Source organism: Methylobacterium hispanicum (genome assembly GCF_022179285.1).
GTDB lineage: Bacteria > Pseudomonadota > Alphaproteobacteria > Rhizobiales > Beijerinckiaceae > Methylobacterium > Methylobacterium hispanicum.
In genome coordinates, this window is the sequence record NZ_BPQO01000009.1 from 1 (window position 1) to 56,238 (window position 56,238).

Consider the following 56,238-nt stretch of genomic DNA (forward strand, 5'->3'; position numbering starts at 1 on the left):
GACGGAGAGGCGGTGGTCGCCGAAGGAGGCGAGCAGGCTGTCGAGGGGGCGGGTGCGCAGGGCCTCGATGACGGCGGGGGTGATGTCGATGATCTCGTAGCGGGCGAACAGACCGTCGGCGGTGGCCACCTCGGCGCCGGCCACCACCGCGCGCGAGGTCGGACCCGCCGCGGGCAGGATCGAGCAGCCCGACACCGCGAGCGCGGCGCACAGGGCAAGGGGAGTAGCGCGCATCCAGGATCGCCTGACGGTTTCGCCGATTCCGCTGCCTAGCTCAATCCGGTGTTCCCGTCCGTAGCGGGTCGGCCACACCGGTACGAAGACCCCGCGGGAGCGGCCTCCATCCCCGCTGCACACATCCGCGACCGCGCCGCAGCCCCCACGCCGACAGCGACCATCGCATCCGGCCGGCTTCCCTCCGTCCGCCGCCGACCTATTCATTCCCAGCGGGAGGACGATCCGTGACCCTGGCAGACCCTGAAGCCGCCTGCGTGCGTCCGTGCATCCTCGTGGTCATGGGCGTGTCGGGCTCGGGCAAGAGCACCGTCGCCGAGGCGGTCGCGCGGCGCCTCGGCTGGACGTTCGTGGACGGCGACGCCTTCCACACGCGCGAGCACATCGCCAAGATGCATGCCGGCCACCCGCTCACCGACGCCGACCGCGCACCCTGGCTCGCCCGCATCGCGGCCTGGATCGGCGAGCGGCTGGCGGCGGGGGAGCCGGGCGTCGTAGTCTGCTCGGCCCTGCGCCGCCGCTACCGCGAGGGGCTGGCCCTGGGGCGTCCCGAGGTGCGCTTCGTCTACCTCGACGGCGACCGCGCGCTGATCGAGCGGCGGCTGGCGGAGCGTGCCGGCCACTTCATGCCGCCGGCCCTGCTCGACAGCCAGTTCGCCACCCTCGAACCGCCGGATCCGGACGAGCGGCCAGTCGTCGTCGGCATCGAGGATCCGCCGGAGCGCATCGCCGAGCAGGTGGTCGCCGCGCTCGGGCGCGAGGCGGGAAGGGGCGAGCCATGAGCCCGCGTCGAAGCGCGGGCACGCGGCCGGACATCGCCCTGGTGATCTCGGACGTGGACGGAACCCTGGTGACGGACGACAAGCGATTGACGCCCGCCACCGTCGCGGCGGTGCGGCGCCTCGGGGCGGCGGGCATCGGCTTCACCCTGGCCTCGTCGCGCCCGCCCGTCGGGCTGCGCGGCCTCGTCCGCGACCTCGGCCTCGCCCTGCCGCTCGGCGCCTTCAACGGCGCCTGCGTGGTCGGCCCGGACCTCGCCGTGATCGAGGAGCACGCGATTCCCGAGGACGCCGCTCGGGAGGCCGCGCACCGGTTGACGGGGGCGGGGATCGACGTCTGGGTCTTCGCCGCGGGCGCGTGGTGGCTGCGCGACGCAGAGGGGCCCTACACGGATCTCGAGCGCCGCACCCTGCAGGCGGAGCCGCGGGTGCGGGACGACCTCGCGCCCCTGCTCGGGCGGGCCCAGAAGATCGTCGGGGTGAGCCGCGACCACGCCCACCTCGCCGCCTGCGAGGCCGCCGTCGCGGAGGCGCTGGGGAAGCGGGCGAGCGTGCACCGCTCGCAGCCCTACTACCTCGACGTGACGCCGCCCGGGCAGGACAAGGGCGCCTTCGTCGCCTGGATGGGCCGGCATCTCGGCCTCGCGCCGGAGCGGATCGCGACCTTCGGCGACGCCGCCAACGACCGGGCGATGTTCGCGCGGAGCGGGCTCTCGGTCGCCATGGGCAACGCGGAGGATGCGGTGAAGGCGGCGGCCTCGGCCACGACCGATTCGAACGAATCGGACGGTTTCGCCGGCGCGGTGGATCGCCTGATCCTGGCTGCGGCGCCGCGGCCGTAACCGGCGCGCAACAGAATCCGGGCATGATCGGGCGCGGCACGCGGCACGTGCTGTGTCGCACGAGGCACAGGCCCGTCCGTCCGGACCGGCCGCCCACAGGCTGACGCGGCCGGGCCGCTTTCCGGCCTCATTTCGACCCGACCACAGCTTGGCCAGAACAATTACCGGGTCTCGAATGCATCGCCTCCTCCTCGCGACCGCCCTTGCGGCGGCGCCGGCCACGGCCTTCGCTCAGGGCGCGCGCGACAACATCGACGCGCTGATCGAGCAGCAGGCCCGGGCGAACGGCGTTCCCGCGAGCTTCGTGCACGCGGTGGTCAAGCGGGAGAGCAACTACAACCCGAACGCCCGGGGCGGCAGCGCGCTCGGGCTGATGCAGATCAAGCACGCCACCGCCAAGGGCCTGGGCTACCAGGGCGACGCGGCCGGCCTCTACGATCCCGAGACCAACCTGCGCTACGGCGTCGCCTACTTGGCGGGCGCCTACAAGACCGCCAAGGGCAACCTCGCGCAGGCCTACACCTACTACAACCGCGGCTACTACTACGCAGCCAAGCGCCAGGGCCTCGCCACGGAGGTCGCCAGCGTGATGGCCCCGGTGGCCGCCTCGGCCAGCGCCGTGGCGAGCCTGTTCACCGGCCCGCCGCCCGCCGCCGACCCCAGCCTCGCCGCGGCCGGCACGGCGCTGGCCTACGCGCCGACCCTGGCGGCCGCTTCCGTCCAGATCGCAAGCGTCGAGGTGCCGCTGCCGCCGCGCCGGCCCGCCGCCCTCGGGGGCGCGTCCGCGGACACCGTGCAGCTGGCCGCCCTCGACATCGCCGCCGCGCAGGCGGCGGCGCCTCCCCCCGCCGCGGCTCCGGTCACCGCCGGCCAGCCCCAGGGGACCGGCGCGGAACAGGCTCATGCCGAGAGCGTCGAGGTGCCGCTGCCGCCGCGTCGGCCCAGCCTTCAGGTGCTCGCCGCCGTGGCGGCTCCGGCACCCCGGCCAGCGGCCCTCGCCCGCAAGGCCGGCGCCCAGCCCATCCTGGAGGCCTCCGCCCTGCCGGCCCCGCAGGCCCCCGCCCAGTGAGGCGGCTCCGGTGGCCCACCCGGGACCGCGTCCAGGACCGCTTCCGGGGCCGACTATCCGCACCCAACAGGTCCCGCCCGGCTTGACCCCCGCGGCCCGGCACAACAGATAGGTGGCGGGCTTCGCTGCACCGCAGCGCGAGCGGCCCTGAACCACCGCAGGACGCGGCGGGGGGAGCGCCCGATCCGGGCGGGAGGCATCGGCTCTCACGGACACGCTGGGCCGCGAGGTTTTGGCGGATCCGTGCCCGGAGGGCATCGCCTGTGCAGCGGGACGGACCGGACGCGGACGGCAGGACAGGCGTGCCGCCGCACCGGGCGCAGGACGGCCCCTCGGGGCCGCTCCCTGCCTATGAAGGAAGGCGGACGGACGCCATGAACGGCGTGGTGGAACAGGAATCTCTCTTTCTGGCCGATCTCGGTCGCCGGGTTCGCCACGCGCGGACGGTGCGCGGCCTGTCGCGCAAGACGCTGTCGCAGACCTCGGGCCTGTCCGAGCGCTACATCGCGCAGCTCGAGGGCGGCCAGGGCAACGTCTCGATCATCCTGCTGCGCCGGGTGGCCAACGCCATGGGCGTGCGCCTCGACGACCTGATCACCGGCACCGACGCGATCCCCGACTGGCCGGTCGTGCGCGACCTCGTGACCCGCGCGACGCCCGCTCAGATCGCGGCCGCCAAGGCCGTCCTCTCGGGCAACGCGCAGGGCGGGGGCGCCATGCGCCAGCGGGTCGCCCTGGTCGGCCTGCGCGGGGCCGGCAAGTCGACCCTCGGGCGTCTCACCGCGGAGCGCATCGGCTGGACCTTCATCGAGCTGAACGCCGAGATCGAGCGCGAGAACGCACTCTCGGTGCGCGAGATCTTCGCGATCTACGGGCAGGAGGGCTACCGACGCCTGGAGCAGGCGGCGCTGCGCCGCCTCACCGAGCATCCCGGCCCGATGATCCTGGCCACCAGCGGCGGCATCGTGGCCGAGCCGCTGACCTACGACCTGCTGCTGCAGAACTTCTACAGCATCTGGCTGCGGGCCAAGCCCGAGGAGCACATGCAGCGGGTGCGCGACCAGGGCCATCTCGCCATGACGGGCGACCACGCCACCGCGATGCAGGAGCTGCGCGCGGTGCTGATGAGCCGCGAGCCGCTCTACGCCCGCTGCCAGGCGACGGTCGATACCTCCGACATCCCGCTCGACACGATGGTCGAGCGGCTTACCGCCGCGATCGAGACCCGCTTCGGCCTCGGCGCGCGCGTCGCGAGCGTCTGAGCCCCGGATCCGCGGCCCCGGCGCGTGTCTGCCCGGCCGCTTCGTCACGGCGCGCTGCCCCGCGGGTCTTGATCGGGACAGAGGCCGCCCCCACGCTCCGCCGTACGGAACCCGAGCCTTCCGCATGGACTCGGGCCTGCGCAACCCTGATGCCGCAGGATCGGGACTTCGTGGACGGCTGTTATCGGGTAGAATCCTTCCCCGGCACGCGCTGAGGCGCGGCACGCCGGGAGGGACGCGCCGCCCGCTCCGGGCGCCCCGGCGCGTCCCAGGAGACCGAGTTCGAGGAGAGAAGCATGAGCGCAAGCCCCGCCGTCAGTCAGGTCGCCCACGGCCACGACGAGACGCTCGCGGTCTGCGATCCGGTCTGGTCCCGCCTGCGCTCCGAAGCCGAGGCCGTGCTCCGCGAAGAGCCGCAGCTCGCCTCCCTGATGGTCGCCAACATCCTCAACCACGAGACGCTGGAGGGGGCCGTCGCCCACCGGGTCGCCCACCGGCTCGGGCACCCGGCGCTACCGGCCGAACTCATCGCGCACGGCTTCTTCGAGGCCCTGCGCGACGATCCAAGGATCGGCGAGGCCTTCCGGGCCGACATCGTGGCGGTGATGGATCGCGATCCCGCGACCTTCCGGGCGATCGAGCCGGTGCTCTACTTCAAGGGTTTCCACGCCATCCAGGCGCATCGCCTCGCGCACCATTACTGGACCGCCGGGCGGCGTGACCTCGCCCTCTACATGCAGAGCCGCTCGTCCGAGGTGTTCCAGTGCGACATCCACCCGGCGGCACGGATCGGGCGGGGCATCTTCCTCGACCACGCCACCGGCGTCGTCGTGGGCTCGACCGCGGTGATCGAGGACGACGTCTCGATCCTGCACGCGGTGACGCTCGGCGGCACCGGCAAGCAGGGCGCCGACCGACATCCCAAGATCCGCCGCGGCGTGATGATCGGCGCGGGCGCCAAGATCCTCGGCAACATCGAGGTGGGGGCCTGCGCGCGCGTGGCCGCGGGCTCCGTGGTGCTGCGCCCGGTGCCGCCGAACACCACGGTGGTGGGCGTTCCCGCCCGCGTGGTCGGCACGGCGGGCTGCGCCGAGCCGGCGCGGGCCATGGACCAGCTCGTGAGCATGGACCAGTTCATCCACATGGCCGAGGGCATCTGAGGGCGCCCCTGCGCGGGTGCGGGCGCGCTTGCCGCCCGCGCCGCGGCATGGCAAGCCCGCGCCCCATAGCCAGAGGAGACGAGACAGCGTGACCAAGCCCGAGATCGCGAAGCTGCAGGACTACCTGCGCCGCAAGTTCGCGAACAACAACATCCGCATCGTCGCCATGAAGGCCGCCGACTCGGCGGAGGTGTATATCGGCGAGGAGTCGATCGGCGTGATCGCCGACGACAAGGAGGACGGCGACGACTCGTTCGTGTTCCGGATGCCGATCCTCGACATCGACCTTGAGGACTAGGCGTGCCTGTTGACGGGTTAACCCTAGCCCGGACAAACGCTTAACGTTCCGTAAACGACCGGGTTAGAGTGCGCGCGATCCCGTAAAGGAGTCCGCGCGCATGGTCGTCTCGCCCGCCGCCCTCGAATCGATCCGCACGCTCTGCGTCGGCCTCGCCCTCTCCGGCCTGCTCGCCAGCGCCTACGAGCTGCTCACCGCCCGCCGGGCGAGCTTCAGCCTGCTGGAGCGGGGCGGCGTGTCCGCCGCGGCGGCGCTGCCGATGCTGGCCTTCAGCGCGCCGTTCATCATCCTGCGCAACACCGTCCGGGGGCGGCGGATCGAGGGCAGGCCGATCCCCTTCGTGATGCTGGCCACCATGATCGCCTGCAGCTGGAGCCTGCTCTCGGGAAGCCTCGCGCTGCGGTTGGCCGGTCTGATCGCGGGCGTCTGAGCCCCGGGATCGCGAAGGTCTCCACCTTCGGGATCCACGACCTCAGCGGTTAGCCGTCACCGTCGGCGAAGCGCCGCCGTTGAGCGAGACCCAGCGCTCGCCGTCCTGCCCCTCGCGCTTGATGTAGGCGTAGCCGGTGCGGCGCCAGGACAGGACTGCGTTGGTCTTGTTGTCGAGGATGAAGTCGCCGCGGTCGGTGCGCACCATCAGCACCGCGTGGCCCTCGCCGATCTCGTCGATCACCACCGTCATGCGCAGCGCGCGCTTCGGCAGGCCGCGCTCCACCAGCATCCGGCGCTTCAGGAGCTGGTAGTCCTCGCAATCGCCAAAGCCGTCGTCCGGGTAGTCCCAGCGATCAACCACGCCCCAGTGGGCCTGGTCGGTGATCGGCTTGATGCGCCCGTTGACGCGGCGGTTCACGCTGGTCAGCGTCCGCCACAGGGCGGTATTGAGGGGTATCACCGCCGGCTCGCGCGTGTCGACGGCGCATTCCTCGGGCATCCGCGCGCACATCGCCGTCCAGGCCGCGACGGGGCGCACCTCGCCGCCGGTCTCGACCCCGAGGCCGTCCTCCGGCAGGGTGGGCCTGCTGCCGGCCTGGGTGGAGGCGCCCCCGAGCATCAGGATCGTGCCGACGAGGCCGAAGCTGCAGGCCCGCCCCAGACGCCGGACGACGCTCCGGCGCGGTGCCGATAGAGCCAGCGCCGTCTCGGCCACATCCTGGACAACCGCGTGCGCCATGCCCGCCGCCCCCACCGCCCTCGTCGTTGCAATGAAGGTTGCATGACACCGGACGGCGCTCAACCCGAAAATGAAGGGCGAGTTAACGCACCTGGCCGGACGGGGTTCCAAAAGTTTTTCGTGTTGCGCGTGCGCCGATCGGCGGCGTTGCAGCCATGCATCGTCGGCATGTGAGAGCCGCGCGTGTGCGGGAGCGCTTGATTCCGCGCCCATTTGCCGGCTTGAGACGATGCTCCGCGTCCGGGTGATTCGTCCGGACGAACCGACGATCTCGCAAGAACCCGGCCAACGTGCCTCAGGAACAGGACCCAGCGATGCAGCCCGCCATCCAGCACGTGATCCGCGCGCTCGCCGAGGACGGGCGGGAGGGAGCGCAGGGGATCGCCGAGTACGCCGTGGAAACCTTCGCGGCGGCCTGCCCGACCGAGGGCGACCGGGCGCTCGCGCTCGATATCCTGCTGCGCGACCTCGCGAGCCTACGGGGCGTGGCGCCGCATCTGGCCGCCTTCGTCGGCCGGATCGAGGCCTACGTCATCCGCCTGAAGGCCGTGAAGCGGCCGCTCGTCGTGGCGGAGGCGGCCTGATCCTCAGCGGTTGGCGGTCATCGCCGGGGAGGTGAGGCCGCCGAGCGAGACCCAGGCGGTGGCGTCCTGGCTCTCGCGCTTGACGAAGACGTAGCCGGTGCGGTGCCAGGGCAGGATCTGGCTGGTCTTGTTGTCGAGCACGAGGTCGCCGCGGTCGGTGATCAGGGTGAGCACGGCGTGGCCCTCGCCCTTCTCGTCGATCACCACCGTCATGCGCATGGCGCGCTTGGGCAGGCCGGCGGCGGCCAGCAGGTGGCGCTTGAGCAGCTGGAAGTCCTCGCAGTCGCCGATGCCGTCCTCGGCCAGGTCCCAGCGGTCGGGCGTGCCGAGATGGTCCTGGTCGGTCATCGCCTGCACGCTCTTGTTCACGCGCTTGTTGACCGCGACGATCGTCGACCACAGCGCCGGCGTCAGGCTGATCCGCGCCGGCTCCGCGCGGTCCACCGCGCACTCCGCCGCGTAGGCCTGGCAGAACGTCACCCACGCCGCGATCGGCTTGGCCGCGCCGAGCGGGGTGGCGCCGGCCTCGATCGCCGGCAGGGGGAGGGCGGCCTCGGCGGCCCGCGCCGCGCCGCCGAGCAGACCGGCGCAGAGGCCGACCGCGACACCCAGCACCTTCAGAACCGACCCGCCGCGCATCGCAACCACCCCTGTTCGTGTGGCCAAGATGGCGCCCCGCCCCCTGTTCCGCGCTGAAGCCGATGCGCGCAATTTTATCGATTCGCCGCCCCCGGAGCCCCGCCTCGCCGCAGGCCCAACCGCGCCTCACGCGGATGCCGCAACTTGGGAGCATCCCGTTCAGGGATGGGAAACCGTACCCGGGGACGATCGATGGGGACGGCCGCCGATCCAGGCAGTCTCGCCGCCTGCTGGGGCCCGCGTCGACGCACGAGGGTCTCCTCCCCCTCTGCGGGGGAGGGAGAGCGCGGGGGCTATCGCTCGTGACGTCCGCCTACGTCGGGCGCGCAGGGGAAAGGGTCGGGGAGGGAACCGCGGATGCGATGGAGATGGCGAGAGAAGCCGCCCCCGCGCCTGCTCTCACAGCGTCATGCCGTCGTGGAAGCGGTCGGGATCGATCGGCAGCAGGAACTGCACGCCGAGGCCGCCCTCGAAGTAGCGCACCACCCGGCCCGGCGTCCTGCCGACCGTGACGACGGCGCCGATCGCCGGCTGGGCCGCGCAGGCGATGGCCGCGCCGGACATCGAGAAGTCGATGATACGGGCGTGGACCTCGCGGCCCGTCTCCAGGCGGAGCACGACGCCCGGCACCTTCGGCACGATGCGCTCGTGGGTGCGCCCCTCGGGCAGGCCGAGCATCTCGCGGTTGGCGAGCCAGGTGAGCTGCGAGGCGATCTTGTCGCGCTTGCGGGCCGTGCCGGCGAGCTCGATCGCGAAGCCGCCGGTCGTGTGGCGGGCGATCGTGCCCTCGATGCGGCCGACCTGCTCCAGGTAGAGCACCACCCGCTCGCCCACGGTTCCGACCACCGCGCAGGTCAGACGGACGCCGCCCGGCGACATGTCGACGGTCTGGCACGGATATTCCCGCCGGTCGCTCAGCATGTAGCGGCCGAGCAGAGCCACCTGCACGCGCTGGAACCGGCGCTGGTCGGAGGCGCGCACGGCGTGCCGCGGTGTCGGCGCACGGCCCATCTCGGGCACGACGCCGCCGGGGCCCGCAGGCATGACGAGACTCGCTTGCATCCGGATCCGACTTGACGACTGAGATCGGATCGGGACGGTACGCGGCGCCCGTTACGAAAGCCTTTTCCGGTTGCACGAAAACCTGAGGTCGTATCGCGGGGACACGACCTCAGGCACGTCCGCCGCGATGGACGAGCAGATGCCCGCGGCGCACGGGCGCGGCGTCGTTTGCGGGCGCCGGGGGAACGGCGTCGGGCAGCGGGCGCGCCCCGCTCCCGAGGATGCGCAGCGAGACCGTCTCGAGCCGGATCAGCGGCCGCAGGCCGATCCAGTGCGGCACGGTGAGCGGGCTGAGCGTGCCGAGCATGCGCGCGTGGGTGCGGCCGCGATGGCGCAGCGGCAGAAGCAGGAGTTCGAGATCGAGGCCCTCGCCGGCCGCCGTGTGCCCGCGCAGGCCCATCACCGCGCCGACGCCCTCGCCGGCCACGATCTCGAGGATCCGCCACGACTCGGCATGCGCCGGCCCGGCGAGGGCGGCATCGGGCTCCCAGAGGCCGCCGAAGGGCAGGCCGCGCAGCTCGCGGCCGAACAGCGCGCAGACCCGCGTGCCCGCGAGCCGCAGATGCGCCTCGCGCATCGGCAGGCCGATCTCCAGGATCAGGCTGTCGGCCAGCAGGTGCCGGATCTCGCCGGGCTCGATCTCGGAGCGCTCGGGCGCGCAGCGTTCCCCGCGGAGCCGGTTCCAGTAGGTGTGCAGCGCGCGACTGGTCGGATGCTTCATGTGTCCCGGATCCGTCCCTGATTCCACGGGGCTGTCCCGGTTCGGCACACCCGCGGGCGCGGTTCCGAACGATCGTGAAAGCTTAAGGAATCGCTGCGCACAGCCTATGCCTTCAGGCGTGCCGCGGCGCGCGTAACCTGGCCTTAGGGTTAATTGTCCCCGGCAATCGCGCGTCGCGCCCTCTCGCCGCCTGCGGCCGGGGACTTGCCCCGCGCCCGCGCCGGCCGACATGGAGGGACGATGGACGCCTCCCCCGACTTCCCGCGCCAGAGCCGCGTGCCCGTGTTCAACCTGCCGGGCGTGGTCACAGCCTCGATCGCCCTGCTGGTGGCGATCCACGCGGCGCGCGCCCTCGTGCTGCCCGACGAGTGGGATATCCGGCTCTTCGACGCACTCGCCCTGCTGCCGGTGCGCTGGACGCTCTGGATCGACCCGGACCGGGCCCAGGCGGTGATCGACGCCGCCGCGAAGGTCGAGGTACCGGGCTACGCGGAGGCCGTCGAGACCTACATCCGCGTCTTCGCGAGCGACCCGGAGCCGAAGCTCTGGACCTTCGCCACCTACGCGCTGCTGCACGGCTCCTGGCTCCACGTGATCTTCAACAGCGTCTGGCTCGCGGCCTTCGGTGCGCCGGTCGCGCGCCGCTGCGGGGCCTGGCGCTACGGGCTGATCGGGCTCGCGGGCACGGTGGCGGGCGCCGCGCTCCACGTGGCGATCGACCCCTTGAGCACCGCGCCGCTGGTGGGCGCCTCGGCGGGCGTCTCGGCGCTGATGGCGGCCGCCGCCCGCTTCGCGTTCCAGCCGCCCGCCGTCGGCTACGGCAGCCAGCCCTGGCAATTGCCGCCGCGCCGCCCGCCCGAGACGCTGCCCGAACTCCTGCGCAACCGCACGGCCGTGACCTTCCTGGTGATCTGGCTCGTCACCAACCTGCTGTTCGGGATCATCGCCCTGCCGTTCGGGAGCGAGGGTACCTCGATCGCCTGGGACGCGCATCTCGGCGGCTTCGCGGCCGGCTTCTTCCTGTTCCCGTTCCTCGATCCCCTGAGCCGCTCCCCGCGCTGAGGCCCCGCCGCGCCCATGCGGAGATCGCAGGGCCTCCTTGCGCCCGGCGCTTGCCATCCGGAAACATTGGCCACACACTTGCCGCGATCGGCATGAGAGCCGGGATCAACCCGGCCGGGCCGCAACCAGTGCGCCGCGGGGCTGCGGCGCGCATCTCCAGGCAGGGAGGGGACATGACCGTCGCACGCATACTCATCGAGAAGGGCAGTTCCGTCGTCACGATCAGCCCGGCCCACACGCTGGACGCCGCGATCCATCTGCTCGCCGAGAAGAGCATCGGCGCGCTCGTGGTGACGGAGGCGGACGGCGCGGTCGCCGGCATCCTCTCGGAGCGCGACATCATGCGGGTGCTGTCCAAGCTCGGCGCCGCCGCGCTCGACGAGCCGGTCTCCGCCCACATGACCCGCAAGGTGACCACCTGCGGCCGCACCACCACCGTCGAGGAGGTGATGCAGACCATGACCGCGGGCCGCTTCCGCCACGTTCCGGTCTGCGAGGACGGGCGCCTCGTCGGCATGATCTCGATCGGCGACGTGGTGAAGCGGCGCATCGCCACCGTCGAGGCCGAGCATCAGGCCCTGCGCGACTACATCACCACGGCATAGGTCCGGGGATCCCGAAGGGTCGAGACCCTTCGGCGGGGTTCGGGGCAGAGCCCCGAGCCTCCGCCCCGAGCTTGGCTTCGCCGACCAGGGCCAAGATCAGGAACCCTGCCTGGACCCGCCGAAGATCGTAGACCTTCGGGATCCGGGACTTCAGGCCCTGGCGCTCGCGCCGGCCATCAGGGCGCGCAGGCGGGGCAGGGCGGCGCGGGCCGCCGCCTCGCCGAGGGCGATGCCCTCCGCCGCCCGGTGGAACTCGAACAGGCCCATCCCAGAGAGCTCCGGGCCGATGCTGAGATCGGGCGGGTCGCGCTCCAGGCGGGCGCGCGAGATCCGGTCCTGCGTGATGTTGAAGGCGTCGAACATCACCCGGGCGATGCCGGGCGCGGCCGGGACAGGATCGCGCGGTCGGCGGCGGCGCCCGCGCACGACTCCGAACAGGCTCCAGCGGCGGCGCGCCTCGACGGCGCCCGCGACCGCGCGCTCGACCGGGTCCGTGGCCTCGGGCTCGATCACGTGGCCCCGCGCGCCGGACTCGCAGCCGAGATTGACGCAGACCACGAGGTCGGCCCCCATCGCCCGGGCGAGCGCCACCGGCACCGGGTTCACCAGCGTGCCGTCCATCAGCAGGCGCCCGTCGAGCGGAACCGGCGGGAAGATGCCCGGCAGCGCGTAGGAGGCCTGCACCGCCTCGATCAGGGGGCCGCGGCTCAGCCAGACCTCGTGGCCGGCACCGAGCTCGGTCGCGACCGCGGCGAAGCGCACGGGCAGGTCCTCGATGCGGCGCGTCTCGAGGTCCGCCACCAGACGCCGGCGCAGCCGGTCGCCGCCGATCAGGCTGGCGCCCGACAGGCGCAGGTCGAGCAGGCCGACGACCCGGCGCTTGGTCAGCGAGCGGGCGAAATCCTCCAGCGCGTCGAGCTTGCCGGCGGCGTAGCAGGCGCCGACCACGGCGCCGATCGAGCAGCCCGCCACCACGCCCGGATGGATGCCGGCCGCCTCCAGCGCCCGGATCACGCCGATATGCGCCCAGCCCCGGGCCGAGCCGCCGCCGAGCGCGAGGCCGAGGCGTGGGCCGGTCTCGGCCGGACGGCGCGGCTCGACGGCGTCCGGCCCGAAATCCGGGTCCGGCGCCGCACGCAGGCCCGGCCGCAGGCTCAAGGCTCGGCCGGTCGCAGCACCGCGCGGCCCGCGGCCCGGTCGAGCGAGACGCTGCGGTAGAAGCAGGCACGCCGTCCGGTGTGGCAGCAGCCGCCGTCGCCGCCGACCTCCACGGTGATCAGCACGGCGTCCTGGTCGCAATCGGTGCGCATCTCGACGACGCGCTGGATCTGGCCGGAGGTGGCGCCCTTGTGCCAGAGCTCGCCCCGCGAGCGCGACCAGTACCAGGCCTCGCCGGTCTCCAGCGTGCGGGCGAGCGATTCGGCGTTCATGTGCGCGAGCATGAGTACGCGCCCATCCTGCGCATCGACCGCGATGCAGCTGATCAGCCCGCTGGCGTCGAAGCGGGGCGTGAAGGCGGAGCCCTCCTCGACCTCGTGGCGGCTGCCGGGGGCGTCGAAGGGCGGAGGTGCGGTCATCGGTCCGGTCGCCGCGTCAGCCCTTGCCGCCCCGAACCAGCGTCAGGAAGCGCACCTGCTCGTTCGGGTCGTTCTTGAAGGCGCCGCGGAACTGGCTGGTGATGGTCGAGACGCCGGCCTTCTGCACGCCGCGCATCGCCATGCAGAGATGCTCGGCCTCCACCAGCACGGCGACGCCGCGGGGCTTGAGGATGCTCTCGATCACGTCGGCGATCTGGGCCGTCATGGTCTCCTGCGTCTGCAGGCGGCGGGCGAAGGTGTCGACCACGCGGGCGAGCTTCGAGAGGCCGACCACGCCCTTGGTCGGGTAGTAGGCGATGTGGGCGAGCCCCATGAAGGGCACCATGTGGTGCTCGCAGTGCGAGTAGAACGGGATGTCGCGCACCAGCACGATGTCCGAGTAGCCCTCGACCTCCTCGAAGACCCGCTCCAGCAGTTCCTCGGCGTCGGTGTCGTAGCCGCCGAAGAGCTGACCGTAGGCCTTGACCACGCGGGCCGGCGTGTCGCGCAGGCCCTCGCGGTTCGGGTCGTCGCCGGCCCAGCGCAGCAGGGTGCGCACGGCGGCCTCGGCCTCCTCGCGGCTCGGGCGGCCGAGCGCGAGGCCCTCGGGCACCCGGGTGGCGGAGGCCGGCTCCGGCGCGATCTCGGGCGCGATTTCGGGGGCCTGCGCCTCGGCGCGGGGCGCGTTGTCGTTGCGCATCATCGGCAGGACCCGGCCCTCCTCGGCCTCGACCGAACGGTAGGACAGGGATTTGAGAGCGGCATCCATGGCATCTCCCGCCCGCGCCACACGGGACTTCATGGTCGTGCTGTCGGGCTTGGCGTACATCGCGACAGGGCGTCCCGGGCGTCGTCTCCGGCCGGGATCGGGGTCCGGACGGTGCCCGCTGCGATCGAGCGCCCCTGGCCGTGGGCGCGACCCTGGTCGATGGCCGCCTCCTCGCGAAGCGGCGTGGTCTCGCCTATATCGTCGTTTCGGCGCCGTCGCGCAACGGACATCGGATGCACGGCGGGCGGGTCTGATCCCGATCCCGAGAGGATCCTGCGAGAGAGCGACGCTTCGATGCTCGACGACATCTACAACCGGCGCATCCTCGAACTCGCCGCCGACATCCCCCGGCTCGGCCGCCTCGACCGCCCGGACGCCAGCGCCACGGCGCATTCCAAGCTCTGCGGCTCGACCGTGACGGTCGATCTCGCGCTCGGTGCCGAGGACCGCGTCGCCGATTTCGCCCACGAGGTTCGAGCCTGCGCGCTCGGCCAGGCCTCGTCCTCGCTGATGGCGCGCCACGTGGTCGGCGCCTCGGCGGACGAGTTGCGGGCCCTGCGGGAGGCGGTGCGGGCCATGCTGAAGCAGGGCGCGGCGGCGCCGGCCGGCCCCTGGGCGGACTTCGCGGTTCTGGAGCCGGTGCGCGACTTCAAGGCCCGCCACGCCTCGACGCTGCTGACCTTCGACGCGGTGGTCGATGCCCTCGACCAGATCGCGGCCAAGCGCCAGGCCGCCTGAGGTCCGCGTGACCCTGACCCGTCGGGCGGCGCACGTCGCAATCCGGGGCTACCAGCTCACCCTGTCGGGCCTCGTCGGGCGCCAGTGCCGGCACTGGCCGAGCTGCTCCACCTACACGGACGAGGCGATCAGGCGGCACGGGCTCTGGCCGGGCGGCTGGATGGGCTTCGCCCGGATCTGCCGCTGCGGGCCCTTCGGCACCCACGGCATCGACCTCGTGCCGGAGGCGCTGCCGGACGAGGCGCGCTGGTACCGCCCCTGGGCCTACGCCCGCTGGCGCGGCACGCTGGCGCCACCGCCGCTCTGCGAGGCGGTGGAGGAGGGGAGCGGCTGACGCCGCGTCTCTCCCTCCGGAGCGGTGGGGGAGGGGCACGACGGCGCCGTGCGGCGATGCCGACCTTGCCAGCCCGCGGGAAAGCGCGCCACACTCCCCCCTTCGGATCAGGGAACGCCCGAGCGCATGACATCAGGCTCAGCCGCCACCGCCCTCGACGAGGGCATCGTCGCCACCGCCGAGAGCTGCCTCGCCACGGTCAGCGAGGCCCGGGAGGCGATCCACGGGGTGATCTTCGGCCAGGAGCAGGTGGTCGACCTCGCTCTCGTGACCATCCTGGCCGGCGGCCACGGCCTGCTCGTCGGCCTGCCCGGCCTCGCCAAGACCAAGCTGGTGGAGACGCTGGGCACGGTGCTGGGGCTCGACGCACGGCGCGTCCAGTTCACCCCCGACCTGATGCCCTCTGACATCCTCGGCACCGAGATCCTCGACGAGGATGCCGAGCGCCGCCGCTCCTTCCGCTTCGTGAAGGGCCCGGTCTTCACGCAGCTCTTGATGGCCGACGAGATCAACCGGGCGAGCCCGCGGACCCAGTCGGCCCTGCTCCAGGCGATGCAGGAACACTTCGTCTCGGTCGCGGGCGAGCGCCACGACCTGCCGCGCCCCTTCCACGTGCTGGCGACGCAGAACCCGATCGAGCAGGAGGGCACCTACCCGCTGCCCGAGGCGCAGCTCGACCGCTTCCTCCTCGAGATCGACGTCGGTTATCCCGACCGCGCCGCCGAGCGCCGCATCCTGATCGAGACCACCGGCGTCGAGGAGACGCGCGCCAAGCCGGCGATGAGCACCGACCAGCTGCTCACCGCCCAGCGCCTCGTGCGGCGCCTGCCGGTCGGCGAGGCGGTGGTCGAGGCGATCCTCGACCTCGTGCGCGCGGCCCGGCCCGACAGCGGCGACGCGCTGGTCAAGGGCAAGCTGATGTGGGGCCCCGGCCCCCGCGCCAGCCAGGCGCTGACCCTGGCGGTCCGCGCCCGCGCGCTCATCGAGGGCCGCGTCGCCCCCTCGGTCGCGGACGTGAAGGCGCTGGCCGAGCCCGTGCTGAAGCACCGCATGGCGCTGGGCTACGCGGCGCGGGCCGACGGCGAGACCGTCGAGGGGCTGATCGCCAAGCTAGCGGAACGGCTCTGAGCTTGGTCGCGACCCGCGCCCTCAGCGCCGAAGCGCGCGCCCCCGGACGGCGCGAGAGCGAGAGCGCCGCGTCGTTGGCCTCGCGGATGCCCCGGCTGATCCTGGAATCGCGGCGCGTGTCGAGCCTGCTCGCCCACGGCCTGCACGGGCGCCGCCGCGCCGGGCCCGGCGAGAGCTTCTGGCAGTTCCGCCCCTTCGTGACCGGGGAGGCGGCCGCGCGCATCGACTGGCGCCGCTCGGCCCGCGACGACCGGCTCTACGTGCGCGAGCGCGAGTGGGAGGCCGCCCACAACATCTGGCTCTGGATCGACCGCTCGGCCTCGATGGGATTTTCTTCGGACCTGGCGACGGCGCCGAAGATCGAGCGGGCCCTGGTGCTGGGGCTGGCGCTGGCCGACGCCTTCGTGGAGGGCGGCGAGCGGGTGGGCCTGCTCGGCCTCACCCGGGCCACCGCGGCGCGCAACATCGTGGAGCGGCTGGCCCAGAGCCTCGTCGCCGACGAGGCCGGGCTGACCCAGGACCTGCCGCCCCGCGCCGAGCCCGGCCGCTTCGACGAGGCGATCCTGGTCAGCGACTTCCTGACACCGCCCGAGCGCGTCGGCGAGAGCGTGCGGGAGATCGCCGGCCGCGGCAGCCGCGGCCACCTCGTGGCGATCGTCGATCCGATCGAGGAGACCTTCCCGTTCGCCGGCCAGGCGGTGCTGCACGACCTCGAATCCGGCCTCGCCCTCGATATCGGCGAGGCAGCGACCTGGGGTGCGGCCTATCGCGAGCGGATCGCCGCCCACCGCGCCGCGCTCGCCGAGATCGCCCGCGCGCAGGGCTGGACCTTCACGCTCCACCGCACCGACCGGCCGGCGAGCGAGGCGGCGCTCCGCCTGATGACGCTGGTCGCGGCCCGCGGGGCCTGAGGAGGCGTCGTGCTCGGACTGACCTTCGCCGCGCCGCTGGCGCTGGCCGCGCTCGTCGGCTTACCGGCCCTGTGGTTCCTGCTCCGGGTGACGCCGCCGCGCCCGCGCCGCATCGCCTTCCCGCCGCTGAAGCTGGTGGCCGATCTGGTGGCCAAGCGGCAGACGCCCGCCCGCACGCCGCCTTGGCTGCTGATCCTCCGCCTCGCCGCCGCCGCCGCCCTGATCCTGGCGGTCTCCGGGCCGGTCTGGAACCCGCAGGGGGTCGGGGTCGGGGCCGGGGGCGGGCGCAGCGCGCTCCTCGTGCTCCTCGACAACGGCGCGAGCGCCGCCCACGACTGGCGCGCCCGCCTCGCGGTGGCGCAGGACACGATCGAGGGCGCGGCCCGCGACGGACGGCCGGTGGCCGTGCTCGGCAGCGCCGAGGCGCCCGCCGCGGTCGAGGCCCGCACCCCGGCCGCCGCCCTGGAACGCCTGCGCGCGCTGGCGCCCCGCCCGCACCTCGCCGACCGGGCGGCGCTGCTGCCGGCGCTCGGTGCCTTCCTGGAGAAGAATCCCGGCGCCGGCCTCGTCTGGATCAGCGACGGCGTCGCCGGCATCGGGGCCGATGCCTTCACGGGCGAACTCTCTCGGCTTGGCCAAGCGAACGGCGCCGCCGTCACCCTGCTGCGGGCCGACGCGCCGCCGGCGCTCGCGCTCACCGCCGCCGAGCAGGCGGGCAAGCTCACCGCCCGGGTGCTGCGCGCCGCCCCGAACGGCCGTGAGGCCGGCACCGTGCGGGCGCTCGATCAGCGCGGCCTGCCGCTCGCCGAGCACGATTTTTCGTTTCAGACCAGCGCGCTCGCCGCCGAGGTGCCGCTGGAGATCCCGGTGGAGCTGCGCAACAATATCAGCCGCCTGGAGGTCTCGGGCGAGCGCTCGGCCGGCGCGGTGGTGCTGATGGACGAGCGCGGCAAGCGCCGCCGGGTCGGCCTCGTCTTCGGCGGCACCAGCGACCAGGCCCAGCCACTGCTGGCGCCGACCTACTACCTGTCCCGCGCCCTGCAGCCCTTCGCCGACGTGCAGGAGGCGCGCGGCGCCAAGGGCACGGCCGAATCGATCAACCAGCTCCTCGACAACCAGGTCACGGTGCTGGTGCTGGCCGATGTCGGCGCCATGGACGAGCGCACCACCGCGCGGGTGGAGAAGTTCGTCTCCGAGGGCGGCCTGCTGCTGCGCTTTGCCGGGCCGCGTCTGGCGGCCGGAAACGATCCGCTGGTGCCGGTGCGCCTGCGCCGGGGCGGGCGCAACCTCGGTGGCACGCTCTCCTGGGACAACCCGAAGACGCTCGCCCCCTTCGCCCCCGAGAGCCCCTTCGCGGGCCTGAGCGCACCCGCCGATATCGGGGTACGCCGCCAGATCCTGGCGGAGCCCGACGGGGATCTTCCCGCCCGCACCTGGGCTTCGCTGCAGGACGGCACGCCGATCGTCACCGCCGAGACGCGGGGGCAGGGCCGAGTGGTGCTGTTCCACGTCACCGCCGACACGACGTGGTCGAACCTGCCGCTCTCGGGGCTGTTCATCGACATGCTGCGCCGTGTGGTCGCGCTCGCCGGCTCCTCGGCCCCGCCGACCGATGGCGGCCCGCGCCCGCCCGCCGCGATCCTGGCCCCGCGCCTCGCGCTGGACGGGTTCGGGGCGCTGGGCTCCCCGCCGGCCTCCGCCAAGGCGGTCGCGGCCGATTACGGCGACCGCGCCACGCCCGAGCACCCGCCGGGCTTCTACGGGCCGGCGGATGGCGGCGTCGCGGTCAACGCGCTGCGCCCCGGCGACGCGCTGGTGCCGCTCGATCTGGCCAAGCTCAGCGGTGCCCGCACGGGCACGCTCGCCGGGGCCGAGACCCTTGATTTGCGTGCCGGCCTCTTCACCTTCGCGCTGATGCTCCTCGCGCTCGACACCCTGGCGGGCCTGTGGCTCGGCGGCTTCCTGGCCCGCGGCGGGATCGGGCGCCTGCGCCCGCGCCCGGCCGCGCTCATCGTTGCGGGCCTGCTCATCGCGCCGCTGCTGGCGCCCGTCCCGGCCCGCGCCGAGGAGCCCGCCGCCAACCGGCCGAACGGCATCGAATCGGCCCTGGTGACCCGGCTCGCCTACGTGGTGACGGGCGACGCCGCCGTGGACGAGGCGAGCCGCGCCGGCCTCTCCGGGCTGACCCAGATGCTGGCGAGCCGCACCGCGCTTGAGCCCGGCGAGCCCGCCGGCATCGACCCGGCCAAGGACGAGCTGGCCTTCTACCCGCTGATCTACTGGCCGATCGCCCCGAACCGGCCGCAGCCGGGCGAGCAGGCGATCCGGCGCATCGACGCCTTCATGCGCAACGGCGGCACGGTGCTGTTCGACACCCGCGACGGCCTGACCTCCCGCCCCGGCGCCGCGCCGACGCCGGAGGGCACCTACCTGCGCAAGATGCTGGCGACGCTCGAGGTGCCGGAGCTGGAGCCGGTGCCGGCCGACCACGTGCTCACCAAGGCCTTCTACCTCTTGGACACCTTCCCGGGCCGCTACGCCAGCGGCCAGACCTGGGTCGAGGCGCTGCCCCCCGCGGGCGAGGGCGCCGAGCGCCGCCCGGCCCGCGCTGGCGACGGGGTGAGCCCGATCATCATCACGGGCAACGACCTCGCCGCCGCCTGGGCGGTGGGACGGCGGGGCGAGCCGCTCTACCCGGTGGTCGGCGGCGACCAGCGCCAGCGCGAGATGGCGTTTCGCGGGGGCGTGAACATCGTGATGTACACGCTCACGGGCAACTACAAGGCGGATCAGGTCCACGTGCCGGCCCTGCTCGAGCGGCTGGGGCAGTGAGAATCTTCGACGCTCCGCAGGGCCGTTCACGGCGCTCGGGCGGTTACGGGATAGAGCGCGGGTCCCCTCTCCCGTGCGGGAGAGGGACAGGGTGAGGGATGAGAACTATCAGAACTGGGCGGCAAGGGTGCCGCGGCACCGTCGCGACAGCTCCGGCACGTTCTCATCCCTCACCCCAACCCTCTCCCGCACGGGAGAGGGGGCCTGTCGCGCGATCCGCGCCCTGTCCTGACATCCCGGAGGCCGGATCGGCATGCTGAGCCTCAGCTTCACCCCCCTCCTGCCCTGGCCGGTGCTTGCGGGCCTCGGCATCGTCGTCGCGCTGCTGGGCCTGCTCGCCATCGCGAGCCGCGGTCGCGTCGGGCTGCTGCGCGTCCTCGTGCTCGCCCTGGTGCTGGCAGCGCTGGCCAACCCCGCCCTCGTCCGCGAGGACCGCGAGCCCGTGAAGGACGTGGCCGCGGTGATCGTCGACCGCTCCGGCTCGCAGAGCCTCGGCGACCGGCCGCAGATGACCGATCAGGTTCGGGCCGAGCTGCAGCGCCGCTTCGGTGCGCTCACCAACATCGAGCCCCGCTTCATCGACGTGCCGGACGCCCGAGACGGCGACGACGGCACCAAGCTGTTCGCCGCGCTCGGCCAGGCGCTGGCCGACGTGCCGCCGGAACGGCTGGCGGGCGTCGTGATGCTCACCGACGGCGTGGTGCACGACATCCCGGCCTCGATGGCCGCGCTCGGCCTGAAGGCGCCGCTCCACGTGCTCGTCACCGGCCACGCCGACGAGCGCGACCGGCAGATCAAGCTCTTGGAAGCCCCCCGCTTCGGCATCGTCGGCCGGGACCTCACCGTCCGCGCCGAGGTGATGGAGCGCGGCGGCACCGGCTCGGCCGTGGTCACCGTGCGCCGCGACGGCGAGGAGATCGACCGCCGCACGGTCGCGACCGACAAGCCCTTCGCGCTGACCACCCGGATCGAGCACGGCGGCCCGAACGTGGTCGAGATCGAGGTCGAGCCGCTGCCCGGCGAATTGACCACCGTCAACAACCGCGCGGTGCTGCCCATCGAGGGCATCCGCGAGAAGCTGCGGGTGCTGCTCGTCTCCGGCGAGCCGCACCAGGGCGAGCGCACTTGGCGCAACCTCTTGAAATCCGACGCCAACGTCGATCTTGTCCACTTCACCATCCTGCGCCCGCCGGAGAAGCAGGACGGCACGCCGATCTCCGAACTCTCTCTGATCGCCTTCCCGACGCGCGAGCTGTTCGTCCAGAAGATCAAGGACTTCGACCTGATCATCTTCGACCGCTACGCCAACCAGAGCGTGCTGCCGCAGGCCTATTTCGACAACATCGTGCGCTACGTGCGCGAGGGCGGGGCGCTCCTCATCGCGGCGGGTCCGGAATTCGCAGGTGCTGCGAGCCTCGCCCGCACCCGGCTCGCCGGCATCCTGCCGGGCGACCCCAACGGGCGCGTGGTCGAGCGGCCCTACAAGGCGACGCCGACGCAGGTCGGCCAGCGCCACCCCGTCACCCGCCTGCTGCCGGGCGCGCAAGCGGACGGCCCGCCGGCCTGGGGCGACTGGCTGCGCATCGTCGCCGCGCAGACCCGGGCCGGGGTGCAGCCGATCCTCTCGGGCGCCGACAACCTGCCGCTGCTGGCCCTCAACCGCGAGGAGAAGGGACGGGTGGCGCTCCTCCTCTCCGACCACGCCTGGCTCTGGGCCCGCGGCTACCAGGAGGGTGGACCCTATCTCGACCTGCTGCGGCGCCTCGCCCACTGGCTGATGAAGGAGCCGGCGCTGGAGGAGGAAGCCCTCAGGGCACAGATGACGGGCCACGGCCGCGAGGTCCGCGTCGAGCGCCAGACCATGGCGGACACGGCCGAGCCCGTCACCGTCACGGGGCCGACCGGGCGCGAGCGGACGCTCGCGCTCGCGCCCGCCGAGGCCGGCCTGTTCAGCGCCACCTTCGAGGCGCAGGAACTGGGCCTGCACACGCTGCGCTCAGGAAATCTCGTGGCCTTCGTCAGCGTCGGCCCGGCCAACCCGCGCGAGCTGACGGACGTGTTCAGCGACACCGAGCGCCTGCGCCCCGTCGCCGAGGGCGCGGCCGGATCGGTCCGCCGGGTGGCCGAGGCGGGCGTGGTCAGCGTGCCGCGCCTGCAGAGCGTGCGCGGCGGCAGGCTCGCCGGCGCCGACTGGATCGGCTTCCGCCCAAGCGACAGCGCGATCATCCGCGGCGTCGAGGTCTACCCGCTGGCGCTGGGCCTCTGGGCGCTCGTCGGCCTCGCCGCCGCCGTGCTGGCGATGTGGCTGGTGGAGGGGCGGCGCGGGCGGGCCGCCTGAGCCGCCGCTCCCGCGCCCTCACTTCGTCATCGCGCCGTACACCATCTGCCGCAGGACCGCGTAGTAGTGCCCGCGCAGGCTCGGCGCCTGGAACATCGCCACCACCACGAGGCGCTCGGCCGGGTCAATCATGTAGCGCGGGCCGGTGATGCCGCCCCAGTAGACGTCGCCGGCCGCGCCCGGCGTGGCGTGGGGGCCCGCGCCGAGGCGGACCGGGTTCGCGAGGCTCCAGCCGTAGCCCGGATCGACGTTGTTGCGCGGCCCCTTGATCCCGCCGAGGTGGTCGCTGTGCAGCATCAGGCGCACGGTCTGGGGGGCCAGAAGCCGCACGCCGTCGATCGCGCCGCCGTTGGCGAGCATCTGGAGGAGCCGCCCGACATCGCCCGCCGTCGAGGCGAGGCCGGCGCCGCCCGAGAAGCGCTTCGGAGCCTTGCGCAGGTCGAGCCAGCCGTAGACCCAGGCCAGCGGGTCCTTCGCCAGGGTCTGCTGCGAGGGCTCGGCGAGGCGGGCCGCGCGGGCCTCGTCCACCTGCCAGACGGTGTCCTCGAGCCCGAGCGGCTTCAGGACCTGCTCGGTGAGGATCCGGTCGAGCGGCTTGCCCTCGATCCGCTCCAAGAGGTGGCCGAGGACGTCGGTGGCGATCGAGTACTCGAAGGTCGAGCCGGGCTGGTAGAGCAGGGGCTGCTGCGCGAGCTTGCCCAGCATCTCGTCGCCGGTGAGCCCGTAGAGCCCTTCGAGATCCTGCTCGCGCTGGTCGCGCCGCACGGGGTTGGCCGGGCCGATCCACCAGTAGGTGAACCCGGCGGTGTGGCGCATCAGGTCGTGGATCGTGGGCGCGCGCTGGGGCGCCACGGGCGGCGGAACATCGCCCTCCGTGGCGCTCTCGTGCCCCGCGTAGACCTTCAGCGCGCCGAGTTCGGGCAGGTGGGTCGCGACCGGGTCCGAGAGCTTGAAGCGGCCCTGCTCGTAGAGGCGCATGGCGGCCGTGGTCACGAACAGCTTCGTGGTCGAGGCGATGCGGTGCAGGCTGTCCGTGCGCATCGGGGTGCCGGGCGTCTGCTCGCCGAAGGCTCGGGCGAGCACGGGGCGGCCGTCGCGCATCACGAGCAGCACCATGCCGGGGATCTTGCCCGCCGCGACGTCCCGCTGCACGAAGGCGGCGATCGCCTCGAGCCGCGCGGCGTCGAACCCCGCCTGCGCGGCCTCGACGCCTTGCGGCGGCTGGAACGCGGCGGCCGGCCCGGCCCATCCGGCCGCGAGGCCGAGCCCGACGAGGCCGGCCGCGAGGCCGCGCGCCACTGTCTCACGCATGGTTTCCTCCCTCACGGGCATCGTCTTCGCGCGATGCCTCACGGGGGCCGGCCGCCGGAACGGGTTCCGGGGCGGGCGCCCCGGGGACGAGGTAGCCTGGGCCTTGCCGCGCTGCCAAGCGGGTGGCGAAACCGGTGCGGGAACAGTGCGGGAACCTGTCACGCAGATTCCCTGCGATCGCGCCGGGCGCCGCGCTACGCCATCACCCGCCCGAAGAACCCCGCGATCGCCGCCGCCGCCGCGTCCGGCCGCTCGCGGTGGGGGAAGTGGCCGCAGCCCGGCATCGGGGCGAGGTCGAGGTCGGCGAAGAACTCCGGGAGCCGGTCGGTCCAGGCGTAAGGGAAGAGCGGGTCTCCGTCCGGCCAGCGGATGCAGGTCGGCACGGTGATCGGCGGCAGCGCCGGGCTCTCACCCCGCAGCATGGCGAGGCGCCCGGCCTGCTGGCTGAGATACCAGTTGAAGCCGCCCTGCATGGCGCCCGGCTGCAGGAAGGTGTCGACGAAATCCTCCAGCACGTCGTCGAAGGCCCCCGGGTTCGGGCCGGACCAGTGCCGCAGGAAGTGGCCGATATATAGCCGGCAGGCCTCGCGCGAGGAGGACACCATCTCGGCCGCGAAGGGCTTGAGGTGGAAGGACTGGTACCAGATCTCGATGAGGTTGTCGGGCCGGCCCAGGCGCGGGCCGATGCCCGGATAGGGGCAGTCGAAGAAGAACAGGCCGGCGCAGCGCTCCGGCGCCCGGCGCGCCAGCGCCTGCCCCACATAGGCCCCGACATCGTGCCCGACGATGCCGGCCCGCGCGATGCCAAGGGCACCGAGCAACGCGGCGACGTCGTCCGCGTGGACCTCCGGGCCCACCGTGTCGCTCGGGCCCGTGCCCGGCACGGCGCTCCGGCCGAAGCCCCGCAGGTCCGGCGCGATGCAGTCGAACCGGTCGGCGAGCCGGGCCATCACCGGCTCCCAGGTCAGCCAGAACTCGGGCCAGCCGTGCAGCAGGACGAGGGGCGGGCCAGAGCCCCGCCGCGCGACGTGCAGGTCCGCGCCGTTCACCGCGACCGTCTCGTGACGCACCATGCCGATCCTCCGGCGAACTCCCGGGCGGACAAGGCGCGGGCGCGGATCGCGTTCCCGTCAGGCCCCCGCCACCGTGCCGGAGACGCGCGCCGAGAAGCCGTCGGCCAGTTCGAGCCAGAGGAAGCGGGCCGGATCGACCGGCCCCGGCAGGACGAGCCGGCCGGGCGGCACGGGGGCGAAGCCGAAGCGGGCGTAGAAGGACGCGTCGCCCACCAGGATCACGAGGCCCTCGCCGGCCGCCCGCGCGGCGTCGAGGGCCGCCCGCATCAGGCTGGAGCCGACGCCGCGGCCCTCGAAGCTCGGATCGACCGCGAGCGGCCCGAGCGCCAGGAAGGCCGGCCCCTCTGCCCGCACGGCGTTCATCCGCACCGAGCCCGCCAGGAAGCCGCCGACCGAGGCGGTGACGCTGAGATCCGCCCGGTGCGCGATCCCCTCGCGCAGCCGGTAGGCGGTGCGGGCGTAGCGGCCCGGCCCGAAGGCGCGGGCGTGCAGGCGCCCGATCGCCCCGTCGTCGTCGGGGTGCTCGGGCCGGATGACGAGGGAGAGGGCGGACACGGGGGCGACGGACTCCGGGACAGGCCGGCGCGGTAGCAGCGCCGGGGCCGCGGGGCAAATCGAGGCGGGCAGGCGGACACGCTGCGCGGTCTCCCGCCCCCATCTGCGGGCACGGCGATCGCATATGCCGAGCGAGCCCCGAGGCGGATAGAGCGCGGGTCCCCTCTCCCGTGCGGGAGAGGTCTGCTTTCGCAGAAAGCCGGGTGAGGGACCCGGAAGCCTTACGGAGAGGACGCTGCGGTTCCGCGGCAGCCTCCAGCCCTCTCCGTAGAGTTCTCATCCCTCACCCCAACCCTCTCCCGCACGGGAGAGGGAGCGCGTGGCGGTTCTCGCCCGATCCGAGAGCTGACGCGCGCGGAGATCTCAGGTCGCGCGCGCGGAGAAATCGATGCGCGGGTCGATCCAGACGTAGATCAGGTCCGACAGCAGGTTCACCGCGAGCCCGAGCAGCGAGAAGATGTAGAGGGTCGCGAACACCACCGGGTAGTCGCGCCCCGTGATCGACCGGAAGGAGAGTTCGCCCAGGCCGTCCAGGCTGAAGATCGTCTCGATGAGGAGCGAGCCGGTGAAGAAGGCCGAGATGAAGGCGCCGGGAAAGCCCGCGATCACGATCAGCATCGCGTTGCGGAAGACGTGGCCGTAGAGGACGCGGCGCTCGGACAGACCCTTCATCCGGGCGGTGAGCACGTACTGCTTGCGGATCTCGTCGAGGAAGGAGTTCTTGGTCAGAAGCGTCGCGGTCGCGAAGGCGCCGATGACGAGCGCGGTCAGCGGCAGAGCCATGTGCCAGGCGTAGTCCGTGACCTTGTGCCAGGGCGAGAAGGTCTCCCAGCCCTCGCTGACGAGGCCGCGCAGCGGAAACAGCTGAAAGAACGAGCCGCCCGCGAACAGGATGATCAGCATCAGCCCGAACATGAAGCCCGGCACCGCGTAGCCGATGATGACCACGAAGGAGGTCCAGCGGTCGAACCGGGTGCCGTCGCGCACCGCCTTGGCGATGCCGAGCGGGATCGAGATCGCGTAGGACAGGAGCGTCATCCAGAGGCCCAGCGACACCGAGACCGGCAGTCGCTCGCGGATCAGCTCGATCACGCTGACATCGCGGAAATAGCTGCGCCCGAAGTCGAACCGGGCATAGTCCCAGATCATCTTCAGGAAGCGCTCGTAGGCCGGTTTGTCGAAGCCGTACTGCTTCTCGAGCTTGGCGATGAAGTCGGGGCTCAGGCCCTGCGCGCCGCGGTACTTCGAGGTGTTCTCCGTACCGCCTGAGCGAGCCGCCCCGCCGAAATCGCCGGCGCCTCCGGTAACGCGCGACATGGTGGCGTCGCCCTGGCCCTGGAGTTGGGCGATCACCCGCTCGACGGGACCGCCGGGGGCGAACTGCACGATCACGAAGGTGATGAGCAGGATGCCGAGCACGGTCGGCACCATCAGGGCGACGCGGCGCAGGATGTAGCCGAGCATCGGGGTCCCCTAAGGATTGCTGCCGCCGCGGGCCTCGGCCCACCAGGTCGCGGGGACGCCGAGATCGTAGTCCGGACCCGCCTCGGGCCGGCCGAACCCCTCCCAGACCGCGACGCGGTGGACGCCCGAATACCACATCGGCACCCAGTAGCGCCCCGCCCGGAGCACCCGGTCGAGGGCGCGGGCGGCGTGGCGCAGCGCCTCGCGCGAGGTTGCGCCCGCGACCGCCTCCAGCAGGGCGTCGACCGCCGGATCATTGACGCCCGCGAGGTTGTTCGAACCCTTCACGCCCGCCGCGCGCCCGCCGTACATCTGGCGCAGCTCCGGCCCCGGCGTCGGCCCGGAGGAGAAGCGGCGCGAGGTCACGTCGAAGTCGAAGTCGTTGACCCGGGCCTGGTACTGCGAGGGATCGACGTTGCGGATCGCGGCGCGGATCCCGACGAGGCCGAGATTGCGGATGAAGGCCTGGGTGTGGGGCTCCAGGCTCGGGTCGAAATCAAGGAACTCGATCGCGAAGGGTTGTCCGTCCGGCAGGAGCAGGCTGCCGCCGGAGCGCGTGCAGCCGGCCTCGCGCAGGAGCGCGTCGGCGCGGCGCAGCAGCACCCGGTCCTGGCCCGAGCCGTCCGCCACGGGCGGGCTCCAGGGCTCGCCGAAGACCTCCGCGGGCAGCCGGTCGCGCAGGGGCTCGAGCAGCGCCATCTCCTCGGAGGAGGGCGGTCCCTCCGTCTTCAGGTCGGAATTCTCGAAGAACGAGACGGTGCGCGTGTAGGCGCCGAACATCAGGTTCCTGTTCATCCAGGGAAAGTCGAGGCAGAGGTTGACCGCCTCGCGGATCTTCCGGTCCCTGAACTGGGGCCGGCGCGTGTTGAGCCACCACCCCTGCGTGCCCGAGGGGCGCCGGTCCGGCACGGTGAGGCGGCGCACCCGGCCCTCGGCAACGGCCGGGAAGTCGTAGGCGGTCGCCCAGAGCCGGGCCACGAACTCCTCGCGGAACGTGTAGGCCCGCGCCTTGAAGGCCTCCATGGCGACGTTGCGATCGCGGAAGTACTCGTACCGGATCTCGTCGAAGTTGTGCTGGCCGACGTTCACCGGCAGATCGGCCGCCCAGTAGTCGGCCACCCGCTCCAGGCCGATCGCCCGGCCGGCATCGACGCGCGCGACCCGGTAGGGCCCGGAGCCCAGGATCGGCTCCATCGTCGCGGCCTCGAAGTCGCGGGTCCCCCACCACGCCCGCGAGAAGATCGGCAGCTGCGCCACGGTGAGCGGCAGGTCGCGGGCGCGGCCGGGACTGAACCGCACCACCAGAACCCCGTCCTCCGCGGCCGTGGCCTCCGCCATGTCGCGGATTTCCTGCGCGATCGCCGGGTGGCCGTGGTCGCGGAGCGTGGTGAGCGAGAAGGCGGCGTCGTGCGCGGTGAGCGTGGTGCCGTCGTGGAAGCGCGCCTGCGGGCGAAGCCGGAAGGTGTAGGTCAGCCCGTCGGCGCTCGCCGCGACCGAGCGGGCGACGAGGCCGTAGAGCGCGTCCGGCTCGTCGAGCGCGCGCACCATCAGGCTGTCGAAGGTCAGGTTGATCCCCGCCGCCCCGTCGCCGCGCAGCACGTAGGGATTGAGCGTGTTGAAGGTGTTGAAGCTCTGGTTGCCGAAGGTCTGGGAGAGCAGCGCGGCGAAGCGCCCGCCCCGCGGCGCCTCCGGGTTCACGTAGGCGAACCGGGCGAAGTCGGCCGGGTACTTGAGCTCGCCGAAGCTCGACATCCCGTGCCTCTCGCCGTGCCGCTCCGCCGTCGCGCCGGGGGCGGCCGCGGGCACGGCCGGGACGCCCGGCGCGTCCCCGGCGCGGGCGCCCCGCGCCAGCAGCGCCAGCGCCCCGGCCCCCAGGACGAGGCGGCGGCTCGGCCGCATCAGCGCGGCGCCCCGGTCTTGGCGGCCAGGGCCTCGTCGTACCACCAGGTCTGCGGGAAGCCCGAGCCGCCGTAGGCCGGCAGCGTCGCGGGGCGGGCGAAGCGGTTCCAGCGCAGAGTCCGGCTGACCCCGGAGGCCCATTGCGGCACCACGTAGTTGTGGGCGAGCAGCACCCGGTCGAGGGCGCGCGTCGCCGCGACGAGACCGGGCCGGTCCTTCGCGAAGATCACCCGCTCGATGAGCGCGTCGATGCCCGGGTCCTTGATGCCCGCGACGTTGCTCGAGCCCTGCCGGTCGGCGGCGGCCGAGCCCCAATGGTCGCGCTGCTCGTTGCCGGGCGAGAGCGATTCGCCCCAGGAATGGATGATCGCGTCGAAGTCGAAGGCGCGCACCCGGTTCTGGTACTGGCCCTGGTCGATGATCCGGGGGGTCGCCGTGATGCCGATGGACTTGAGCGAGGCGGCGTAGGGGAGCACCACCCGCTCGAACACGCCTTGCGCGAACAGGATCTCGAAGGCCAGCGGCTCGCCCGTCCGCTTGTCGACCATGCGGCCCTCGCGCAATTCGTAGCCCGCCTCGCGCAGCAGGCGCACCGCCTCGCGCAGGTTCGTGCGCACCGCCTCCGGCGTGTCGCTGACGGGGTTCCGGTAGGGTTCGGTGAAGACGCGCGCCGGGACCTTGTCCTTCACGCCGTCCAGCACCAGCCGCTCCTCGCCCTCGGGCAGGCCGGAGGCGGCGAGTTCCGAGCCATAGAAGTAGGAATCGATGCGCCGGTAGAGCCCGTAGAACAGCGCCCGGTTCATCTCCTCGAAGTTCATCGCGAGGTTGAGGGCGCGGCGCACGCGCTCGTCCTTGAACCGGTCCTTGCGCAGGTTGAATACGAAGGCCTGCATGATGCCGGTGCCGCGGTCGGGAAACTCCTCCTTGACGAGGCGCCCCTCCTTCACGGCCGGGAAGTCGTCGTAGGCGGTGGCCCAGTTGCGGGCGATGTTCTCGCTCCGGAAGTCGTAGAGGTCGCCCTTCAGCGCCTCGACCAGCACGGAGGCATCGCGAAAATACTCGTACCGGATCGTGCCGAAATTGTTGCGGCCGGCATTCACGGGCAGGTCCCGGCCCCAGTAATCCTCGACGCGCTCGTAGGTCGCGGTGCGGCCGGCCTCGAAGCGGGCGAGGCGGTAGGGGCCCGAGCCCAGCGGCGGCTCCAGCGTCGTCTCGGCGACGTTGCGGGCGCGCCCCTGCGCGTCCTTGCCCGTCCACCAGTGCTTCGGCAGCACGCGCAGCTGCCCCACGATCTGAGGCAGTTCGCGGTTGCCCGTCTCCGAGAAGGTGAAGGTGATCTCGCGCGGCCCCGCCGCCTCGGCCTTGGCGACGTTCTGGTAGTAGGCGGCGTAGAGCGGGCTGTTCGCCTTGAAGGCCTCGAAGGACCAGATCACGTCGTCCGTCGTCACCGGCTTGCCGTCGTGCCAGCGGGCCCCCTCGCGCAGCCGGTAGGAGACCGAGCCGAGGTCGGGCGCGACCCGGATCGCCTCGGCGAGCAGCCCGTAGGAGGTGAAGGGCTCGTCGAGCGATTCCGTGGTCAGCGTGTCGTAGATCTGCGCGATGCCGCCCTCGACGTCGCCCTTCAGGCCCGACACCACGAGGTTGAAGCTGTCGAAGCCCCCTTGCGCGCCGAGGCGCACGAGGCCGCCTTTCGGCGCCTTCGGGTCGGCGTAGTCGAAATGCTTGAAGCCCGCCCCGTATTTCGGCGCGCCCATCAGGGTGACGGCGTGGACCCAAGTCCCGGTGTTCTTGCTGCCGGTGTTCTCGCCCGTGGCGGTCGCGGCCGAGGCCGCGGGCTCCTGGGACACGGCTGGGGCACCGAGCCCGGCCAGGAGGAGCGCGGCGGCGAGGAGGCGTGCAATCACGTCGGGGCTGTCTCCGGTTCGGGCGCGGAACGCGGCGCCCGCACAGGCGGCTACTTAGGACGCCGGGGCGTCCGGCGCCAACCCGCGCCCGGAACGGCCGGGCCCGCACTCGAGGCCCGTCCGGTGCGCCGCGCTTCAGTGCAGCGGCCCGGATTCCTGCGTCGCGCCACCGATTTCGAGGAGGATGAGATCGACCAGCAGGCGCAGCGTCGAGGATGGCATCGTCTCCGCGAGCGCGCGCAGTTCGGCGCAGAGGGCCACCACGCGGTCGGCGGAGGGCGGCGCGGCGGCGTTGGCGACGTAGCGCTGGCCCTCCTCGCGGCTCTCCGTGATGTCGATGAGCAACCCGTGCGCGCGCAGGGGCCGGCCCTCCGCGTCGAGATAGGCCCGCCCGCGGCTCAGGACCCAGCGCACACCGCCGTCCGGCCCGCGCACCCGGTACTCGGCCAGGATCACGCCGCCGGTCTCCACCGCGCGCTGCATCCCGGCCATCACCCAGTCGAGGTCGTCCGGGTGGATGCCGGCGGTGGCCGCGGGACCGCTGAGTTCCCGCCCGGCGAGGCCGGCATCGCCCGCGAGGAGTGCCGCGGCGCCCGCGTCGAAGAGGACCGTGCGGCGCGTCACATACCAGTCCCAAGTGCCGACGATGCCGGAGGCATCGAGCACCCGGCGCAGATCCGGGACATGCCCCGCCGCTCCCTCGCTCCCTGTCACACGCACGCGCCCCGCTCCTGTTCGCCACTGAGTATACGCCGGAGAGCCAGCCTTGTGTTCCCGCATACGCAGCCCATTGTCTGCGCAGACGACGCGACGCGGCAAGATGCTGTACCGGAAAACAGGCCCGCGTGCTCCCGCGACCACGGGGCGCCTGGACCCGGTCCGGCCCCGGGGCGGGGGGCGTCGCTCCCTCTCAGACAGTCCCTCCCGAACGGTCCTGTTGGACAGGTCCTAATGGTCAGGTCGTCCCGAGAGGGTCGGGCCTCTCCCCGGTCCTGGCTTTCGTCCCCGGCCGTGCGATGTTGGGACGCAGGCAGGACGAGTCCGAACGCATGACGAGCCGCATCACCGACATCCCCGGCATCCGCGTCGGCCACGCGAGCGACCTGCGCGCCGCGACCGGCGTGACCGCGATCCTGTTCGACGGCCCCGTCACCGCGGCGGTCGACGTGCGCGGCGGGGGACCGGGGACCCGTGAGACCGACCTGCTCGACCCGGAGCGCACGGTGGAGGGCATCGACGCCCTCGTGCTCTCCGGCGGCTCGGCCTACGGGCTCGACGCGGCGGCGGGCGCGGTCGCGTGGCTCGCCGAGCAGGGCAGGGGCTTTCGCGTCGGCGGCGGGAAGGATTGCGAGGCGGGTGGCATACGCGTGCCGATCGTGCCGGCCGCGATCCTGTTCGACCTCCTCAACGGCGGCGACAAGGCCTGGGGCCGCTTCCCGCCCTACCGCGAGCTCGGCTACGCGGCCGCGCGGGACGCGGGCACGGACTTCGCCCTCGGCTCGGTCGGGGCGGGCACGGGCGCGCGCACCGGCAACCTCAAGGGCGGGGTCGGCTCCGCCTCGGCCACGGTCGCCGGAACCGGGTTCCGGGTGGGCGGGCTCGCGGCGGTGAACGCCTTCGGCCGGGTCACGGTCGGCGACGGCCCGCATTTCTGGGCCGCCCCCTACGAGCGCGGGGCCGAGTTCGGCGGTCTCGGATGGCCGGCGCGGCTCTCCGCGGACGCGCTCGCCTTCCCGGCCCGCGCCCTCCCGGGCGGGGCCACGACCCTCGCCGTCGTGGCGACCGACGCGCGGCTGACCAAGGCCCAGGCGCGCCGCCTCGCCGTGACCGCGCAGGACGGGCTCGCCCGGGCGATCCAGCCGGTGCACACCCCCCTCGACGGTGACGTCGTCTTCGCGGTGGCGACGGGGGCGGTCCCGCTCGCCGATCCGGTGATCGACCTCGCGCGCCTGGGCGACGCGGCCGCGCAGGTGCTCGCCCGCGCCGTGGCGCTCGGCGTCCACGCCGCCGCGAGCCTGCCTGGGCACGCGCCCGCGGCCCCGCTCGCCCTGGAGGGCCTGCCCCCGGCGTGGCGCGACCGCTTCGGCGGATGAGCGTCCCGACGGATGTCGAGACAAAAGCGATACGTTGTCAGGACTGGTGTTCGGCGAAACGGATCTATTGTTTCGTAACAGCCCCGGCCGGGGGACGGTCACGACCGTGCGCGATTGCGGGCCGGCGGCCCGCCGCGGACGCGCTGGGCCGGTGCGGCGGGGTCGATCGGGCGTCGGGATCTGGACTTTCCTCCGATTGACAGGGCGCGGCGGCGCGCCCGAGTCCGGGATCGCCTGCGGCGAGCCCGGCGGGCGCACCGCCGGGACGCTTGCGGCCCCTGCACGGGCAGGGCATGACATCCGGGACAAGTCCGGCTGCGCGGCGTTTCCCGCGAACGATCGGGCACCATTCAGGGAAGAAGCGTGATGAGCGAGAAGGTCGTCGCCGTTCAGGATGCTTGGCGCCAGGGCGCCCACGTGGACGATGCCAAGTATCAGGAGATGTACCGTGCCTCCGTGTCCGATCCGGACGGGTTCTGGGGCGAGCACGGCCGGCGCATCGACTGGATGACGCCGTTCACCAAGGTGAAGGACACGAGCTTCGCCCCGGGCAACGTCTCGATCAAGTGGTTCGACGACGGCAAGACCAACGTCGCCTACAACTGCATCGACCGTCACCTCGAGACCCGCGGCGACCAGACCGCGATCATCTGGGAGGGCGACGACCCGAACGAGTCGCGGCACATCACCTACCGGGAGCTGCACGCGCAGGTCTGCCGGATGGCCAACGTCCTGCGCAACCGCGGCGTCTCCAAGGGCGACCGGGTGACGATCTACCTGCCGATGATCCCGGAGGCCGCCTACGCGATGCTGGCCTGCGCCCGGCTCGGCGCGATCCACTCCATCGTCTTCGGCGGGTTCTCGCCGGACTCGCTCGCCGCCCGCATCCAGGGCTGCGAGGCCAAGGTGGTGATCACCGCCGACGAGGGGCTGCGCGGCGGCCGCAAGGTGCCGCTCAAGGCCAACGTGGACGCCGCCATCGGCCGCCTGCCGAAGGACGCCGTCGATCACGTCATCGTGGTGCGCCGCACCGGCGGCAGCGTGGCGATGGAGCCGGGGCGCGACGTCTACTACCACGAGGCCGCCGAGCAGGTGACCGACGCCTGCCCGGCCGAGGCGGTGGAGGCCGAGCACCCGCTCTTCATCCTCTACACCTCGGGCTCGACCGGCCAGCCGAAGGGCGTGGTGCACACCACCGGCGGCTACCTCGTCTACGCCGCGATGACGCACGAATACGTGTTCGATTACCGCGAGGGCGACGTCTACTGGTGCACGGCCGACGTCGGCTGGGTCACGGGCCACAGCTACATCGTCTACGGGCCGCTGGCGAACGGCGCGACCACGCTGATGTTCGAGGGCATCCCGACCTATCCCACGAACGCCCGCTTCTGGGAGGTGATCGACAAGCACAAGGTCAACATCTTCTACACGGCGCCGACCGCCATCCGCTCGCTGATGGGTGCGGGCGAGGGCCCGGTGAAGACGACCTCCCGCGCCTCGCTCCGCGTGCTCGGCTCGGTCGGCGAGCCGATCAACCCGGAGGCCTGGGACTGGTACTACCGGGTGGTCGGCGATTCCCGCTGCCCGATCGTCGATACGTGGTGGCAGACCGAGACCGGCGGCATCCTGATCACCCCGCTGCCCGGCGCCACCGCGCTCAAGCCCGGCTCGGCGACGCGCCCCTTCTTCGGCGTGCAACCGGTGATGGTCGATGCCGAGGGCAAGGAGATCGCGGGTCCCTGCGAGGGCAACCTCTGCATCAAGGATTCCTGGCCCGGGCAGATGCGCACGGTCTACGGCGACCACGAGCGCTTCGAGCAGACCTACTTCTCGACCTACCCGAACCTCTATTTCACAGGCGACGGCGCGCGCCGCGACGCGGACGGCTTCTACTGGATCACGGGCCGCGTGGACGACGTCATCAACGTCTCGGGCCACCGCATGGGCACGGCCGAGGTCGAATCCTCGCTCGTGGCCCACGCCAAGGTGGCGGAGGCGGCAGTGGTCGGCTTCCCGCACAACGTGAAGGGCCAGGGCATCTACGCCTACGTCACCCTCAACGAGGGCGAGGAGGGCGACGAGGCGCTCCGCAAGGAACTCGTCGCCTGGGTGCGCAAGGATATCGGGCCGATCGCCTCGCCCGACCTGATCCAGTTCGCGCCAGGTCTGCCCAAGACCCGCTCGGGCAAGATCATGCGCCGCATCCTGCGCAAGATCGCCGAGGACGACTTCTCGACGCTCGGCGACACCTCGACGCTCGCCGACCCGGCCGTCGTCGACGACCTGATCGAGAACCGGCAGAACCGGGCGTAGCGATGCTCCCGGCGCCGGGCCGGCGAGGATCGGCCGGCGTCGCCGCGCGGCGACATCTGTAACGGGATGCGGCTCCGGCTCTGATCCGGGGCCGTTTTCGCGCGTCTACCGATGAGACCCAGACCTGTCCCGCGCGATCTCAATAAAAGCTGCTACGCGCGAACGGGATATGTTAATCCTCGCGCCGACGTGATTATCGCTTTTGCGTGATGCGCGGCAGAACTGCATCGCGAAGCCTGGGGGACGGATCCGCCGGTGCCCGCGCCGGACCGCCCGAGAAGAACAAGGCTGCCATCATCGACGAGGCCGGGTCGCGCCGACATTCGGAGGAGTACGCCATGAGTAGAGGAACCACCCTGGGCTCCGTGGGGACCGGCCCCGCGGCGAGCGCGCCGCGGAGCATCGGTGCCGAGCCCGTCTCGTCCACCGACCGCATCGCCCGCAGCCCGCTCTTCCAGCAGCTCGTCGCCGAGCGGACCCGCTTCGGCTGGACGCTCACCGCGGCAATGCTGGTGGTCTATTTCGGCTTCATCGGGCTGATCGCCTTCGACAAGTCGCTGCTCGCCGTGAAGGTCGGCTCGACCAGCACGCTCGGCCTCGTGCTCGGCGTGTTCGTGATCCTGTTCGCCTTCGTGCTCACGGGCCTCTACGTCGCGCGCGCCAACACCCGCTACGACGCGCTGAGCGCCGAGCTGAAGCGGAGCCTCGGCCAATGATCCGCGCCGCGCTCCTCCTCCTCGCGTCGCTGGCCGCCGGCCCGGCGCTCGCCGCCGGCCCCGACCTCGGCGCCGTGCAGCAGCAGGCCACGAACTGGCCCGCCATCGTGATGTTCCTGTTCTTCGTGCTGCTCACGCTCGGCATCACCTACCGGGCGGCGAAGGGCTCGAAGTCGGCAGCCGACTTCTACGCCGCGGGCGGCGGCATCTCGGCCCGCACCAACGCGCTGGCGATCGCGGGCGACTACATGTCGGCGGCCTCGTTCCTGGGCATCTCGGGCCTCGTCTACACGTCGGGCTTCGACGGGCTGATCTACTCGACGGGCTTCCTGGTCGGCTGGCCGATCGTGCTGTTCCTGATCGCCGAGCGCCTGCGCAACCTCGGCAAGTTCACCTTCGCGGACGTGGCGAGCTTCCGCCTCGACCAGACCGCGATCCGCATCATCTCGGCGACCGGCACGCTCGTCGTGGTGGCCTTCTACCTGATCGCCCAGATGGTCGGCGCGGGGAAGCTGATCCAGCTCCTGTTCGGCCTGCCCTACCTCTACGCGGTGATCATCGTGGGCGTGCTGATGATCGTCTACGTCGCCTTCGGGGGCATGAAGGCGACCACCTGGGTGCAGGTGATCAAGGCCTGCCTGCTGCTCGGCGGCGCCACCTTCATGGCGGGCGCGGTGCTCTACCGCTACGGCTTCAACCCCGAGACGCTGTTCGCGAAGTCCGTCGAGGTCCACCCGAAGGGCGAGGCCATCATGGCGCCCGGCGGCCTGGTCGCGAACCCGGTCGAGGCGATCTCGCTCGGCGTCGGCCTGATGTTCGGCACCGCCGGCCTGCCGCACATCCTGATGCGCTTCTTCACGGTGTCGGACGCCCAGGCCGCCCGCAAGTCGGTGTTCTACGCCACCGGCCTGATCGGCTACTTCTACATCCTCACCTTCATCATCGGCTTCGGCGGCATCGCCCTGCTGATGTCGGATCCGAGCTACTTCAAGCTCGGGCCGGCCGGCGCCTTCGACAAGCTGAAGGACATGGTCGGCGGCACCAACATGGTGGCGGTGAACCTCGCCAACGCTGTCGGCGGCCCATACTTCCTGGGCTTCATCTCGGCGGTCGCCTTCGCGACGATCCTCGCCGTCGTGGCGGGCCTGACCCTCGCCGGGGCGAGCGCCGTGAGCCACGACCTCTACGCCCAGGTGATCGCCCGAGGTCGCACCACCGAGGCGCACGAGGTCAACCTCTCGAAGATCGCCGCGGTGGTGATCGGCGTCGTGGCGATCTGGCTCGGCTACGTGTTCGAGAACCAGAACGTCGCCTTCATGGTCGGCCTCGCCTTCTCGGTCGCGGCCTCGTGCAACTTCCCCGTGCTCGCCATGTCGATCCTGTGGCGGGGCACCACCACCTGGGGCGCACTCGCGGGCGGCCTCGTCGGCCTCGTCGCGGCGGTCGTCATGGTGGTGCTGTCGAAGGCGGTCTGGGTGGCCACGCTCGGCAATCCGGCCCCGCTCTTTCCCTACGACAACCCGGCCCTGTTCTCGATGCCGCTCGCCTTCGCGACGATCTGGGTCGTCTCCTCGATCGACCGTTCGCGGCGGGCGGCGCGGGAGCGGGCCGCCTTCGAGGCGCAGTACGTGCGTTCCGAGACCGGCATCGGCGCCGCCGGCGCGCACGCCCACTGAGCGGGCGAAGAGGAGCCTTCGACAGACCAAGACGTGAGGGCGCGGCCGGACGGCCGCGCCCTCGCGCGCGTCTTGAGGCCGCCTCGGGCCCGTCTTGGGCCATCTTGAGGCCGTCTTGGGCGCGGCCCGGGCACATCTGCGGCGGATCGCCCCGTTACAGATGCGGAAATTCTGTCGACCGCGCACCGTTCGCGGCGATTTACCTATTGGGCGGTTCCAAGGCATGCGGTAACAAGATTGTGCACATGCGCTGAGCGCATGAAGGCGGGACGAAGCCGGCCAACCGGACGCCCGTGCACGCGATGTTTTGGAGGATCGACAACAATGGCTGTGGCAACCGCAGTACCGCGGGCCGGGGACTCGGCAAGGCCGATGACCGCAGGCGAGAAGAAGGTCATCATGGCCTCCTCGCTCGGCACCGTCTTCGAGTGGTACGACTTCTTCCTCTACGGCTCGCTCGCCACCGTCATCGGCGCGCAGTTCTTCTCGGCCTACCCGGAAGCCACGCGCAACATCTTCGCGCTGCTCGCCTTCGCGGCCGGCTTCATCGTGCGTCCCTTCGGCGCCCTGGTGTTCGGCCGGCTCGGCGACCTCGTGGGCCGCAAGCACACCTTCCTGGTCACCATCCTGATCATGGGCATCTCGACCTTCGCGGTCGGCCTGCTGCCCTCCTACGCCACCATGAACGCCTACGGCATCGGCTGGGTCGCCCCGGTCACCTTGCTGATCCTGCGCATGCTCCAGGGCCTGGCGCTCGGCGGCGAGTACGGCGGCGCGGCGGTCTACGTGGCCGAGCACGCCCCCCCGGGCCGGCGCGGCTTCTACACCTCGTTCATCCAGGCGACCGCGACGCTCGGCCTGCTGCTCTCGCTGATCATCATCCTGTCGACGCAAGGCTATGTGAACAGCGCCTTCCCGGCGACCACGATCACCAACGCGGACGGCAGCACCAGCACGCTCACGGCCTTCCAGGTCTGGGGCTGGCGCATCCCGTTCATCGTCTCGGTGGCGCTGCTCGCGATCTCGGTCTGGATCCGCCTGCAGATGAACGAGAGCCCGGCCTTCCAGAAGATGAAGGCGGAGGGCACGCACTCCAAGGCGCCGCTCTCCGAGGCCTTCGGCCAGTGGAAGAACGCCAAGTGGGCGCTGCTGGCGCTCCTCGGCCTCACGGCCGGCCAGGCGGTGGTCTGGTACACCGGCCAGTTCTACGCCCTGTTCTTCCTGCAGAGCATCCTGAAGGTCGATCAGTTCACCGCCAACGTGATGGTGGCGTGGTCGCTGATCGCGGTCACCGGCGGGTTCCTGGTCTGCGGCGCCCTCTCGGACAAGGTCGGCCGCAAGCCGATCATCCTGGGCGGCTGCCTGCTCGCCGCGCTCACCTACTTCCCGCTGTTCCACATGCTGACGGCCAACGCCAACCCGGCGCTGCACGCGGCCCAGCAGAACGTGCCGGTGGTGGTGAAGACGAACACCGCCGAGTGCTCGTTCCAGTTCAACCCGGTCGGCACGGCCAAGTTCACCAAGGAGTGCGACGTCGCCAAGGCGCTGCTCGCCCGCTCGGCCGTGAACTACACCACCGAGAACCAGCCGGCCGGCAGCCCGACCGTGGTCAGCGTCAGCGGGAAGGACTTCCCCGTCGCCGACCCGGCCTTCGCCAAGTCGGTCTCGGCCGCGCTCACCGAGGCCGGCTACCCCTCGGCCTCGAACCCGACGGTGATCAAGGCCGCCCACCCGCTCGACATCTTCACGGGCCAGAAGCTCGCGGTGATCGGCGTCCTGTTCATCCTCGCGGTCTACGTGACGATGGTCTACGGCCCGATCGCCGCCGCGCTGGTGGAGCTGTTCCCGACCCGGATCCGCTACACCTCGATGTCGCTGCCCTACCACATCGGCAACGGCTGGTTCGGCGGCCTCCTGCCCGCCACCGCCTTCGCGATGGTGGCCCAGACCGGCGACATCTACTACGGCCTCTGGTACCCGATCGTGATCGCGCTCTTCACCTTCGTGGTGGGCCTGATCTTCATCCCCGAGACGAAGGATCGGGACCTCATGGCCTGATCGAGCCGACCGGCGCGGCGACGCGCCGGGCACGGGAGGAGCGCGCGGGGTTGGGCCGGAAGGCCCGCCCCGTTCGCGTTCGAGGGCTCACCGCACCAGGGCGAGGCGCGGGGCGACCGACCGGTCCGCATCCAGCTCCGCCTCCAGTTCGGCGGCGAGCGCGAGGAAGCGGCGCCGCACCTGCGGAGCGAACGGGTTCTGCCGCTCGATCGCGGCGAACACCTCCGGCGCGTAGTGCCGCACCATGCCGACCGCCTCCATGATCCGCTCGAAGCTGCGGGTGGTCATCCGGGCGGGCAGCGGCTCCATCCGTACCAGCACCTTGGCGACGAGGTGGGTCAGGCCCTGGACCACCGCCATCTCGCGGTCGTGCGCCTCGGGCGTGGTCAGGATCACCTCCAGGCCGAGCAAGCGGCGCAGGAAGGCGGCAGCCCGCAGGCCGCCCCGGCCCCGGACCGGACAGGCGGCGAGTTTCAGGCCGCGGATCCCGTCGCGGGCACTCTGCGGGCCGAAGAGCGGGTGCGTCGCCAGGATCTCCGCGTGGGCGGGCAGTTCCTCGCGCAGGATCGCGGCCGGGACCACCTTGACCGAGCCGACATCGGCCACCAGCGCGCCCGGACGCAGGTGCGGGGCGAGGGCGCGCGCCACCGCCCGCAGGGCCGGGACGGGCGTCGCCAGGATCACGACCGGGCAGGCGGCGGCGGTCGCGAGGTCGGCCGGCACGGCGTCCGGCCCGAAGGCGTCCGCGGCCACGAACGGGTCGTGCGCGAGCACGCGCAGGTGCGGCGCGAGGTGGCGGGCGATCAGGCGGCCGAAGGCGCCGAAGCCGATCAGGCCGACGGAGAGGGCAGGGGTGCTGGGCGGGGGCGACACGGCGGAACCTCGGGGTGAGGCGAGGCCGACGGTCCTCGGGAACGAGACCAGCCGCCGGCGACGCGGGCGGCTGGGCATGACGAGCTCGGCCGCTAGGGAAGCGGCGCGCGATAGAGTCCGGCGAGGCGGGGGCTGGTCATGGGGCCGGCGTGTAGGTCGGCGCGTGGCCGGCCGTCAAGCCGGGGGCGGGGGTCTCGGAGCGCGGAGCGAGGCGGGATAGGGCCTCCCCTCTTCCCCCTTGTCGGGGGCGAGCCGAGCGGCAGCGGCGGTGAGCGAGCGTCCGCACGACAGGGCGCACAGGCCTCTCCCCGCAAACGGGGGGATGATGGGCGCGCCCGATCCAGGGGAGCGCCTCAGACCCCGGTCAGCGCCTCCGGCTCGTCGCGCTGCATCCGGTGCAGGCGGGCGTAGGCCCCCTGCGCGGCCAGCAGGTCGTCGTGGCGCCCGGTCTCGACGACGCGGCCGGCTTCCAACACCACGATCCGGTCGGCCTGCCGGATGGTCGAGAGCCGGTGGGCGATGACGAGGGTGGTGCGGCCCTGCATCAGCCGCGTCAGCGCCGCCTGCACGAGGCGCTCGCTCTCGGCGTCCAGCGCCGAGGTCGCCTCGTCGAGGAGCAGGATCGGCGCGTCCTTCAGGAAGGCGCGGGCGAGCGCGATGCGCTGGCGCTCGCCCCCCGACAGGCGCTGCCCGGCGGGGCCGACGCGGAACCCGTAGCCCTCGGGCAGGCGGGCCACGAAGTCGTGCGCGGCCGCCGCGCGGGCCGCCGCCTCGATCTCGGCCGGGCTCGCGCCCGCCCGGCCGAAGCCGATATTGGCCGCCACCGTGTCGTCGAACAGCGTCACCTCCTGCGAGACAACCGCGACCGCGGCGCGCAGCGAGGCCAGCGTCACGCCCCGCACGTCCTGGCCGTCGATGATGACGCGGCCCTCTGTCGGGTCGTAGAGGCGCGGCACGAGGTTGAGGAGCGAGGACTTGCCCGAGCCCGAGCGCCCGACGAGCGCCGTGGTCGAGCCCGCGGGGACGTCGAGGTCGATGCCCTCCAGTGCCGGCGCATCGGGGCGGTAGCGGAAGCGCAAGCCCGCGAAGCGGATCGCCCCCGCCCCCACCGCCAGCGCCGGCGCACCCGGCGCCTCGCGGATGGTCGGGGCCTCGTCGAGGATGTCGAAGTAGCGCCGCAGGGCGGCGGCCGCCTCCTGCAGGATCGCGTTGAGGGTGCCGAGCGCGCGGGCCGGCTGGGCGGCCAGCAGCAGCGCGGCGACGTAGCCGGTGAAGTCCCCGACCGTGCGCTCGCCCGACATCACCCGCTGGCCGACGAGCGCCAGAACGCCCGCCACCGCGAGGCCGCCGCCGATCTCGAGCAGCGGGTCGAGGCGCCCGCGCGCGTTGGCGGCCTTCATCTTGAGGCGGCGCACCTCGTCGAGGGCGGCGGCCGCCCGCGCCTTGAGGTAGCCCTCCATGCCGTAGGTCTTGGCGACGCGCACGCCCGCGAGGCTCTCCGAGATCAGGCTCGCGGTCGCGCCCATCTGCTCTTGGGTCGTGGTCGAGACCCGCCGGAGCTTCTTGCCGACCCGCCCGATCGGGCCCGCCACGAACGGCACGGTGACGGCGGCCACCAGCGTCAGGACCGGATCCATCCAGACGAGGGCCGCGACGAGCCCCACCAGCATCGCCACGTCGCGCAGCAGCACGGTGGAGATCCGGGTCAGCGCCTCCTTGATGAAGGCGAAGTCGGTCGTGAAGCGCTGCGTGAAGGCCGCCGGGCTCTCGCGCCCGAGTTGGGCGAGGTCCGCCTCGATCAGGTGGCCGTAGAGGGCGGCCTGCATGTCGGCCTCGACCCGGGTGACGACGCGGTTCGTCAGCACGGTCTGGCCGAGCAGCGCGAAGCCGCGAACGGCCGTCACGGCGATCACCACGACCGGCCCGTAGGTCAGGGCGGAGGGGTCCTTGTGGTCGAAGGCGTCGAAGGCCGCCTTGATCAGCGCCGGGTAGAGGCCGGTCGCCGCGCCCACCACCGCGATCAGCACCAGCACGACCGCGAGGGTGCCGCGGTGGGGGGAGAGCCACTCGCGCCAGAGGCGGGCGAGGAGCGGGATCGTGTCGCCCTTCAGGCGCGCCATGGCAGAGGTCCGGGATCCGCGGGGGTCGGAGCCCCCGTCCTCCGCCGCGTTTGCAGCCCCCCGCCCCCGGGATCAAGGGCGAGGGTTGCGGCTCAGTCCCGCTCGCCGCGCGGACCCCCGTGCCGGTGCCAGCCGTGGCCGTGGTGCGGGCGCATCGGCCGGGCCAGCACCAGGGCGCGGCGCCGCTGGTCCTGGTCGAGGGTGGCGTAGAGCGGGCCTGAGGCGTCGGCGAGCTTGCGCAGGGCCTCGGCCCGGGCGCTCGCCGCGTCCGCCATGGCGCGCAGCGCGCCCGGCGCGTCGTCGATCATCCGGCCGCGCTCGGCCCGCGCCTCGCGCTGGTCCTGCTTCAGGCGCGAGAGGTCGCGCATCGCCGTCTCCACCGGCGGCCACAGCTTCTCCTGGTCGGGCGTCAGGCGCAGCCCCGCGTGCAGCGCGGCGATGCGCGCGTCCGCGAAGGCGGCGCGATCCTCCTTCGAGAAGGCGCTCCAGCGTCCGCCGTCCCGGCCCTCGCCGCGCGGGCCGAACGGGTCGGGCCGCGCGTCCCGCGCGGCGGCCGCGCCCGCGAGGCCGAGGGCGGCGACGCCCGCCAGGAGGACACCCTGAATCACGCTTCGGGTCATGCATCTCTCCATCGTTCGCGTCGGCAGGGACGCCGCGTGCCAGAATGGCGCAGCTCTCATGGCGCCGTCCTGTCCGGACCATGACATCGCGTTCATGTGCGCGATCGTGCGCGATCGGGCGGGAGCGTCCTTGCGCCCGGCCCGTCTCCCGCTTGTGCATGCAACACTGTTACATTACTGGCGCCCGAGGCGTGCGGCGGGAGGTTCGGGGATGCGGAGAACTCGGGGGATGGCGCGGGCGGCCCTGCTCGGGCTGGCGCTCCTCTGCGGCACGCTGCCGGCCGCGGCCGAGCCGCTGCGGGCGGTGGCGACCTTCTCGATCCTGGCCGACCTCGTCCGCGCGGTCGGCGGCCCGGACGTCGCGGTGACGAGCCTCGTCGGGCCGGACGCCGACGCGCACAGCTACAACCCCTCGCCCGCCGACTCGCGCACCCTCGCGCAGGCGCGGATCATCGTGGTGAACGGCCTCGGCTTCGAGGGCTGGATCGACCGGCTGGTCCGGGCCTCGGGAGCGAAGGCGCCGGTCGTCGTCGCCTCCGCCGGCGTGAACACCATCGCGGGCGACCCCGAACACGATCACGGCGGGCACGATCACGGGCAGGATCACGGGCCGGGTTCCGGGTCCGCTCCCGGAGCGGCGTTCGACCCGCACGCGTGGCAGAGCGTGGCGAACGTGCGGGTCTACGTCGCCAACATCCGCGACGGCCTCGCCAAGGCCGATCCGGCCAACGCGGAGGACTACGCGCGCCGGGCGGGCGCCTACCTCGCCGAGCTCGACCGCCTGGAGGGCGACATCCGCGCCGCCATCGCGGCGATCCCGCCCGAGCACCGGCGGGTCATCACCACGCACGCCTCGTTCGGCTATTTCAGCGCGGCCTACGGGCTGACCTTCATCGCGCCGCAGGGCGTCTCGACCGCGAGCGAGGCGAGCCCGAAGGATGTCGGGCGGATCATCCGCCAGATCCGCCGCGACAAGGTCCCGGCCGTGTTCCTGGAGACGATCGCCGACCCCCGCCTGATGCAGCAGATCGCCCGCGAGAGCGGGGCCCGCATCGGCGGCCGGGTCTATTCCGACTCGCTCTCCGGTCCGGACGGCCCGGCCCCGACCTATCTGGCGATGATGCGCCAGAACCTGCGGGCCTTCGCGGCGGCGCTCGGGCCGGGCTAGGCGCATGGGGGCCCGCCCCCCGGGCGCCTGGACGGGGAGGCACCCGGGGCCTACCGAGGGCGCCATGCTCCATCAACCGGACCGGCCGGACCCCCGCCTGGATCACGTGGGCGAGCGTCTCGCGGCGGCCCGCTCGCTCGACGACATCGTGAGCGCCCTGAGCGCGTGCACGCGCGCGGCGATCGGCTGCGACGGCGTCGCGGTCATCCTGCGGGATGGCGGCTTCTGCCACTACGTCGCCGAGAACGCCGTCGAACCGCTCTGGAAGAACCGGCGCTTCGCACTCGACGGCTGCGTGTCCGGCTGGGCGATGCTGAACGGCGCGACGGCGGTGATCCCGGACGTCGCCCTCGATCCGCGGGTCCCGGTCGCGCCCTATCGGCGCACCTCGATCCGCAGCCTCGTCATGGCCCCGATCGGCGAGCCGGAGCCGGTGGCCGCCCTCGGCGCCTACTGGTGCGCCTTCGTGTTCCTCGACGCGGTCACGGTCGGCCGCGTCGAGCGCCTGGCGCGTCTGGCCGGCGACGCCCTGGCGCGGATCCGCGTGCGGGACGCCGCGGTCGCGGCCGCCGAATAGGTTCGGTCCGTCCCCGTGCGGTTGACCGAGATTGGCCGAGGTTGGCCGAGGTTGGCCATGACACAGCGTGAACCGATGGTTAAGAGGCCGGTTCTAGCCTGACCGACTGACAGGCCGGGCGCTCGCGCCCCGGGTCCGAGGAGAACGCGTGGCTTGGGGTGCGGCTTGGTGGGACTCGGCCCGGGGGCCTGACCGCTGGCGATTCTACCGGCTGCTCGGGCGCGAGGCGGCGGGCCTCGCGCGCGCGGCCGCCGCGCGGCTCTCCGCGCCGCCCGACATCCTGGCCCGGGTGCGGGTGAGCGGGCTCGTGATCGCGCCGCACGACCTGCGCACCGCCGACGCCACCTTCGCGGACGACATCTATGCCGGGCTCTTCGTCTTCGCGGGCCGGTCGCTGGCCGCGAGCGGCGGCTCGCCCTTCGACTACGCACCCCCGTCCGAGGCCTGGGCCGAGGTCCTGTACGGCTTCGGCTGGCTGCGCCACCTGCGCGCCGCCGACACCGCGCTCGCCCGCGCCAACGCCCGGGCGTTCGTGGCCGATTTCATGGCTGGGCGCGGCGACCCGGCGCTCGCCCGGCGCACCCCGGTCGCGGCGCGGCGGCTGATCTCCTTCCTGTGTCAGTCGCCGCTGGTGCTGGAGGGGGCCGACCACGGCTTCTATCAGGCCTTCCTCAAGGCGATCGCCCGCAACGCGCAGCAGCTGGAGCGGGACCTGCGCCGCGGGGTGCCGCCGCAATGGCAGCTCAACGCCGCGGTCGCGCTCTGCTACGCGGGCCTGTGCTGCGAGGGCATCCAGCCCATCCTGCGGCGGGCCACCCGGGTCCTGTCGCGCGAGCTCGACCGCCAGGTGATGGCCGATGGCGGCCACCGCTCCCGCGACCCGCGCTTCGCCATGGAGTTGCTGCTCGACCTGCTGCCGCTGCGCCAGAGCTATCTCAGCCGCAACGTCGAGCCGCCGGGCGCGCTCATCCGGGCGATCGACCGGATGCTGCCGCTGCTCCGGCTGCTGCGCCACGCCGACGCCTCGCTCAGCCACTTCAACGGCATGGGGGCGACCGCCGCCGACCAGCTCGCCACGCTGCTCGTCTACGACGGGGCGCTGGCCCGCCCGCTCATGCACGCGCCGAATTCCGGCTACGAGCGGCTCGAGGCCGGGCGGGTCGTGGTGGTGGCCGACGTGGGCGCGAGCCCGCCGCTGCTCGACTCGCGCAATGCCGGGGCGGGCTGCCTCTCCTTCGAGATGTCGAGCGGGCCCCAGCGCATCGTGATCAATTGCGGCCTGCCGGAGAGCGGGGGGGACCTGCGCCGGGTCGCGCGCTCGACCGCGGCCCACTCCACCGCCTGCATCGACGACGCCTCCTCCTGCCGCTTCCTCGGCTCGGGCGGGTGGTGGGGCGAGCGGGCGGCCGCCGCCTGGCTGGTGCGCCGGCTCGGGCCGGTGGTGCTGCGCGGTCCCCGCGACGTGCGCTCCGAGCGGACCGAGACGGCCGACGGCCTCGTGCTCGCCGCCCGCCACGACGGCTACGCGCCGGATCTCGGCCTCGTGCACGAGCGGCGCTGGGTGCTGGCCCCGGACGGGGCGCGGCTCGACGGCACCGACGCCTTCCGGCGGGCCGGCCGCGGGGCCGGCCGGGCGCGGCCCCGCGAGCACGCGGTCGCGGTGCGCTTCCACCTGCACCCGGCGATCGCGGTGCGCGGCGCCGGCGCGGAGCTGGAGCTAGCCTCGCCCTTGGGCGAGGTCTGGCGCTTCTCCGCCGAGGGCGGCGCGGTCGCGATCGAGGAGAGCGTCTACTTCGCGGGCCTCTCGGGCGCGCGGCGCACCGACCAGATCGTCCTGCACCTGCGGCTCGGCATCGACGGCGAGGGCAGCGAGGTGCACTGGTCCTTCCGCCGCCTGGCCGCCGCCCCGGGCCGGGGCTGACGCGCGCTCCGGCGTCGCAAAGCTCCGTTAGGCTTGCCGCGCGTAAATCGTTGTGGACGCACGGTTGCGGCGGCATCGTGGGGCACCTGTCCAGCGGAGCCCCGCCCGTGCCCTCTCTCTCGACCCGGCTGATCCCGCCCGCGATGCTGGACGTGATCAAGCGCTCGCCCGCCCTCTACGGCGTCGGGCGCAAGGCCCGCTTCGCGCTGGGCTCGCGCCTCGGCGCGCGCCCGGTCGCCGGGATCGGGCGGGCCCACTACAACGACTTCATGCTGACCTCGACCGCCCCCGACAAGGTCGCGAGCTACATGGCGGGCGCCGAGCAGTTCGTCGACATCCTGGAGGCGGCCGTCCGCGAGGCCGGGCGCGACTGGGACACGATCGGTCGGGCGCTGGAGATCGGCTGCGGCTACGGCCGCATCGTGCGCCGGCTCTCCCGCCGCCTTCCGGGCGAGCGCATCGCGGTCTGCGACATGATCGAGGAGGGCGCCCGCTTCACCGCCTCCGAATTCGGCGCCGCGCAGGTGCCGGTGATGGAGCGGGCCCACCCGAAACCGTCGGACACCTACGACCTCGTCTACCTGCTCTCGGTCTACACCCACCTGCCGCGCGCCGTCGTGCACGCCAACCTCGCCGACGTGGCACGCGCCCTCAAGCCCGGCGGGATCGTGGTCTTCACCATCCACGGCCAGGGCTCGGCCGAGCAGGCGGAGCGCTACGAGCAGTTCTGGCTCGACAAGCCGGCGGTGCTCGCCGCCCTGGCGCGCGAGGGCTACTACTACGCCCGCTACCCCTACTACACGGCCGATTACGGCCTGACCTGGTTCAGCCGCGCCGCCGTCGAGGCGCTGGTCGCCGAGGCGGCCCCCGACCTGGAGCCACTCTCCTACCGGGCGATGCAGCTCGACGGGCACCAGGACGTGTTCGTCTACCGGAAGCGCTGAGCGCGGGGCGGGATCGTCGCGAGGCTCCCTGGCCGGCCCGGTCCGTTCCGTGCTACCGGCCCGGGAAATCGCCACCGACGACCAAGACGTTCGCCATGTCGCATGATCAGGTGCGGGTTGCCCGCGCGCTCCTCTCCGTCTCGGACAAGACCGGGCTCGTGGATTTCGCCCGCGCGCTCCACGCGCGCGGCATCGAGCTTGTCTCGACCGGCGGCACCCACCGCGCTCTCACCGAGGCCGGCCTGCCGGTGCGCGAGGTCGCCGACCTCACGGGCTTCCCCGAGATGATGGACGGCCGCGTCAAGACCCTGCACCCGGCGGTGCACGGGGGCCTCCTCGCCATCCGCGACAACCCCGAGCACCAGGCGGCGCTGGCCGCCCACGGCATCGGGGCGATCGACCTGCTGGTGGTCAACCTCTATCCCTTCGAGGCGACGATCGCGGCCGGCAGACCCTACGACGACTGCGTCGAGAACATCGACATCGGCGGCCCGGCGATGATCCGCGCGGCCGCCAAGAACCACGGCGACGTGGCAGTGGTCACGGACGTCTCGGACTACGCGGCGGTGCTGGCGGCGCTCGAGGCCGGCGGCGGCTCCCTCTCCACCGCGCTGCGCCGCAGCCTCGCCCAGAAGGCCTACGCCCGCACCGCCGCCTACGACGCGGCCATCGCGAACTGGCTCGTCCAGCACGTCGAGGCGGCGGGCCCGGCCCCGTTCCGGGCGGTCGGCGGCAGCCTCGGCCAGACGCTCCGCTACGGCGAGAACCCGCACCAGAGCGCCGCCTTCTACCGGGCGCCCGGCACGCCGCGGGCGGGCGTCGCCACCGCGCGCCAGCTCCAGGGCAAGGAACTCTCCTTCAACAACTTCAACGACACCGACGCCGCCTACGAGTGCGTCGCCGAGTTCGATCCGGCCCGCACCGCGGCGGTGGCGATCATCAAGCACGCCAACCCCTGCGGCGTCGCCGAGGGGGCGGACCTGCTCCAGGCCTACGAGCGGGCGCTCGCCTGCGACCCGACCTCGGCCTTCGGCGGCATCGTGGCGCTGAACCGGACGTTGGACGCCGAGGCCGCGCGCAAGATCGTCGAGATCTTCACCGAGGTGATCATCGCGCCGGACGCGACCGAGGAGGCCCGCGCCATCGTCGGCGCCAAGAAGAACCTGCGCCTGCTGCTCGCCGACGGCCTGCCCGACCCGCGCGCGGCCGGCGAGACCGTCCGCACGCTGTCCGGCGGCCTGCTGATCCAGGGCCGGGACAGCGCGGTCGTGGACGATATGGCCCTGAACGTCGTGACCAAGCGCCAGCCGAGCGAGGCCGAGTACGCCGACCTGCGCTTCGCCTACCGGGTCGCCAAGCACGTCAAGTCGAACGCGATCGTCTACGCCCGCGGCGGCGCCACGGTCGGCATCGGGGCCGGGCAGATGTCGCGGGTCGATTCCTCGCGCATCGCCGCCTGGAAGGCGCAGGAGGGCGCCGAGCGCCTGGGGCTCACCGAGAGCCTCGCCAAGGGCGCGGTGGTGGCCTCCGACGCCTTCTTCCCCTTCGCGGACGGCCTCCTGGCGGCCGCCGAGGCCGGCGCCACCGCGGTGATCCAGCCGGGCGGCTCGATGCGCGACGCCGAGGTGATCGCGGCGGCCGACGCGGCCGGGCTGGCAATGGTGTTCACGGGCGTCCGCCACTTCCGGCACTAGGAGCACCTCACGACGCCCGATCACCGGGAGCCCTCCCCCTGCACGCGACGGTGCAGCGGGCGTTTCGTGAGAGGCCCTGCGCCGCGCCATCCCCGCTCCTCGCCGTGCGGGGAGCGGGGATTCGCGCTTCGCGGCGACCTGTCGGGACCGGCCCGCGTGGCCGGGCATGCCCGCGCCCCAAAGCATCGTCCCGAAAGCTGGCTTCCGGCTTTCGGAAAAGAGGATGCAGAATCAAGAGGCTGGGAGCATCGGCCCGGATCCCGTATCCAGGACGACGCTCCGGGGTCGGGGATCGTCCCGGCGAGGCGCGGGCGGTGGAGCGGGGACGGCGATGGCGGGCGAGGGCTTCGGGCGGACCAGGGACGGCGAGCCCGTCACCCGCTACACGCTGGAGCGCGGCCCCCTGCGGCTGCAGGTGATCGATTACGGCGCGGTCGTCACCCGGCTGGAGGTGCCGGACCGGGTGGGGCGGCGCGCCAACGTGGTGCTCGGGCTCGACACGCTCGCCGGCTACGAGCGCCTGAGCCCGCATTTCGGGGCGGTGGCCGGCCGCTTCGCCAACCGGATCGCGAACGGCCGCTTCGACCTCGACGGACACACCTATCACCTGCCCGTCAACGAGCCGCCCAACACCCTGCACGGCGGCCCGGAGGGCTTCGCCCACCGGCCCTGGCGCGCGACCGCGGCGGAGGCCGACCGCCTCGTCCTGGCGCGCCGCTCGCCGGACGGCGAGATGGGATTCCCCGGCACGCTCGACGTGGAGGTCGCCTACAGCCTGCCCGAGGACGGGCTGGTGCGGATCGACTACGCCGCCCGGACCGACCGCCCGACCGTGCTGAACCTGACGAACCACAGCTACTTCAACCTCGCCGGGGAGGGGGCGGGCGACGTGCTCGGCCACGCCGTCGCGGTCGAGGCCGACGCCTTCCTGCCGATCGACGCGACCGGCATCCCCACGGGCGAGGTCCGGGCGGTCGCCGGCACGCCCCTCGATTTCCGCGCGCCCGAAGCCCTCGGCGCCCGGATCCGCGCGGGCGACCCGCAGATCGTGCGGGGCAAGGGCTACGACCACTGCTTCGTGCTGCGGGGCGAGGCCGGAACCCTGCGGCCGGCCGCGACCTGCCACGATCCGGCGAGCGGGCGCCTGCTCGCGGTAGCGACCACGCTGCCGGGATTGCAGCTCTACACCGGCAACACCCTGGACGGCACGCTGGTCGGGCCCTCCGGCCGCACCTACCGCGCGGGCGACGGCGTCTGCTTCGAGACGCAAGGGTTTCCGGACGCGCCGAACCATCCGGGCTTCCCCTCCTGCGTCCTGCGCCCGGGCGAGCGCTTCACCGCCACGACGACGTGGCGGTTCTCGGCTGCGTAAGGATCGTCAAGCCGCACTGTGGCGGCAGCGACCGCCGAGGTTTCGGTAGCGGACGCTGCGCAGGCCGGCCTCGAACCAGACCTGCCCCGGCCGGCCCGGATCGTAGGCGTAGAGGTTGATCCGTGTCTCGTCGTCGGGGGCGCCGAGCACGGCGGGGTCGGCCGCGCGGTCAAGGCTCCAGCGCGGCGCGGATTCAGGCCCGAAATCCTCCTGCGCGCCGTCCTGCTCGCGCCGGAACACCAGCGCGTAGCCGGCCGGCTCGACGCGGAAGTAGAAGCCGACCAGCGGCGTGCGGTCGGCAAAGTTGGTGAACTCGCAGTAGAGCGTCGGCGCGCCGGACTTCGGCGCCCCGCCCTGAGCCGCGGCGGACGGGGCGGTCCGCGTCGGCACGGACCCGCGCTCCGGCTCGGGCACCGGCCGGACGAGCCAGACGACGCAGGCCAGCGCCAGCACGGCGGAGGCGGCGAGGGCGGCGTATCCGGTTCGCGTCACGGCGGGACCTCGGCTCGCGCCGCCCGACCCCTACTCGGCCGGGGGCCGGGCCGCCTCGCGGAAGGGATGGGCCGGGTAGGTGCCGACGACCTTCAGCTCGCGCGAGAAGTAGTCGAGTTCGTCCAGCGCCCGGGCCAGCGCAGGGTCGTCGGGGTGGCCGTCCACCTCGGCGTAGAACTGGGTCGCGGTGAACTGCCCCTCGACCATGTAGCTCTCGAGCTTCGACATGTTGACGCCGTTCGTGGCGAAGCCGCCGAGCGCCTTGTAGAGGGCCGCCGGGATGTTGCGCACCCGGAAGATGAAGCTCGTCACGAAGGGCCCGCCCTCGTTCTCCGCCACCTCGGCCTCGGGCGCGAAGACCACGAAGCGGGTGGTGTTGTGGGCCTCGTCCTCGACGTCGCGTGCCAGGATGTCGAGCCCGTAGACGCCCGCCGCCATCGCGGGCGCGAGCGCGGCCATCGTGCGGTCGCCGGCCTCGGCGACCTGTCGGGCGGCCCCCGCGGTGTCGCCCGCCACCACGGGCGCGAGCCCCAGGCGCCGGATGATGCGCCGGCACTGCCCGAGCGCGTGGATGTGGCTGTGCACGCTCCGGAGCTCCTCCAGCGCCACGCCCGGCAGCGCCATGAGCTGGAAGTGGATCGGCAGGAAGTGCTCGGCCACGATGCTGAGCGGCGAGGTCGGCAGCAGGTGGTGGATGTCTGCGACGCGCCCCGCGATCGAGTTCTCGATCGGGATCATGGCGCGGGCGGCCCGGCCCTCCGTCACCGCCGCGAAGGCGTCCTCGAAGGTGGGGCAGGGCAGGTAGGTCCAGCCCGGGAACGCCTCGGCCGAGATGATGTGCGAGTTGGCCCCGGGCTCGCCCTGGTAGGAGATGGTCTGGTTCATCGTGGCATCGCGGCGGCGTCAGTTCAGGCGGCGACCGGCCATCACGGCGCGGGCGCGTTCGAGGTCGGCGGGCGTGTCCACGCCGAGCGGAAGGTCGTCCACCACGACGGCGTCGATGCGCATGCCGGCCTCCAGCGCGCGCAGCTGCTCCAGCCGCTCGCGGGTCTCCAGCTCGCCCGGAGGGAGGGCCATGAAGCGGGCGAGCGCCGCGCGGCGGTAGGCGTAGAGGCCGATATGGTGGAAGAGGGGACCCTGTCCCCAGGGCGCGCGGGCGCGGGTGAAGTAGAGGGCCCGCAGGCGCCGCGGGCCGACCCGGTGGCCGACGAGCTTGACCACGTTCGGGTCGTCCGCCTCCTCCGCGCGCTCGATCTCGGCACAGAGCGTGGCGATATCGACCGTGCGGTCGGCGAGCGGGGCCACCGCGGCGCCGATCGCCGCCGGGTCGATCGTCGGCAGGTCACCCTGCACGTTGACCACGACGTCGTGGTGGCCGGCCGGATCGACCTGCTCCAGCGCCTCGGCGAGCCGGTCGGAGCCCGACGGGTGGTCGGCCCGGGTCATCACGGCGAGCCCGCCCACCGCGTGGATCGCCTCCGCGATCGCGGCCGTGTCGGTCGCCACCACCACGGGGCCGATCCCGGCCTCGACGGCGCGACGCCAGACATGGACGATCATCGGCTCGCCCGCGATGTCGGCGAGCGGCTTGTTCGGCAGGCGCGTGGCGGCGAGCCGCGCGGGGATGAGCACCAGGGGATCGGACACGGGAGGATACCGGGGTGGTCGGGCGGCGCTGCCTTAACAGGCGGTTTCCGCGTTGTCATTTCGCGGGGTTCGCCGCCCCGGCGGGGCCTCGTTGCGGGGCGCGGATGAGACAGATCCGCACCGGGGGCAAGCTTGACGGCGTTCCGGCATTGTCAAGATCGCCCCGGAGCGGCTAAGGCACCCTCGAAATCTTCCAATGTCCGGCGTCCTGCCCCGTCACGCCAGCGGAGTTGAGTGAGCATGGATTCGTTCGAGCTGAACAAGGTCGCCGGTGCGGTCTTGGGCGCCGTGTTGTTCGCAGTCGGATCCGGCTTCGTCGCAGAGCTGATCTATCACCCGAAACCTGCCGGCAAGGCGGGCTACGAGCTGCCCGAGCCGCAGCCGGAGAGCGGTGCGCCCTCCGAGGCCGCCAAGGTCGAACCGGTCGCCGTGCGGCTCGCCAGCGCCAACGTCGAGAAGGGCCAGGGCGGCACCAAGGCCTGCCAGGCCTGCCACAGCTTCGAGAAGGGCGGCCCGAACAAGGTCGGCCCGGACCTCTGGGAGATCGTGGAGCGCCCGAAGGCCAGCCACGGCGGCTTCGAGTACTCGGCCGGCCTGAAGGAGAAGGGCGGGGCCTGGACCTACGAGGACCTCGACCACTTCCTGGCGAGCCCGAAGGGCTTCATCAAGGGCACCAAGATGGCCTTCGCGGGCATCTCCTCGCCGCAGGAGCGCGCGAACGTGATCGCCTACCTGCGCACGCTCGCCGACAGCCCGAAGCCGCTGCCCGCCGCCGACAAGGCCGAGGCCAAGCCAGCCGAAGCCAAGCCCGCCGAGGGCAAGGCCGCGGAGGGCAAGCCAGAGGCCAAGCCGGCGGAGAAGCCCGCCGAGACCAAGCCGAGCGCGAGCCAGCCGGCCGCCGGCAAGGCCTCCGAGGGCAAGGACAGCCCGGCCAAGCCCGCCGACACGAACACGGCCGAGCCCGTGCTGGAGAAGGCGCCGGGCAGCCCGAAGCCGAACACCGCGACGCCCAACCGCAACGAGCCCGAGCCGAAGCCCGATCCGGCGGCCGGCGGCCCGAGCCAGAACACCCCGGCCGAGGCCGCGCCCGCGGCTCCGTCGGAGCCCGCCGCCAAGCTGCCCCCGGCCAAGGCCGACCCGGCCGCCGAGGACAAGGCGAAGACCCTGCAGGAGCAGGGCTCGACCGGCGGCGAGGCCGGCAAGTAAGGTTCCCGCGAAGCTCTCCCTCCCCCGCAGAGGGGGGAGGGAGATCGCGCATCGCCCCTCATCCCCAGCCCCGCCGCAACCTGTGGACGGGCGCGCCCTCGGCCGCATCCTCCGGCCCCCGCCCGTGTTAGCCAGGGCGCGGACTTACCGAGGCGGCAACCGGATCAGCGATGGCGATCGGCAGCGACGGCACGATCGAGATGGGCACGGGCCTCGACGGCGCCGGCCAGGGCAGCCCGGTCGGGCTGAACCTCGAGGAGCTGCTCGCCACCCGCCTGCTGGTCCAGGGCAACTCGGGCTCGGGCAAGTCGCACCTGCTGCGCCGCCTGCTGGAGCAGAGCGCGGGCCTCGTCCAGCAGGTCATCGTCGACCCCGAGGGCGACTTCGTCAGCTTGGCCGAGGCCTACGACCACCTCGTGGTGGAGGGCACGCACGGTGAGGCCGACCTCCAGGCCATCGCCGCGCGGGTGCGGGCACACCGGGTCTCGGTGGTGCTGAACCTGGAGAGCCTCGACATGGAGGCGCAGATGCGCGCCGCCGCCGCCTTCCTCGGCGGGTTGTTCGAGGCCGAGCGCGCCCACTGGTTCCCCTGCCTCGTCGTGGTGGACGAGGCCCAGATCTTCGCCCCGATGGCGGCGGGCGACGTCTCCGACGAGGCCCGCAAGGTCTCGCTCGGCGCGATGACGAACCTGATGTGCCGCGGGCGCAAGCGCGGGCTTGCCGGCGTGATCGCCACGCAGCGGCTCGCCAAGCTCGCCAAGAACGTCGCGGCCGAGGCCACCAACTTCCTGATGGGCCGCACCTTCCTCGACATTGACATGGCGCGGGCCGCCGACCTGCTCGGCCTCGACCGGCGCGGCGCCGAGCGCTTCCGCGATCTCGGGCGCGGCGAGTTTGTGGCGCTCGGCCCCGCGCTGAGCCGCCGGCCGCTGGGCCTGCGCATCGGCGCGGTGGTCACCGGCGCGCGGGCGGTGGCGCCCGGCCTGCTGCCGCTGCCGGGGGCCGCCGACGCGGATCTGCGCGCGCAGATCCTGGCGCCCGCGAGCGATGGGGGCTTCGTGCTGCCGCCGCGCGCCCGGCCCGTCACGGCCCCGCGGGTGACGCCGGCCGACCTGATGCGCGAGCTCGCCGCCCACCGGCCGGAGACCGCGCCCGCCACCCCCGCCCTCGACCCGGCCGAGAACCGGGCCGGCTGCGAGGCGGTGCTGCAGGGCCTGGTCGCCGACGCCGACGCGGCGCGCCAGCCCGTGGCGGTCGTCTACCAGGACTTCCTCGTGCGCTGCCGCATGCGCGGCCTCGACGGCGACGGCTACGGGATGCCGGCCTTCCGCCGGGCGCTCAGCGTCGCGCGGGCCGGCGTCGAGGCACCCTCCGAGGCGGGTGAGGGCGGCGACGAAAGCTGGAGCGCGGCGACGAACCTCGCCGCCACCATGCCGGAGGAGGTGCAGGGCGTGTTCCTGCTGATCGCCCGCGCGGCGCTCGCCGGCGCGTCCTGCCCCGGCGACGCGGCGCTGGCCAAGGCGATCGGCAGCCGCTCCCCCGGCCGGGCGCGGCGGCTCCTCGGCTACATGGAGAGTCGCGGCGCGGTGGTCAGCCGCACGGATTTCCGCGGCAACCGGGTCATCGCCGTGCCGGGCCTGTCCTGCGAGACCGCGCCGGGCGACCCGAAGGCGGAGGCCGCGCCCGCGGACGCGCCCGCCGAGGGGACGGACTGGCAGCTCTTCGCGGCGGAGTGATACGGTGTCCGGCTGACGGGTTCGGGCCCGCGTGCGTGGACCGGGCCGGACGCCCTCTCCCCGAGGGCGCGGGAACCCGCGCCTCATGCCGAAGGCGTTGACCCCGGGTCGGTCGAGACCCTTACGGAGCAGAGCATGGACGACGCGGTTCTGATCGCCGAACTCGCGGCCTCGACCCACCTGCCGAAGGCGGCGCTCCGCGCGGCGCTGGAGCGGCCGGCGCTGCTCGCGCCCGAGACGCTGCGCCTGGTGGACAAGGCCGCCACGGCGGAGGAACTCGAGGAGGGCGAGGCCAACCTCCTGTTCTGGGGCCTGCACGTGCTGGCGCACGCGCGCGACACGCGGGCGCTCGCGCCGTTGCTGCGCCTGCTCCGGCAGGACGAGGACACCCTCGACGCGTATCTGGGCGACGCCGTCACCTCGACGCTCTCCAAGGTGGTGGCGAGCCTGTTCGACGGGGACCCGGAGCCGGTCTTCGCGCTGATCCGTGACAGCACGGTCGACGACGCCGTCCGACAGGCCCTGTTCTCGGCCTGCGTCACGCTCTGCCAGACGGGCCGGATCGAGCGGGACGCCGTGCATGCCCTGCTCGTGCGCTTCGATGACGCCAAGGCCGCGGTCGAGGAGGGCGCGGCCTGGATCGGCTGGGAGGAGACGATCGCGCTCCTCGGCTTCCGCGATCTCGCCCCGC

Annotated in this window: 50 protein-coding genes and 1 pseudogene (1 of these 51 only partly in view); 30 read left to right on the plus strand and 21 right to left on the minus strand. The window is 72.9% G+C overall.

What is annotated here, in order from left to right; all coding sequences use genetic code 11:
* Positions 1-234: pseudogene (locus tag MFF56_RS12105) on the minus strand (polysaccharide biosynthesis/export family protein); the annotation flags it as partial.
* A 281-nt stretch (positions 235-515) separates the two neighbouring features.
* On the opposite strand from MFF56_RS12105, the gene MFF56_RS12110 reads away from it, so the two are divergent.
* The 7 genes from MFF56_RS12110 (at position 516) to MFF56_RS12145 (ending at position 6,074) form a co-directional block, all read left to right on the plus strand.
* Entirely contained in the window at positions 516-1,016 is a 501-nt protein-coding gene (locus tag MFF56_RS12110; RefSeq protein WP_238230092.1) for a gluconokinase, read from the plus strand.
* On the plus strand, positions 1,013-1,855 hold the full coding sequence (locus tag MFF56_RS12115) for a Cof-type HAD-IIB family hydrolase (protein ID WP_066927559.1): 843 nt from the start codon (positions 1,013-1,015) through the stop codon (positions 1,853-1,855). The genes MFF56_RS12110 and MFF56_RS12115 overlap by 4 nt, the downstream gene beginning before the upstream one ends.
* Positions 1,856-2,030: 175 nt before the next feature.
* Positions 2,031-2,924: a lytic transglycosylase domain-containing protein gene (locus MFF56_RS12120; RefSeq protein ID WP_066927557.1), complete on the plus strand. Its 894-nt coding sequence runs from the start codon at positions 2,031-2,033 to the stop codon at positions 2,922-2,924.
* A 263-nt stretch (positions 2,925-3,187) separates the two neighbouring features.
* Positions 3,188-4,186, plus strand: a complete 999-nt coding sequence (locus MFF56_RS12130) for a helix-turn-helix transcriptional regulator (protein WP_373324054.1) — start codon at positions 3,188-3,190, stop codon at positions 4,184-4,186.
* A 296-nt stretch (positions 4,187-4,482) separates the two neighbouring features.
* Positions 4,483-5,346: a serine O-acetyltransferase gene (cysE, locus tag MFF56_RS12135; RefSeq protein ID WP_066927553.1), complete on the plus strand. Its 864-nt coding sequence runs from the start codon at positions 4,483-4,485 to the stop codon at positions 5,344-5,346.
* 88 nt (positions 5,347-5,434) lie between these two features.
* The gene (locus MFF56_RS12140) at positions 5,435-5,644 is read left to right on the plus strand and encodes a DUF3126 family protein (RefSeq protein WP_066927551.1); all 210 of its coding nucleotides are present in this window, start codon (positions 5,435-5,437) and stop codon (positions 5,642-5,644) included.
* 100 nt (positions 5,645-5,744) lie between these two features.
* A complete protein-coding gene (locus tag MFF56_RS12145) occupies positions 5,745-6,074 on the plus strand; it encodes a DUF6949 family protein (protein ID WP_066927549.1) in 330 nt (109 codons plus the stop codon).
* Between the two features lie 42 nt (positions 6,075-6,116).
* Here the strand turns inward: MFF56_RS12145 and MFF56_RS12150 are convergent, their stop codons facing one another.
* Positions 6,117-6,815, minus strand: coding sequence for a transglutaminase-like cysteine peptidase (locus MFF56_RS12150; protein WP_066927547.1), 699 nt, complete (start codon positions 6,813-6,815; stop codon positions 6,117-6,119).
* Between the two features lie 314 nt (positions 6,816-7,129).
* Here MFF56_RS12150 and MFF56_RS12155 point away from each other — a divergent pair, with 314 nt between their 5' ends.
* Positions 7,130-7,399 (plus strand): hypothetical protein, encoded by a 270-nt coding sequence (locus tag MFF56_RS12155; protein ID WP_066927544.1) that lies wholly within the window; start codon positions 7,130-7,132, stop codon positions 7,397-7,399.
* Positions 7,400-7,402: 3 nt separating this feature from the next.
* Here the strand turns inward: MFF56_RS12155 and MFF56_RS12160 are convergent, their stop codons facing one another.
* The 3 genes from MFF56_RS12160 to MFF56_RS12170 form a co-directional block, all read right to left on the minus strand.
* Entirely contained in the window at positions 7,403-8,038 is a 636-nt protein-coding gene (locus MFF56_RS12160) for a transglutaminase-like cysteine peptidase (RefSeq protein ID WP_238230064.1), read from the minus strand.
* Between the two features lie 399 nt (positions 8,039-8,437).
* The gene (locus MFF56_RS12165) at positions 8,438-9,049 is read right to left on the minus strand and encodes a PilZ domain-containing protein (protein WP_066924372.1); all 612 of its coding nucleotides are present in this window, start codon (positions 9,047-9,049) and stop codon (positions 8,438-8,440) included.
* A 160-nt stretch (positions 9,050-9,209) separates the two neighbouring features.
* A complete protein-coding gene (locus MFF56_RS12170; RefSeq protein WP_066924370.1) occupies positions 9,210-9,821 on the minus strand; it encodes a PAS domain-containing protein in 612 nt (203 codons plus the stop codon).
* Positions 9,822-10,061: 240 nt separating this feature from the next.
* Between MFF56_RS12170 and MFF56_RS12175 the strand changes: the two genes are divergently transcribed.
* Both MFF56_RS12175 and MFF56_RS12180 read left to right on the plus strand, forming a co-directional pair.
* Positions 10,062-10,883 (plus strand): rhomboid family intramembrane serine protease, encoded by an 822-nt coding sequence (locus MFF56_RS12175; RefSeq protein ID WP_238230065.1) that lies wholly within the window; start codon positions 10,062-10,064, stop codon positions 10,881-10,883.
* Positions 10,884-11,056: 173 nt separating this feature from the next.
* Positions 11,057-11,488, plus strand: coding sequence for a CBS domain-containing protein (locus MFF56_RS12180; RefSeq protein WP_066922158.1), 432 nt, complete (start codon positions 11,057-11,059; stop codon positions 11,486-11,488).
* Between the two features lie 150 nt (positions 11,489-11,638).
* Here MFF56_RS12180 and MFF56_RS12185 read toward each other — a convergent pair whose 3' ends face one another.
* From MFF56_RS12185 to folE, 3 genes are read right to left on the minus strand one after another with little or no spacing between them, the layout of a single operon-like run.
* Complete coding sequence (locus tag MFF56_RS12185; protein WP_238230093.1) at positions 11,639-12,640, minus strand: patatin-like phospholipase family protein; 1,002 nt, start codon at positions 12,638-12,640, stop codon at positions 11,639-11,641.
* Positions 12,641-12,642: 2 nt separating this feature from the next.
* Positions 12,643-13,065, minus strand: a complete 423-nt coding sequence (hisI, locus tag MFF56_RS12190; protein ID WP_066921048.1) for a phosphoribosyl-AMP cyclohydrolase — start codon at positions 13,063-13,065, stop codon at positions 12,643-12,645.
* Between the two features lie 16 nt (positions 13,066-13,081).
* Positions 13,082-13,834: a GTP cyclohydrolase I FolE gene (gene folE, locus MFF56_RS12195; RefSeq protein ID WP_505744317.1), complete on the minus strand. Its 753-nt coding sequence runs from the start codon at positions 13,832-13,834 to the stop codon at positions 13,082-13,084.
* A gap of 294 nt (positions 13,835-14,128) precedes the next feature.
* Between folE and MFF56_RS12200 the strand changes: the two genes are divergently transcribed.
* The 6 genes from MFF56_RS12200 (at position 14,129) to MFF56_RS12225 (ending at position 22,115) form a co-directional block, all read left to right on the plus strand.
* Positions 14,129-14,572, plus strand: a complete 444-nt coding sequence (locus MFF56_RS12200) for an iron-sulfur cluster assembly scaffold protein (protein ID WP_066921051.1) — start codon at positions 14,129-14,131, stop codon at positions 14,570-14,572.
* A gap of 13 nt (positions 14,573-14,585) precedes the next feature.
* Positions 14,586-14,906 (plus strand): membrane protein insertion efficiency factor YidD, encoded by a 321-nt coding sequence (gene yidD / locus MFF56_RS12205; RefSeq protein ID WP_066921058.1) that lies wholly within the window; start codon positions 14,586-14,588, stop codon positions 14,904-14,906.
* Between the two features lie 126 nt (positions 14,907-15,032).
* Positions 15,033-16,034 carry an AAA family ATPase gene (locus MFF56_RS12210; protein ID WP_066921053.1) on the plus strand — a complete coding sequence of 334 codons (1,002 nt, stop codon included), beginning with the start codon at positions 15,033-15,035 and terminating at the stop codon, positions 16,032-16,034.
* Positions 16,035-16,036: 2 nt separating this feature from the next.
* Positions 16,037-16,945: a DUF58 domain-containing protein gene (locus tag MFF56_RS12215; protein WP_066921055.1), complete on the plus strand. Its 909-nt coding sequence runs from the start codon at positions 16,037-16,039 to the stop codon at positions 16,943-16,945.
* Between the two features lie 9 nt (positions 16,946-16,954).
* Positions 16,955-19,777, plus strand: a complete 2,823-nt coding sequence (locus MFF56_RS12220) for a DUF4159 domain-containing protein (RefSeq protein WP_238230066.1) — start codon at positions 16,955-16,957, stop codon at positions 19,775-19,777.
* Positions 19,778-20,030: 253 nt separating this feature from the next.
* Positions 20,031-22,115, plus strand: coding sequence for a hypothetical protein (locus MFF56_RS12225; RefSeq protein WP_238230067.1), 2,085 nt, complete (start codon positions 20,031-20,033; stop codon positions 22,113-22,115).
* A gap of 18 nt (positions 22,116-22,133) precedes the next feature.
* Here the strand turns inward: MFF56_RS12225 and MFF56_RS12230 are convergent, their stop codons facing one another.
* The 7 genes from MFF56_RS12230 to MFF56_RS12260 form a co-directional block, all read right to left on the minus strand.
* Positions 22,134-23,426 (minus strand): serine hydrolase domain-containing protein, encoded by a 1,293-nt coding sequence (locus MFF56_RS12230; protein ID WP_197430564.1) that lies wholly within the window; start codon positions 23,424-23,426, stop codon positions 22,134-22,136.
* 194 nt (positions 23,427-23,620) lie between these two features.
* The gene (locus MFF56_RS12235; RefSeq protein WP_066921962.1) at positions 23,621-24,499 is read right to left on the minus strand and encodes an alpha/beta fold hydrolase; all 879 of its coding nucleotides are present in this window, start codon (positions 24,497-24,499) and stop codon (positions 23,621-23,623) included.
* 57 nt (positions 24,500-24,556) lie between these two features.
* Entirely contained in the window at positions 24,557-25,054 is a 498-nt protein-coding gene (locus tag MFF56_RS12240) for a GNAT family N-acetyltransferase (RefSeq protein ID WP_066921960.1), read from the minus strand.
* 363 nt (positions 25,055-25,417) lie between these two features.
* Positions 25,418-26,518, minus strand: a complete 1,101-nt coding sequence (locus MFF56_RS12245; RefSeq protein WP_066921307.1) for a microcin C ABC transporter permease YejB — start codon at positions 26,516-26,518, stop codon at positions 25,418-25,420.
* Between the two features lie 9 nt (positions 26,519-26,527).
* Positions 26,528-28,417: an extracellular solute-binding protein gene (locus MFF56_RS12250; RefSeq protein WP_066921305.1), complete on the minus strand. Its 1,890-nt coding sequence runs from the start codon at positions 28,415-28,417 to the stop codon at positions 26,528-26,530.
* Entirely contained in the window at positions 28,417-30,321 is a 1,905-nt protein-coding gene (locus MFF56_RS12255; protein ID WP_066921303.1) for an extracellular solute-binding protein, read from the minus strand. Before MFF56_RS12255 ends, MFF56_RS12250 begins: the two co-directional genes overlap by 1 nt.
* A gap of 135 nt (positions 30,322-30,456) precedes the next feature.
* Complete coding sequence (locus MFF56_RS12260; protein ID WP_197430539.1) at positions 30,457-31,041, minus strand: PAS domain-containing protein; 585 nt, start codon at positions 31,039-31,041, stop codon at positions 30,457-30,459.
* A gap of 329 nt (positions 31,042-31,370) precedes the next feature.
* Between MFF56_RS12260 and MFF56_RS12265 the strand changes: the two genes are divergently transcribed.
* From MFF56_RS12265 to MFF56_RS12285, 5 genes are all read left to right on the plus strand, one after another.
* Positions 31,371-32,414, plus strand: a complete 1,044-nt coding sequence (locus tag MFF56_RS12265; protein ID WP_066921299.1) for a P1 family peptidase — start codon at positions 31,371-31,373, stop codon at positions 32,412-32,414.
* A gap of 366 nt (positions 32,415-32,780) precedes the next feature.
* Positions 32,781-34,727, plus strand: a complete 1,947-nt coding sequence (gene acs / locus MFF56_RS12270; protein ID WP_238230068.1) for an acetate--CoA ligase — start codon at positions 32,781-32,783, stop codon at positions 34,725-34,727.
* A gap of 338 nt (positions 34,728-35,065) precedes the next feature.
* A complete protein-coding gene (locus MFF56_RS12275; protein ID WP_066928106.1) occupies positions 35,066-35,443 on the plus strand; it encodes a DUF485 domain-containing protein in 378 nt (125 codons plus the stop codon).
* Positions 35,440-37,119: a cation acetate symporter gene (locus tag MFF56_RS12280; RefSeq protein WP_066928108.1), complete on the plus strand. Its 1,680-nt coding sequence runs from the start codon at positions 35,440-35,442 to the stop codon at positions 37,117-37,119. Before MFF56_RS12275 ends, MFF56_RS12280 begins: the two co-directional genes overlap by 4 nt.
* Positions 37,120-37,443: 324 nt before the next feature.
* Complete coding sequence (locus MFF56_RS12285) at positions 37,444-39,177, plus strand: MFS transporter (RefSeq protein ID WP_066928110.1); 1,734 nt, start codon at positions 37,444-37,446, stop codon at positions 39,175-39,177.
* Between the two features lie 87 nt (positions 39,178-39,264).
* Here the strand turns inward: MFF56_RS12285 and MFF56_RS12290 are convergent, their stop codons facing one another.
* From MFF56_RS12290 to MFF56_RS12300, 3 genes are all read right to left on the minus strand, one after another.
* Positions 39,265-40,050 carry a prephenate dehydrogenase/arogenate dehydrogenase family protein gene (locus MFF56_RS12290; RefSeq protein ID WP_066928112.1) on the minus strand — a complete coding sequence of 262 codons (786 nt, stop codon included), beginning with the start codon at positions 40,048-40,050 and terminating at the stop codon, positions 39,265-39,267.
* Positions 40,051-40,403: 353 nt separating this feature from the next.
* Positions 40,404-42,170, minus strand: coding sequence for an ABC transporter ATP-binding protein (locus MFF56_RS12295; protein ID WP_238230069.1), 1,767 nt, complete (start codon positions 42,168-42,170; stop codon positions 40,404-40,406).
* Between the two features lie 92 nt (positions 42,171-42,262).
* Positions 42,263-42,790: a Spy/CpxP family protein refolding chaperone gene (locus MFF56_RS12300; RefSeq protein WP_066924806.1), complete on the minus strand. Its 528-nt coding sequence runs from the start codon at positions 42,788-42,790 to the stop codon at positions 42,263-42,265.
* Between the two features lie 229 nt (positions 42,791-43,019).
* Between MFF56_RS12300 and MFF56_RS12305 the strand changes: the two genes are divergently transcribed.
* From MFF56_RS12305 to MFF56_RS12330, 6 genes are all read left to right on the plus strand, one after another.
* Entirely contained in the window at positions 43,020-43,958 is a 939-nt protein-coding gene (locus tag MFF56_RS12305) for a metal ABC transporter substrate-binding protein (RefSeq protein WP_066924804.1), read from the plus strand.
* Positions 43,959-44,022: 64 nt separating this feature from the next.
* Positions 44,023-44,535, plus strand: a complete 513-nt coding sequence (locus MFF56_RS12310) for a GAF domain-containing protein (RefSeq protein WP_066924802.1) — start codon at positions 44,023-44,025, stop codon at positions 44,533-44,535.
* A 148-nt stretch (positions 44,536-44,683) separates the two neighbouring features.
* A complete protein-coding gene (locus MFF56_RS12315) occupies positions 44,684-46,456 on the plus strand; it encodes a heparinase II/III family protein (protein WP_066924800.1) in 1,773 nt (590 codons plus the stop codon).
* A gap of 107 nt (positions 46,457-46,563) precedes the next feature.
* The gene (locus MFF56_RS12320; RefSeq protein WP_066924798.1) at positions 46,564-47,400 is read left to right on the plus strand and encodes a class I SAM-dependent methyltransferase; all 837 of its coding nucleotides are present in this window, start codon (positions 46,564-46,566) and stop codon (positions 47,398-47,400) included.
* 95 nt (positions 47,401-47,495) lie between these two features.
* Positions 47,496-49,094 (plus strand): bifunctional phosphoribosylaminoimidazolecarboxamide formyltransferase/IMP cyclohydrolase, encoded by a 1,599-nt coding sequence (gene purH, locus MFF56_RS12325; RefSeq protein ID WP_066924796.1) that lies wholly within the window; start codon positions 47,496-47,498, stop codon positions 49,092-49,094.
* Between the two features lie 331 nt (positions 49,095-49,425).
* A complete protein-coding gene (locus tag MFF56_RS12330; protein WP_066924794.1) occupies positions 49,426-50,466 on the plus strand; it encodes an aldose epimerase family protein in 1,041 nt (346 codons plus the stop codon).
* 6 nt (positions 50,467-50,472) lie between these two features.
* Here the strand turns inward: MFF56_RS12330 and MFF56_RS12335 are convergent, their stop codons facing one another.
* Genes MFF56_RS12335 through MFF56_RS12345 form a run of 3 tightly spaced genes read right to left on the minus strand, consistent with a single transcriptional unit; the run spans position 50,473 to position 52,605 of the window.
* Positions 50,473-50,958, minus strand: a complete 486-nt coding sequence (locus tag MFF56_RS12335; RefSeq protein WP_066924792.1) for a hypothetical protein — start codon at positions 50,956-50,958, stop codon at positions 50,473-50,475.
* 30 nt (positions 50,959-50,988) lie between these two features.
* Complete coding sequence (locus tag MFF56_RS12340) at positions 50,989-51,843, minus strand: prephenate dehydratase (protein ID WP_066924790.1); 855 nt, start codon at positions 51,841-51,843, stop codon at positions 50,989-50,991.
* A gap of 18 nt (positions 51,844-51,861) precedes the next feature.
* Positions 51,862-52,605: a 3-deoxy-manno-octulosonate cytidylyltransferase gene (locus MFF56_RS12345; protein ID WP_066924788.1), complete on the minus strand. Its 744-nt coding sequence runs from the start codon at positions 52,603-52,605 to the stop codon at positions 51,862-51,864.
* 240 nt (positions 52,606-52,845) lie between these two features.
* Between MFF56_RS12345 and MFF56_RS12350 the strand changes: the two genes are divergently transcribed.
* From MFF56_RS12350 to MFF56_RS12360, 3 genes are all read left to right on the plus strand, one after another.
* Positions 52,846-53,811 carry a c-type cytochrome gene (locus MFF56_RS12350; RefSeq protein WP_082773211.1) on the plus strand — a complete coding sequence of 322 codons (966 nt, stop codon included), beginning with the start codon at positions 52,846-52,848 and terminating at the stop codon, positions 53,809-53,811.
* Between the two features lie 200 nt (positions 53,812-54,011).
* A complete protein-coding gene (locus MFF56_RS12355) occupies positions 54,012-55,547 on the plus strand; it encodes a helicase HerA domain-containing protein (protein WP_238230094.1) in 1,536 nt (511 codons plus the stop codon).
* A gap of 135 nt (positions 55,548-55,682) precedes the next feature.
* A protein-coding gene (locus MFF56_RS12360) for a DUF1186 domain-containing protein (RefSeq protein ID WP_066925527.1) crosses the window boundary here: on the plus strand, positions 55,683-56,238 show its 5' portion. It continues 290 nt past the right edge of the window; the window shows 556 of its 846 coding nt (coding positions 1-556); the start codon lies at positions 55,683-55,685; its stop codon lies beyond the right edge, outside the window.

What these genes read in the sequence shown, in the direction of transcription:
- MFF56_RS12355 (WP_238230094.1), top strand. Translation starts at nt 54,012, where the DNA reads ATGGGCACGGGCCTCGACGGCGCCGGCCAGGGCAGCCCGGTCGGGCTG.
- MFF56_RS12115 (WP_066927559.1), top strand. Translation starts at nt 1,013, where the DNA reads ATGAGCCCGCGTCGAAGCGCGGGCACGCGGCCGGACATCGCCCTGGTG.
- MFF56_RS12295 (WP_238230069.1), bottom strand. Translation starts at nt 42,170, where the DNA reads ATGGCGCGCCTGAAGGGCGACACGATCCCGCTCCTCGCCCGCCTCTGG.
- MFF56_RS12155 (WP_066927544.1), top strand. Translation starts at nt 7,130, where the DNA reads ATGCAGCCCGCCATCCAGCACGTGATCCGCGCGCTCGCCGAGGACGGG.
- MFF56_RS12160 (WP_238230064.1), bottom strand. Translation starts at nt 8,038, where the DNA reads ATGCGCGGCGGGTCGGTTCTGAAGGTGCTGGGTGTCGCGGTCGGCCTC.
- MFF56_RS12175 (WP_238230065.1), top strand. Translation starts at nt 10,062, where the DNA reads ATGGACGCCTCCCCCGACTTCCCGCGCCAGAGCCGCGTGCCCGTGTTC.
- MFF56_RS12145 (WP_066927549.1), top strand. Translation starts at nt 5,745, where the DNA reads ATGGTCGTCTCGCCCGCCGCCCTCGAATCGATCCGCACGCTCTGCGTC.
- MFF56_RS12120 (WP_066927557.1), top strand. Translation starts at nt 2,031, where the DNA reads ATGCATCGCCTCCTCCTCGCGACCGCCCTTGCGGCGGCGCCGGCCACG.
- MFF56_RS12230 (WP_197430564.1), bottom strand. Translation starts at nt 23,426, where the DNA reads ATGCGTGAGACAGTGGCGCGCGGCCTCGCGGCCGGCCTCGTCGGGCTC.
- MFF56_RS12350 (WP_082773211.1), top strand. Translation starts at nt 52,846, where the DNA reads ATGGATTCGTTCGAGCTGAACAAGGTCGCCGGTGCGGTCTTGGGCGCC.
- MFF56_RS12265 (WP_066921299.1), top strand. Translation starts at nt 31,371, where the DNA reads ATGACGAGCCGCATCACCGACATCCCCGGCATCCGCGTCGGCCACGCG.
- MFF56_RS12285 (WP_066928110.1), top strand. Translation starts at nt 37,444, where the DNA reads ATGGCTGTGGCAACCGCAGTACCGCGGGCCGGGGACTCGGCAAGGCCG.
- MFF56_RS12250 (WP_066921305.1), bottom strand. Translation starts at nt 28,417, where the DNA reads ATGCGGCCGAGCCGCCGCCTCGTCCTGGGGGCCGGGGCGCTGGCGCTG.
- cysE (WP_066927553.1), top strand. Translation starts at nt 4,483, where the DNA reads ATGAGCGCAAGCCCCGCCGTCAGTCAGGTCGCCCACGGCCACGACGAG.
- MFF56_RS12280 (WP_066928108.1), top strand. Translation starts at nt 35,440, where the DNA reads ATGATCCGCGCCGCGCTCCTCCTCCTCGCGTCGCTGGCCGCCGGCCCG.
- MFF56_RS12330 (WP_066924794.1), top strand. Translation starts at nt 49,426, where the DNA reads ATGGCGGGCGAGGGCTTCGGGCGGACCAGGGACGGCGAGCCCGTCACC.
- MFF56_RS12210 (WP_066921053.1), top strand. Translation starts at nt 15,033, where the DNA reads ATGACATCAGGCTCAGCCGCCACCGCCCTCGACGAGGGCATCGTCGCC.
- folE (WP_505744317.1), bottom strand. Translation starts at nt 13,834, where the DNA reads ATGGATGCCGCTCTCAAATCCCTGTCCTACCGTTCGGTCGAGGCCGAG.
- MFF56_RS12245 (WP_066921307.1), bottom strand. Translation starts at nt 26,518, where the DNA reads ATGCTCGGCTACATCCTGCGCCGCGTCGCCCTGATGGTGCCGACCGTG.
- MFF56_RS12110 (WP_238230092.1), top strand. Translation starts at nt 516, where the DNA reads ATGGGCGTGTCGGGCTCGGGCAAGAGCACCGTCGCCGAGGCGGTCGCG.
- MFF56_RS12150 (WP_066927547.1), bottom strand. Translation starts at nt 6,815, where the DNA reads ATGGCGCACGCGGTTGTCCAGGATGTGGCCGAGACGGCGCTGGCTCTA.
- MFF56_RS12340 (WP_066924790.1), bottom strand. Translation starts at nt 51,843, where the DNA reads ATGAACCAGACCATCTCCTACCAGGGCGAGCCCGGGGCCAACTCGCAC.
- acs (WP_238230068.1), top strand. Translation starts at nt 32,781, where the DNA reads ATGAGCGAGAAGGTCGTCGCCGTTCAGGATGCTTGGCGCCAGGGCGCC.
- MFF56_RS12300 (WP_066924806.1), bottom strand. Translation starts at nt 42,790, where the DNA reads ATGACCCGAAGCGTGATTCAGGGTGTCCTCCTGGCGGGCGTCGCCGCC.
- MFF56_RS12165 (WP_066924372.1), bottom strand. Translation starts at nt 9,049, where the DNA reads ATGGGCCGTGCGCCGACACCGCGGCACGCCGTGCGCGCCTCCGACCAG.
- MFF56_RS12170 (WP_066924370.1), bottom strand. Translation starts at nt 9,821, where the DNA reads ATGAAGCATCCGACCAGTCGCGCGCTGCACACCTACTGGAACCGGCTC.
- MFF56_RS12180 (WP_066922158.1), top strand. Translation starts at nt 11,057, where the DNA reads ATGACCGTCGCACGCATACTCATCGAGAAGGGCAGTTCCGTCGTCACG.
- MFF56_RS12200 (WP_066921051.1), top strand. Translation starts at nt 14,129, where the DNA reads ATGCTCGACGACATCTACAACCGGCGCATCCTCGAACTCGCCGCCGAC.
- MFF56_RS12235 (WP_066921962.1), bottom strand. Translation starts at nt 24,499, where the DNA reads ATGGTGCGTCACGAGACGGTCGCGGTGAACGGCGCGGACCTGCACGTC.
- purH (WP_066924796.1), top strand. Translation starts at nt 47,496, where the DNA reads ATGTCGCATGATCAGGTGCGGGTTGCCCGCGCGCTCCTCTCCGTCTCG.
- MFF56_RS12305 (WP_066924804.1), top strand. Translation starts at nt 43,020, where the DNA reads ATGGCGCGGGCGGCCCTGCTCGGGCTGGCGCTCCTCTGCGGCACGCTG.
- MFF56_RS12310 (WP_066924802.1), top strand. Translation starts at nt 44,023, where the DNA reads ATGCTCCATCAACCGGACCGGCCGGACCCCCGCCTGGATCACGTGGGC.
- MFF56_RS12225 (WP_238230067.1), top strand. Translation starts at nt 20,031, where the DNA reads ATGCTGAGCCTCAGCTTCACCCCCCTCCTGCCCTGGCCGGTGCTTGCG.
- MFF56_RS12275 (WP_066928106.1), top strand. Translation starts at nt 35,066, where the DNA reads ATGAGTAGAGGAACCACCCTGGGCTCCGTGGGGACCGGCCCCGCGGCG.
- hisI (WP_066921048.1), bottom strand. Translation starts at nt 13,065, where the DNA reads ATGACCGCACCTCCGCCCTTCGACGCCCCCGGCAGCCGCCACGAGGTC.